The sequence below is a fragment of the Streptomyces sp. NPDC003023 genome (assembly GCF_042888225.1).
Classification (GTDB): Bacteria; Actinomycetota; Actinomycetes; order Streptomycetales; family Streptomycetaceae; genus Streptomyces.
Window position 1 is genome coordinate 57252 of record NZ_JBIAPL010000006.1, and the last position, 44884, is coordinate 102135.

General features: G+C 70.3%; 34 protein-coding genes and 2 tRNA genes (1 of these 36 running past the window's edge). 8 read left to right on the plus strand and 28 right to left on the minus strand.

Annotated features, from left to right (window positions below; translation table 11 throughout):
- Nucleotides 1-84, minus strand: partial view of a leucine--tRNA ligase gene (leuS, locus tag ACFYV1_RS20610; RefSeq protein WP_389396963.1) — the beginning only. 2769 nt of this gene lie to the left of the window's left edge; only the first 84 of its 2853 coding nucleotides appear in the window; its start codon is at nt 82-84; its stop codon lies beyond the left edge, outside the window.
- Between the two features lie 505 nt (nt 85-589).
- On the opposite strand from leuS, the gene ACFYV1_RS20615 reads away from it, so the two are divergent.
- Together ACFYV1_RS20615 and ACFYV1_RS20620 are read left to right on the plus strand one after the other, a co-directional pair.
- The gene (locus ACFYV1_RS20615) at nt 590-2143 is read left to right on the plus strand and encodes a hypothetical protein (RefSeq protein ID WP_389396964.1); all 1554 of its coding nucleotides are present in this window, start codon (nt 590-592) and stop codon (nt 2141-2143) included.
- Nucleotides 2140-3735 (plus strand): ferredoxin, encoded by a 1596-nt coding sequence (locus tag ACFYV1_RS20620; protein WP_389396965.1) that lies wholly within the window; start codon nt 2140-2142, stop codon nt 3733-3735. Before ACFYV1_RS20615 ends, ACFYV1_RS20620 begins: the two co-directional genes overlap by 4 nt.
- Before the next feature lie 65 nt (nt 3736-3800).
- Here ACFYV1_RS20620 and ACFYV1_RS20625 read toward each other — a convergent pair.
- The 8 genes from ACFYV1_RS20625 to ACFYV1_RS20660 all read right to left on the minus strand — a co-directional run bounded on the left by ACFYV1_RS20625 (nt 3801) and on the right by ACFYV1_RS20660 (nt 8886).
- Nucleotides 3801-3873 (minus strand) — tRNA-Ala (locus ACFYV1_RS20625).
- A gap of 232 nt (nt 3874-4105) precedes the next feature.
- Entirely contained in the window at nt 4106-4339 is a 234-nt protein-coding gene (locus tag ACFYV1_RS20630; protein WP_005317760.1) for a hypothetical protein, read from the minus strand.
- A 370-nt stretch (nt 4340-4709) separates the two neighbouring features.
- A tRNA-Ala gene (locus ACFYV1_RS20635) sits at nt 4710-4782 on the minus strand.
- Between the two features lie 116 nt (nt 4783-4898).
- Entirely contained in the window at nt 4899-5588 is a 690-nt protein-coding gene (locus tag ACFYV1_RS20640; protein WP_389397288.1) for a histidine phosphatase family protein, read from the minus strand.
- Entirely contained in the window at nt 5585-6019 is a 435-nt protein-coding gene (gene rsfS / locus ACFYV1_RS20645; RefSeq protein WP_389396966.1) for a ribosome silencing factor, read from the minus strand. Before rsfS ends, ACFYV1_RS20640 begins: the two co-directional genes overlap by 4 nt.
- 95 nt (nt 6020-6114) lie before the next feature.
- Nucleotides 6115-8031 (minus strand): LytR C-terminal domain-containing protein, encoded by a 1917-nt coding sequence (locus ACFYV1_RS20650; RefSeq protein ID WP_389396967.1) that lies wholly within the window; start codon nt 8029-8031, stop codon nt 6115-6117.
- A gap of 19 nt (nt 8032-8050) precedes the next feature.
- Nucleotides 8051-8686, minus strand: a complete 636-nt coding sequence (gene nadD, locus ACFYV1_RS20655; protein ID WP_389396968.1) for a nicotinate-nucleotide adenylyltransferase — start codon at nt 8684-8686, stop codon at nt 8051-8053.
- 38 nt (nt 8687-8724) lie between these two features.
- Nucleotides 8725-8886, minus strand: coding sequence for a hypothetical protein (locus tag ACFYV1_RS20660; protein ID WP_389396969.1), 162 nt, complete (start codon nt 8884-8886; stop codon nt 8725-8727).
- A gap of 224 nt (nt 8887-9110) precedes the next feature.
- Between ACFYV1_RS20660 and ACFYV1_RS20665 the strand changes: the two genes are divergently transcribed.
- Nucleotides 9111-10232 (plus strand): M48 family metallopeptidase, encoded by a 1122-nt coding sequence (locus tag ACFYV1_RS20665; RefSeq protein ID WP_389396970.1) that lies wholly within the window; start codon nt 9111-9113, stop codon nt 10230-10232.
- On the opposite strand, the gene ACFYV1_RS20670 is transcribed toward ACFYV1_RS20665, so the two are convergent.
- The 5 genes from ACFYV1_RS20670 to proB all read right to left on the minus strand — a co-directional run bounded on the left by ACFYV1_RS20670 (nt 10217) and on the right by proB (nt 15571).
- Nucleotides 10217-11296 carry a hypothetical protein gene (locus tag ACFYV1_RS20670; protein ID WP_389396971.1) on the minus strand — a complete coding sequence of 360 codons (1080 nt, stop codon included), beginning with the start codon at nt 11294-11296 and terminating at the stop codon, nt 10217-10219. The genes ACFYV1_RS20665 and ACFYV1_RS20670 overlap by 16 nt on opposite strands.
- A 161-nt stretch (nt 11297-11457) precedes the next feature.
- On the minus strand, nt 11458-12081 hold the full coding sequence (locus ACFYV1_RS20675) for a hypothetical protein (RefSeq protein WP_389396972.1): 624 nt from the start codon (nt 12079-12081) through the stop codon (nt 11458-11460).
- 108 nt (nt 12082-12189) lie between these two features.
- On the minus strand, nt 12190-13482 hold the full coding sequence (locus ACFYV1_RS20680) for a glutamate-5-semialdehyde dehydrogenase (protein ID WP_389396973.1): 1293 nt from the start codon (nt 13480-13482) through the stop codon (nt 12190-12192).
- A 296-nt stretch (nt 13483-13778) separates the two neighbouring features.
- Nucleotides 13779-14303, minus strand: a complete 525-nt coding sequence (locus ACFYV1_RS20685) for a hypothetical protein (RefSeq protein ID WP_389396974.1) — start codon at nt 14301-14303, stop codon at nt 13779-13781.
- 140 nt (nt 14304-14443) lie between these two features.
- On the minus strand, nt 14444-15571 hold the full coding sequence (proB, locus tag ACFYV1_RS20690) for a glutamate 5-kinase (protein WP_389396975.1): 1128 nt from the start codon (nt 15569-15571) through the stop codon (nt 14444-14446).
- A gap of 313 nt (nt 15572-15884) precedes the next feature.
- Between proB and ACFYV1_RS20695 the strand changes: the two genes are divergently transcribed.
- Entirely contained in the window at nt 15885-17981 is a 2097-nt protein-coding gene (locus tag ACFYV1_RS20695; RefSeq protein WP_389396976.1) for a glycosyltransferase family 2 protein, read from the plus strand.
- 56 nt (nt 17982-18037) lie between these two features.
- Nucleotides 18038-18637 (plus strand): dTDP-4-dehydrorhamnose 3,5-epimerase, encoded by a 600-nt coding sequence (rfbC, locus tag ACFYV1_RS20700; RefSeq protein ID WP_389396977.1) that lies wholly within the window; start codon nt 18038-18040, stop codon nt 18635-18637.
- Nucleotides 18638-18773: 136 nt separating this feature from the next.
- On the opposite strand, the gene ACFYV1_RS20705 is transcribed toward rfbC, so the two are convergent.
- From ACFYV1_RS20705 to galE, 9 genes are all read right to left on the minus strand, one after another.
- The gene (locus tag ACFYV1_RS20705; protein ID WP_389396978.1) at nt 18774-19568 is read right to left on the minus strand and encodes a class I SAM-dependent methyltransferase; all 795 of its coding nucleotides are present in this window, start codon (nt 19566-19568) and stop codon (nt 18774-18776) included.
- A gap of 77 nt (nt 19569-19645) precedes the next feature.
- Nucleotides 19646-20512 (minus strand): dTDP-4-dehydrorhamnose reductase, encoded by an 867-nt coding sequence (gene rfbD / locus ACFYV1_RS20710; protein ID WP_389397289.1) that lies wholly within the window; start codon nt 20510-20512, stop codon nt 19646-19648.
- Nucleotides 20513-20541: 29 nt separating this feature from the next.
- Nucleotides 20542-21528 (minus strand): dTDP-glucose 4,6-dehydratase, encoded by a 987-nt coding sequence (rfbB, locus tag ACFYV1_RS20715; RefSeq protein WP_389396979.1) that lies wholly within the window; start codon nt 21526-21528, stop codon nt 20542-20544.
- Nucleotides 21525-22592, minus strand: a complete 1068-nt coding sequence (locus ACFYV1_RS20720) for a glucose-1-phosphate thymidylyltransferase (RefSeq protein WP_389396980.1) — start codon at nt 22590-22592, stop codon at nt 21525-21527. Before ACFYV1_RS20720 ends, rfbB begins: the two co-directional genes overlap by 4 nt.
- A gap of 65 nt (nt 22593-22657) precedes the next feature.
- Nucleotides 22658-23899: a glycosyltransferase family 2 protein gene (locus ACFYV1_RS20725; RefSeq protein ID WP_389396981.1), complete on the minus strand. Its 1242-nt coding sequence runs from the start codon at nt 23897-23899 to the stop codon at nt 22658-22660.
- 105 nt (nt 23900-24004) lie between these two features.
- Nucleotides 24005-26086 (minus strand): hypothetical protein, encoded by a 2082-nt coding sequence (locus ACFYV1_RS20730; protein WP_389396982.1) that lies wholly within the window; start codon nt 26084-26086, stop codon nt 24005-24007.
- A gap of 167 nt (nt 26087-26253) precedes the next feature.
- Nucleotides 26254-27747, minus strand: a complete 1494-nt coding sequence (locus ACFYV1_RS20735; RefSeq protein ID WP_389396983.1) for a D-ribitol-5-phosphate cytidylyltransferase — start codon at nt 27745-27747, stop codon at nt 26254-26256.
- Between the two features lie 220 nt (nt 27748-27967).
- Nucleotides 27968-29986: a glycosyltransferase family 4 protein gene (locus ACFYV1_RS20740; protein ID WP_389396984.1), complete on the minus strand. Its 2019-nt coding sequence runs from the start codon at nt 29984-29986 to the stop codon at nt 27968-27970.
- A gap of 232 nt (nt 29987-30218) precedes the next feature.
- Complete coding sequence (galE, locus tag ACFYV1_RS20745) at nt 30219-31199, minus strand: UDP-glucose 4-epimerase GalE (protein ID WP_389396985.1); 981 nt, start codon at nt 31197-31199, stop codon at nt 30219-30221.
- Nucleotides 31200-31514: 315 nt separating this feature from the next.
- Here galE and ACFYV1_RS20750 point away from each other — a divergent pair, with 315 nt between their 5' ends.
- Both ACFYV1_RS20750 and ACFYV1_RS20755 read left to right on the plus strand, forming a co-directional pair.
- Complete coding sequence (locus ACFYV1_RS20750; RefSeq protein ID WP_389396986.1) at nt 31515-34403, plus strand: CDP-glycerol glycerophosphotransferase family protein; 2889 nt, start codon at nt 31515-31517, stop codon at nt 34401-34403.
- On the plus strand, nt 34403-35569 hold the full coding sequence (locus ACFYV1_RS20755) for a glycosyltransferase family 4 protein (RefSeq protein WP_389396987.1): 1167 nt from the start codon (nt 34403-34405) through the stop codon (nt 35567-35569). The genes ACFYV1_RS20750 and ACFYV1_RS20755 overlap by 1 nt, the downstream gene beginning before the upstream one ends.
- Before the next feature lie 122 nt (nt 35570-35691).
- On the opposite strand, the gene ACFYV1_RS20760 is transcribed toward ACFYV1_RS20755, so the two are convergent.
- Nucleotides 35692-37317 (minus strand): glycosyltransferase family 2 protein, encoded by a 1626-nt coding sequence (locus ACFYV1_RS20760; protein WP_389396988.1) that lies wholly within the window; start codon nt 37315-37317, stop codon nt 35692-35694.
- Nucleotides 37318-37469: 152 nt separating this feature from the next.
- On the opposite strand from ACFYV1_RS20760, the gene ACFYV1_RS20765 reads away from it, so the two are divergent.
- Nucleotides 37470-38588 carry a hypothetical protein gene (locus ACFYV1_RS20765; protein ID WP_389396989.1) on the plus strand — a complete coding sequence of 373 codons (1119 nt, stop codon included), beginning with the start codon at nt 37470-37472 and terminating at the stop codon, nt 38586-38588.
- An 87-nt stretch (nt 38589-38675) separates the two neighbouring features.
- On the opposite strand, the gene obgE is transcribed toward ACFYV1_RS20765, so the two are convergent.
- From obgE to ACFYV1_RS20785, 4 genes are all read right to left on the minus strand, one after another.
- Complete coding sequence (obgE, locus tag ACFYV1_RS20770) at nt 38676-40112, minus strand: GTPase ObgE (protein ID WP_389396990.1); 1437 nt, start codon at nt 40110-40112, stop codon at nt 38676-38678.
- Between the two features lie 119 nt (nt 40113-40231).
- Nucleotides 40232-40486 carry a 50S ribosomal protein L27 gene (gene rpmA / locus ACFYV1_RS20775; RefSeq protein ID WP_389396991.1) on the minus strand — a complete coding sequence of 85 codons (255 nt, stop codon included), beginning with the start codon at nt 40484-40486 and terminating at the stop codon, nt 40232-40234.
- Nucleotides 40487-40500: 14 nt separating this feature from the next.
- Nucleotides 40501-40821 carry a 50S ribosomal protein L21 gene (gene rplU / locus ACFYV1_RS20780; RefSeq protein WP_015033583.1) on the minus strand — a complete coding sequence of 107 codons (321 nt, stop codon included), beginning with the start codon at nt 40819-40821 and terminating at the stop codon, nt 40501-40503.
- Nucleotides 40822-41133: 312 nt separating this feature from the next.
- On the minus strand, nt 41134-44884 hold a 3751-nt coding region (locus tag ACFYV1_RS20785), incomplete at its 5' end, for a ribonuclease E/G (RefSeq protein WP_389396992.1).

The window sequence follows — 44884 nt, forward strand, 5'->3', positions numbered from 1 at the left end:
CCAGCGTGCCTCGATGTCGGCCGCCATGGCAGCCGTATAACGATGCGGGGCCGCTGTCTCAGCAGCCGAGTTCATCTCGCTCATGATCCTTGAAGCTCCATCGATCGTCTCTGCCGACTGCCGGCCGATTCACGTACCAGGAAATGAAAAATCCCCTCGCACAGGAGGGGACGCCGCGCCGATTCCGACCGGATTTCTCATCCGCCGGGACTGATCAGCGCGGCTCGGTAAGCAGAAGGCGTACGGCACGCATGGCGTCAGGGTACCGCAGCGCGGGAACGGCTCGCATTGGTGTCCGTCAGGCGTCCGCCGGACACCTGGACGTCGACTTCGGGCCACCTCGGGCGATCAAGCCGTCCCGGTTACTCCGCGTATCAACCCTATCCAGGGCAACCCCCGAGTCAGTTGTGCTGACTTCACCGCGATAAACCTCGAAACCGCGTTCCACTTGGTCGGGCCGACCTAGAGTGCGTCAACGGGACAGCTTTCCCGCACCATTCGGAGTCGCCCCATGAACCCTCGTCTCAAGATGCGTTTGCCGTCCGGTCCGGACCGCGGATCAAGCCGCCAGGTGCAAGGCGGTCTCTCCGTGGCCGCGTTGGTGCTCCTACCCCTGATCGCCGTCAAAGGAAGCGACAGTTTCCGCGCCACGCTCGACTTCACCACCGGAGTCCTCTCCCTGGTGTCCCTCACCGCTTCCGTCGCCTGGGGCCTCATAGCCACCGACCGTCTGCTGCTCTCCCCGCGCCACCGACTGCTCGCGCAGGGCATCCACCGGGCGACCGCCATCGCCTCGCTCGGCTTCCTGCTGCTGCACGCCACCGTGAAGGTGTCGCTCGGGCATGTGCCGCTGCTCGGCGCACTGATCCCGTTCGGGCTGGGTGTCACCAGTACGGAGGTGCTCATCGGCTTCGGCTCGCTGGCCGGGTTCCTGATGGTCGTCGCCGGCACCACCGGGGCTCTCCGCAGCGCCCTGGCCGGCAACATCCGCGTCGCCGGCCGCTGGCGGCCGCTGCACATGCTGGCCTACCCGGCCTGGTGCTTCGCCCTCGTGCACGGTCTGTACACCGGCCGCCCCGCCGCGACATGGGTCGTGACCATGTACTGCCTGGCGCTCACGGGCGTCGCAGCGGCAGTGTCCGTGCGCCTGATGCCGCGCCCCGTCCAGCGCCGGATCGCCGCGAGGATCATGACCCTGACCGGGGGCGCCGGCGCTGACGGACCCGCCGCCGCGGACGAGCAGGCACAGCGTGATCTGATCACCGCTCCGCTCCCCGGCATCGGCTCGATGAACGGGACGGGCCGCCCGGCCGTACCCGCAGGCATGGACCGCATGGAGCGCATGGACCGCATGACCGGCGCGATGAACGGAATGCCGTCGCAGCGTCCGTACGAACAGGACTTCCCGCCACCCCTCGGCCAGGCGCGCGCCCAGCCCCCCAGGCTCGCCGCGCCCTCGCCGCAGTTGTACGAGGCACCGCGGCCGCAGGACGACGAACCGGCCGCCGCGCCGGAGCACGGCGGCGTCACAGGCCGTCGCAGGGGCATGTCCGCCGCATACCGCGCGGTCTCGCTGGCAGGCGAGCCGGCACCCCCGCTCGCCGAGCGCGTGCCGATGACCGAGGAGATACCCGTGGTGCCGGAGACGGGCCCCGCCGCCTCCGGCTGGCCGACGCCCTCACCGGCGCCGCCGACCCGGTCCGTCCGGCCGGACGCGGCCGCACCCGCCTACGACACCCCTCCCCCGCCGCTCTTCGACGCCACGCCCTCGTACCAGACCCCTCCGGCGTCGTACGGCGGCCGCGCGCCCTACGACACGACCTCCTCGTACGACACGGGTGGAGTCCCCGCGTACGGCAGTGGCGACGCCCGTGCCCACGACACCGGCGGCGTCCCCTCTTACGAGGCGACGGCAAACGCCACCCCGCCCGTCCGGCCCACCACGTACGACACCACCGGCGGCTACGAGCCGCCCCCGAGCGTCTCCACGTCTCCTTACGACAACCGAACCTCGTACGACGACCGGCCCTCGTACGACGCCGGCAACGTCGCCGCGTACGACGAGACAGCACCGATGCCCGGCCCCCTCTTCCGGCCCCCGGCCGGAGAGCCCTGGCACGCACCAGCAGGAGAACGACCGTGAACGCGCCCCTCCCCGACGTCCCCGAGGTCCGCGTCGTCGGCCTTCCCCAGCTGACGCAGGGGTTCGACCTCGTCGACCGGCTCGACCTGCCCATGCACCTCAAGGTGCACGGGCCGCTCGAGCCCGTGAGCGGCGAGCGCCTCGCACAACTCGCGGAGGACATATCCCTCACCGGACGCGGCGGCGCCGGCTTCCCCTTCGGCAGGAAGCTGCGCGCGGTCGCCAAGTCCGCGATCCGCCGCGGCGTACGGCCGGTGGTCGTCGTCAACGGAAGCGAGGGCGAACCCGCCTGCCGCAAGGACACCGTGCTCCTCAACCGCGCGCCGCACCTGATCCTCGACGGCGCGCTGCTGGCCGCGGAGGCCCTCGGCGCACGGACCCTCGTCGTCGCGGTCACCCGCAACTCGACGGAGATCTCCATGCGCGCGGCGCTCGCCGAGCGCGGCCTCGCCGACCGGCGCGGCCAGGCCCTGCGCGCCCGAGTGGTACGCACCCCGGAGCGCATGGTCTCCGGCGAGGCGTCCTCCGTCATCCGGGCCGTCAACGGCGGCCCTGCCCTGCCGCCCGGCCGCCGCGTGCGCGCGGCCGAGACGGGTGTAGGCGGGGCTCCCACTCTGCTGTCCAACGCCGAGACCTTCGCTCAGCTCGCCGTCGCCGCCCGCATCGGCGCCCGCCGCTACAGCCACACCGGCCTGGACTCCGAACCCGGCACGGTCATGCTGACGATCTCCGGGGCCGTGGCCCGCCCGATGGTCGTCGAGGTGCCGACGGGTGTGCCGCTGCGGTACGTGCTCCAGTTGGCGGGGGCGCCGCCGCAGCCTCAGGGCGTGCTGACGGGTGGCTACCACGGCAACTGGATCGACGCGGCCGCCGTGCACGAGGCGGTCGTCTCCAAGGAGTCGCTGGCCTCCGTGGGCGGCGCGCTGGGCGCGGGCGCGATCCTGCCGATCGGCCCCGAAACCTGTCCGCTGGGCGAGGCGCTGCGGGTGGCCAACTGGCTGGCCGCGGAGACCGCCGGGCAGTGCGGCCCCTGCAAGCTGGGGCTGCCCGCCGCGGCCGGCGGCCTGGCCGATGTGATGAACGGCGGCGGGCCGGCGGCGCTGGAGGCGCTGCGCGAGGTCACCCAGGCCGTCAAGGGCCGCGGCGCGTGCAAGCACCCCGACGGTTCGGCCCGCTTCTTCGCCTCGACACTGTCCGCCTTCACGGACGATCTTGCCGCGCACGTCCTGCACGGCGGCTGCGGACGCGACACGACGGGTGTGCTGCCCCTGCCGCTGCCCGGTTACGAAGAGGCGGAGGAGTCGATCCCGAGCGGCGAGAAGATCTTCGTCGACTGGACGCTCTGTCAGGGCCACGGGCTGTGCGCCGACATCATCCCGGAGCTGATCCGCCTCAACCCCGACGGCTTTCCTTCGGTGGCGGACGCGATGGTTCCCACCCATATGCGGGGACGGGCACAACGAGCCGTGCGCCGCTGCCCCGCCCTCGCGATGCGGATCGAACAGGTCGCCCCCTCCGGACCGACGCCCCCGCCCGCACGGGCGGCTCTGCCCGGCAGCAGCCGCAAGGCGCTGGGCAGCGGGCGGAGTTGACGGCGTCCCCCGTACAACAGTGAAGCGGGCCACCCGGATCGGGTGGCCCGCTTCACTGTCTTCTGTGGAGCTAAGGAGAATTGAACTCCTGACCTCCTGCATGCCATGCAGGCGCTCTACCAACTGAGCTATAGCCCCTTGCTGTGTAGCCGCTCCGCTTCCGGGTTTCCCCCGCGGCGGCGACGTAGAGAACATTAACGCCCTCTCCGCCGCATCTCCAAATCGTTTCCGCGCCCGCCCGGAACATCCGGGATCACCCCTTTCGCGCACCGGCGGACAGATGGGGCGAATCCGTCAGGCCGTCAGGTCGTCGGACTGCTGGACGCCGGCCCGCTCAGGCCGTCGGACCGCTCAGACCACTCAGGCCGCGTCAGGCCGTCGCGAACGAGTAGAAGCGCTTGAGGGTGCAGTGCTCGTCGAGCAGCCGGCCGTAGATCGGTTCGCCCTCGAGCTCGCGGTAGGTCTCGATGGGGTCGCCCTTTATGATCAGCGCCCGCGCGCACTCCTCGCACCAGTACTGGAACTCGGGGTTGACCGGATCCATGTCCCTGACGATCGGCGTACCGCTGCCGCACCAGTCGCATTTCCGCCTGTGTGCACCCATCACTCAGCTCCAGCTGTGGCCGCAGGCCGTGCACACGTAGGAAACGCCGCCGTTGTCCCCGAGGACCTGGGCGACATGGGCAGAACCACAGGAAGGGCAGCTGAGGCGAGCACATGCCTCCGCCGTGGCAAGCAGGTCATCGGCAGCCTCCCCGGCTTCCTCGCCGCTGGCGGACATCGTGCGCTCCCTCCCGTACCGCCGGTGTCCCCTCCGGCCGTCCGATTCTGCCATGGCCACGCACCGTGGTCAGCGGCGTTTGCGTAGCAGATCGGCCATGCTTCCGCCGCGGGACCGAAGGTCCGTGCCGGAAGTGGACACGTCCGGGGAGTATGAAGAATCCCGCCCCCTCGAAGGGGACGGGATCCGATTGTGGAGCTAAGGAGAATTGAACTCCTGACCTCCTGCATGCCATGCAGGCGCTCTACCAACTGAGCTATAGCCCCGCGTGTTCTTCGCGCTCCGCGCTGCGAACAAGAAGAACTTTAGCCTGCGACCTGCCGGAAAGTGAAATCCGGGTTCGCGCACCGCCCGGAAGGTGTGCTCGGACCCGGCCGACCGCTCAGGTGTCGTCGCCGAGCACCGGCTCCGGCAGGGTGCCCGCGTTGTGCTCGAGCAGCCGCCAGCCCCGCGCGCCTTCGCCCAGCACCGACCAGCAGCAGTTCGTCAGCCCGCCGAGGCTCTCCCAGTGGTGGGACTCGAGGCCCAGCAGCCTGCCGATGGTCGTACGGATGGTGCCGCCGTGGCTGACGACGACGAGCGTGCCGTTCTCCGGCAGCTTGTCGGCATGGTGCAGCACGACCGGAGCCGCCCGGTCCGCGACCTCGGTCTCCAGCTCGCCGCCGCCGCGCCGGACCGGCTCGCCGCGCTTCCAGGCGGCGTACTGCTCGCCGTACCGCGCGACGATCTCCTCGTGGGTCAGGCCCTGCCAGGCGCCCGCATAGGTCTCGCGCAGCGCCGCGTCGTAGGAGATGTCGATCCCGGTGACGCCGGCCAGCTCGCCCGCCGTCGCCGCGGCGCGCTTGAGGTCGGAGGCCAGGATCGCGTCCGGGTTCAGCGAGGCGAGCAGCCGCGCGGCGCGGCGCGCCTGGGAGATTCCGGCCTCGGTCAGCTCGATGTCCGTGGAGCCCTGGAAGCGGCGCTCCAGGTTCCACGCGGTCTGACCGTGGCGCCACAGGACGATGCGCCGGCCGCGGCCGGGCTTCTTGTTCGCGAGGCCGCCGGTCGCGCCACCGCTGCCGATGCCGTTCAGCTCTGATCCCCTTCCGCGTCACCGCCGGTGAGCTTCGCGTGCTCCTGAGCCTTGCCGCGGGTCTTCTGGGCGTCCTCCGGGAGCGTGAGCTCCGGGCAGTCCTTCCAGAGCCGCTCGAGGGCGTAGAAGACCCGCTCCTCGCTGTGCTGGACGTGCACCACGATGTCGACGTAGTCGAGCAGGATCCAGCGGGCGTCGCGGTCGCCCTCGCGGCGGACCGGCTTGGCGCCGAGCTCCTTGTTCAGCCGCTCCTCGATCTCGTCGACGATCGACTTGACCTGGCGGTCGTTGGGAGCGGAGGCGAGCAGGAAGGCGTCGGTGATGGAGAGCACATCGCTGACGTCGTACGCGATGATGTCGTGCGCGAGCCGGTCGGCCGCCGCCTGGGCGGCAGCGTTGACAAGCTCGATGGAGCGATCCGTGGCGGTCACAGGCAGGCTTTCGTCGGCGGTCAAGAACCCTTCAAGGGTCTCACGGACCGCCGACAGCACACGCAACGATGCTCAGGGCCCCGCCACGGACCGGGTCACTCGTCGTCCCCGTCCTTGAAATCGGGACCGAGGACGACGGAGACGTCGGCGTTGGTGGCGGGCTTGCCCTTCTTCACCGCATCGGCCGGCAGGCCGAGGGTCTTGGCCACCTCCTCAGCCTTGGCCTTCTGGGCGTCGTCACCGTAGGTGACTTCCGAAGCGGCGACGGTGTCGGCCTTGCCGCCGTCGATGACGTTGTAGCCGCCGTTGATCAGAGCCACCCGCGCCTTCTCGGTGGCCGTGTCGTTCCCGCTGCCGTTCTTGATGCCGACCCGGACGGTGTCACCCGGCTCCGGCGCGCTGACCGACCCGCCCAGGACGTCCTTGATCACGCTGCTCGCGGCCTGATCGCTGAGCGTGCCGTCCTGCTGGACCGGCAGCACCGCGGTCCGGTAGTCGCCGCCCTTCGCGCGCTCGGCGAGCTTGGCGAGGGAGGCGCCGAGGTCCCGTTCCTTCAGCGAGGGGTCGAGGATCTGCCCCAGCGTCTCCACGACCACGGTCGCCGACTTGGGGTCGTCCGGGAGCTTCTTGAGCACCGCCTGCATGACCTGGCCGAAGCGCATCAGTTGCTTCTCCTCGGCCTCACCGGGGGCGAGGTGAGTGGCGTAGGCGACGGCCGCCCGCCCGTTGAGGGTCTGGTTCTCCCCCTTCTTCACCAGGGGCGCGTCACCCTTGTTCGCGCCGGGCACCTCGGAGTCGGTGGTCAGGTCGATCGTGCCGACCAGTTCGACGAGATTCTCCAGGAAGGGGGTGTCGAGCCGCCAGGTGCCCGAGATCTCGGCGCCGAACAGGGTGCCGATGGCCTCACGAGTGCCGGTGGATCCGTCGTCCTCGACGGACTTGGCGAGGGTGGTGGCGGTGCCGTCGTCGTTGGCGACGGAGAGGGTGTTCGGCAGCAGGACGGTGGTGCCCTGCCGGGTGGTGACGTTGTCGACGAGGAGGGCGGTGGAAGTGCCCTCCTTCTTGGTGTTGTGCAGGTGCACCACGATGACGTCGCGCTTCTGCGGACCGGCCGCCGCCTCGCTCTTCGTGTCGGAGCCGGAGAGGCCGGGCAGCTTGCCGGCGTACCAGAGGTAGCCGACGCCGCCGACGAGCAGGAGGGCCAGCGTGACCACGAGGGCGACGAGACGGTTGCGGCCGCGGCGCTTGGCCTCCTCGCGGCGCTCCGACCGGCTCTCGGTGAACTTGAGCCAGTCGATGACGTCCTCGGAGTCCTCGTCCGGCTCCTCGATGAACGAGAACTGCTCGGTCTCGTAGGGGCGCTCGGACTCCGCGCCGGACCGGCGCTGCTCCGGTACCGCGGCCGGTTCCGAGGCGGTCGGGGCGGGTCGCTGCGGAGGTCGCTGCTGCTGCGACGGCGGCGGCTGCTGCTGTGGCTGCTGCTGCTGAGGGACGTTCCACTGGGCGGTGGCGTCGACGGCGGCCTGGGTACCGGTGTCGTAGTCGTACCCCGCCTGACCACTCGCGTACGGGTCGTACTGACGACCGTGACCGGACGGCGCCTGGGGGGCGGGAGCGTACGGGTCGTAGCCGGGGCCCCGGGCGCGGCCGTAGTCCTGCTCGGCGCCGTATCCCTGCTGCGTGGAGTGGCCCTGCTGGTCCGGGGTGTAACCCTGCTGGTCCGGCGCGTGTCCCGTCTGCTCAGACGGGTACCGCTGCTGGTTCGGCGGGTACCCCCGCTGGTCCGGCGCGTAGTCCTGCTGGGCGGACGCATAGCCCTGCCCCGATCCGTAGCCCTGCCCGGAGTCGTAGGAAGCAGACGCCTGCCCGCCCTGCTGCCCAGAGTGTCCGTCCTGCTGCTGTGCGTAGGGGTCGTACTGCTGGGGCTGCTGATAGACCGGCTGTCCGTACTCGTCGTAGCCGATGATCTGCGGCTGGTTGTACGGGTCGTATGGATTGTGCTGGTCGTTCAACGGTGCCCCTCTCCGCGGCTCATTCGCCGCGGTACAACTGGCGCTTGTCGATGTAGCGCACCACGCCGTCCGGCACCAGATACCAGACCGGGTCCCCCTGGGCGACTCTCTTCCTGCAGCCGGTCGACGAGATCGCCAGCGCCGGCACCTCCACCAGGGAGACACCGCCCTCGGGCAGTCCGTCGTCCGTCAGATCATGGCCCGGCCGGGTCACCCCGATGAAGTGGGCGAGCGAGAACAGTTCAGGGGCGTTCCGCCAGCCGAGGATCTGGGACAGCGCGTCGGCACCCGTGATGAAGTAGAGGTCCGAGTCCTTGTTGAGGGCGCGCAGGTCCCGCAGCGTGTCGATCGTGTACGTCGGGCCACCGCGGTCGATGTCGATACGGCTCACCGAGAACTGCGGGTTGGACGCCGTGGCGATGACCGTCATCAGGTAACGGTCCTCTGCCGGTGACACGTTCCTGTGGGTCTTCTGCCACGGCTGCCCGGTCGGTACGAACACCACCTCGTCGAGGTGGAAGAGGGCGGCCACCTCGCTGGCGGCCACCAGGTGCCCGTGGTGGATCGGGTCGAACGTCCCGCCCATCACTCCGAGTCGGCGCTTGCCCGAACCGGAGCCGGCGCCGGAGCCCGAGGCCGCTATCTGCTCTCCCATGCGTGCAGAGCCTACTGGCACCGGCCGCCGGACACGGCTCAGCGGTCGCGGTTGAAGCGGGTGGTGATCCACAGCAGCAGCATCAGCGCGATGAAGGCGCCGATGCCGGTGACGTACGGGCTCAGGCTCGCGTGGTTGCCGCCGTGCTCGGCGCCCTCGGCGAGAGTGACCAGGTTGGCGGCGGTGCCGGTGAGGCTCATCTTCAACAGGACCTATCGATCGGGAGTGGGAGCGGTGAGACTTCGCGGACATCGTATGCGGGCCGCCCGGGCACGCTCACGCCGACTCAGTCGTTGTGCATCCCGCAGGCTCGGCCGACGGGGGTTCTCGGAGTTGTCCACAGGCCCCACCGTGCCGCGGACCCAACATCTACGCTGGGTCCGTCAGGGGGACGAGCGAGGATTCGCACCAATCAGGGGGCACGATGACCAACAGCCACGAGCAGGTACCGAGCCGGCAGCGCAAGCGCTTCCCCGGGATCTCCTCACGGGCGTACGAACACCCCGCCGACCGCTCGGCGCTCGTCGCGCTGCGCAAGCTCAGCGGCTTCGACACCGTTTTCAAGGCGCTCAGCGCACTGCTTCCCGAGCGCAGCCTGCGACTGCTCTTCCTCTCCGACTCGGTCCGGGTGAGCGACGCCCAGTTCGCCCATCTCAACGACATGCTGCGCGACGCCTGCTACATCCTGGACCTGGAGAAGGTCCCCGCGATGTACGTGACGCAGGACCCGCGCCCCAACGCCATGTGCATCGGCCTCGACGAGCCGATCATCGTCGTCACCACCGGGCTCGTGGAGCTGCTCGACGAGGAGGAGATGCGGGCCGTGGTGGGCCACGAGGTGGGCCACGCCCTCTCGGGCCACTCCGTCTACCGCACGATCCTCCTCTTCCTCACCGGCCTGGCGCTCAAGGTCGCCTGGATCCCGCTGGGCAATGTGGCGATCATGGCGATCGTCACGGCGCTGCGCGAGTGGTTCCGCAAGTCGGAGCTGTCCGCCGACCGCGCGGGTCTGCTGGTGGGCCAGGACCTCCGCGCGTCGATGCGCGGCCTGATGAAGATCGCCGGTGGCAACCACCTGCACGAGATGAACGTGGACGCCTTCCTCAAGCAGGCGGAGGAGTACGAGTCCGGGGGCGACCTGCGCGACTCCGTGCTCAAGATTCTGAACGTGCTCCCCCGCTCGCACCCCTTCACCACGGTGCGCGCCGCCGAGCTGAAGCAGTGGGCCGAGAGCCGCGACTACCAGCGGATCATGGACGGTCACTACCCCCGCCGCAGCGAGGACAAGGACACCTCGGTCAGCGACTCCATCCGCGAGTCCGCCTCGCACTACGCCGAGTCGGTGCGCACCAGCAAGGACCCCCTGATGAAGCTCGTCGGCGACATAGCGGGCGGCGCCGGGGACCTCGGCGGCAAGCTCAGGGACAAGTTCATGGGCAACGGCGGTGCGGGCGGCGAGGCCAACGGCAGCGGTGCGGCAGGCGGGAGCGACGGCAAGGACGCGCCGGGCAAGGACGCGCCGGGCGGCGCTCAGGGCGAGGGCTGAGCCTCAGGGGCGAGTGACCCGCACAGTGCCGCGGTTGCCCGGCCCGTCGCGTACGGGTCGGTGTCGGCCGGGCCGTCGGAGTCCGCGCGCTGGCCGGCCAGCAGCGGACTCATCACGCCCGAGGCGTCGGACGAGCACGCCTGCGGCCCGGCCTGGACGTAGCTGGCCCGCACCTCCAGGCGGTGGTGCGTCAGATCGTCCCGGCCGAAGCGGTAGCTCAGCTCGCGGCGGACGGTGAACAGTGAGGCCTCGTCCGCGCCCGTCTCACCGCCCGTGGCGGCCCGCCGCAGCGCGTAGACGAAGGTGTGGTCGGAGATGATCTCCAGGGTGCCCGCCTCCGTCTCGGTGACGTCCAGCGTGCCCTGCACCCGCACGTCAGGGGTGGCCGGCGCGACCTTCGCCGGGTCGAAGCGCACCAGCCACCCGGTCGCGGCGTGCCGGCCATCGGCGGCAGGCGAGGCGATGCTCCGGTCGAACTGCGGCATCTGGTCCGGGTGGATCAGCGCGCGCACGGGCTGGACGGTGTCACCGGCGAGGACGGCGGGGTCGAGCGAGGACGCCACGAGATAGTCCTTGACGGTCGCGAGTGCCGTCATCACCTGCTCCTCCGTGAAGTGCTCGGTGCGACGGACGGGCGGCATGGTGATTCCGGCGGCGCCGGTCCGGAACTGATCGGCCGGGCTGTGTTCGAAGAGATTCGCCGGGGTGCCGCCCGGCACGGTCCCTTGTGGCGCGAGCGGGACCAGGGTGATCCGCACCTGCTCCGCCTGTCTGCCCGGAGCGGGCTGGTACGGGTGGCGGACGCCCAGGTAGATCGCGGCGCCGAAGGCGATGACGACGAGGAGGAGAAGCAGCAGGATCTGCCGGGGGGCACGCCTGGCCTTCCAGGCGGGAAGGCTGCGTACGGCCGGTGCGTGCTCGCCCATCCGCTCCACGGCGGAGAATTCCTGGACACGGGCAGCACGGATGAACGACTCGTCGAAGACGACCGATCCGTACTCGTCCTCTCCGCCGCCGGGGAGCCCCTCGGGATTCCCCTCGGGCGGGTCTCCACGCCCAGCCATACTTTCAGGGTAGGTCTGGCGGGTGGATGGTAAACGCGCTGGTACGCGACAAGTTCTGACGAGTTCTCACCAAGTTGCGCAGCGGTGGCTCCGGGGTTAACAGGCGTCCCGCCGGGCCGCCGTGGCGTCCGCCCGGGAGGACCGGTGCGCCGGATCAGAGGTCAGCGCGGCGGCGCCGTGGAGATCCGTGAGGCGGAGCGTTCGAGCGGGATCGCGGGGCCGTTGCCCCGTCCGCTGACCGTGGCCCCGGTCGGGGGCGCGTCCACCCCGGTCCTGGCGGGCTGCGGCACGGGCTCCTGGCGGTTGTTGCCCGAGGCTCCGCGGTAGACGGCCGTGAAGGCGAGGGCGACCATCCCGATGCCCATCAGCAGGGCCAGGATCCAGGCGACCGGCCGGTGCCAGCGCGCGCTGCCGCGGTACGGGCGCAGCGCGCCGCCGTGGCGTCCGTAGGGACCTCCCCAACCACCGTCGGGGCCGGTGTCCTCGTCGTCCTCGTCGTCGTGGTCGTAACCATGGCGGCGGTGACCGGCGGCGTATCCGCTGTCGTAGGGGTCGTCGTCGGAGGAGTGGCCTCGTGGGCCGGAGCGGGCGGCCTCCGCCGCGGCGCGCGCCTCCGCGGCTGCCAGCAGCCGCTCCACCGCGGTCGGTTCGTGGATCTTGGCGGCCCGTACGAAGTCCTCGTCGAACACCACGGTGGCGAAGTCCTCGTCCGCGCCCCCGCGGTCGACAGAGTCCTCGGGGTCCCCGCCGTCCTGGAACGGCCTGCCCCCCACGTCGTCCGGCACGTCTTCAGAGTAGACCTGAGGAGCCGATTTGGGCAGGGAGAGGGCAAACTCTCCCCGCCCGGGTGACAGAGGGCCGTCCGGGTGACGCCACGCCCGGCCCGGCGAAGGTCACCGCGTGTGGCCGTCGCCCGTCACGATGTACTTCGTAGAGGTCAGCTCCGGCAGCCCCATCGGGCCACGGGCGTGCAGTTTCTGGGTCGAGATCCCGATCTCGGCGCCGAAGCCGAACTGGCCACCGTCGGTGAACCGTGTGGACGCGTTCACCGCGACGGTCGTCGAATCCACCAACTGGGTGAACCGCCGGGCCGCCGCCTGCGACGTGGTGACGATCGCCTCGGTGTGACCGGACGACCAGAGCCGGATGTGGGCGACGGCGGACTCGAGCGACTCGACGACGGCCGCCGCGATGTCGTAGGAGAGGTATTCGGTCTCCCAGTCCTCCGTGGTGGCGGGCACGATCGTGGCCTTGGTGGCGTCCGCGTACTCGATGACACGCTCGTCGCCGTGCACGGTCACTCCGGCATCCGCGAGGGCGTCCAGCGCACGCGGCAGGAAGGCGGCGGCGACATCCTTGTGGACGAGCAGGGTCTCCGCGGCGTTGCAGACGCTCGGGCGCTGGGCCTTGGAGTTGATCAGGATCTCGACGGCCATGTCGAGGTCCGTCTCCGCGTCGACGTAGACGTGGCAGTTGCCGGTGCCCGTCTCGATGACGGGGACGATGGACTCCTCGACGACGGTGCGGATCAGGGAGGCGCCGCCGCGCGGGATCAGCACGTCGACCATGCCGCGGGCGCGCATCAGTTCCCGTACGGAGTCGCGGTTCTCGCCCGGCACCAATTGCACCGCGTCGGCCGGCAGCCCGGACCCGCCGACCGCGTCCCTCAGCACCCGTACGAGGGCCTTGTTGGAGGAGTACGCGGAGGACGAGCCACGCAGCAGCACGGCGTTGCCCGACTTCAGGCAGAGCGCGGCGGCGTCGACGGTGACGTTCGGCCGGGCCTCGTAGATGATGCCGACGACCCCGAGGGGGACGCGCACCTGGCGCAGGTCGATGCCGTTGGGCAGGGTCGAGCCGCGTACCACCTCGCCCACCGGGTCCGGCAGCGCGGCGACATAACGCACGTCGGCGGCGATGGCCCTGACCCGCTCGGGGGTGAGGGTCAGCCGGTCGACGATCGCCTCGCTGGTGCCGGCCTCACGGGCGCGGGCGATGTCCTCTGCGTTGGCCTCGACGATCTCGCTCGTACGGACCTCGAGGGCGTCGGCCATCGCCAGCAGCGCGTCGTCCTTGGCCGATCGCGGCAGCGGCGCGAGGTCGGCGGCCGCTGCGCGGGCCCGGTAGGCAGCCTGGGCGACCGGGGACATGTTGTCGTACGGCGAAACGGAAGAGAGCGACGTCATACGTGCAGCGTAATGCGCCGTTGGCGGACATCCGGCCCGTATTCCGCAGTCCGAGACGACGGGCCCGGCAGCCGGGCGTACCGGCCGCCGCACGGGAAGGCCGGGGGCTCCCACGGGCAGGCCGGGGGTCTCGCACCGGAGGGACTAGGGGAGCCCCCCGAAAAGACCGGGCACACGGGGAACGCGGAGCCGGGCAGCCGGGACCCCCTGGGCGGCCCGGCACGCCAACGCTCCGCACCCCGAGAACGCCGGGGGCCGGACACTCCGAAGCCGCAGGGATGCCCCGCCCCACTGGTTCAGAAGGGGTGCACGCCCACCGGTGCCGCGGGCGGCGGACCGTAGCCCTCCGCCACGCGCTGGTGGTAGGTCTGCCGGTCGATGACCTCGAGGCCGACGATCTCCCACGGCGGCAGCTTGGCCGTGGAACGGTGCTCGCCCCACAGCCTCAGGGCGACGGCGGCCGCGTCGTGCAGGTCACGCGCCTCCTCCCAGTAGCGGATCTCCGCGTGATCGTTGGCGTACCGGCTGGTGAGGAGGAACGGATGGTCGTGGGCCAGTTGCTCCAGGCCGCGCCGGACCTCCTTCAGCGGAGCCTCTGTGCCCGAGACACTGAGGGTGATGTGCCACAGGCGGGAGAGCACACGCTCCTCGGTGCTGCCGCCGGGCCGTGTCCCGGTGTCCGCGGCCTCGGCCTCCGTCTCGGTCCCGGTGCCGTTCCCGGCCCCGACACTGGTCAGGGCCCGCTCCTCGCCCACCGCCCGGCGGGCAAGGTGCGGCCTGCCGTTCCCTCGGGGCGCATCCCCTGGGCGCGCTCGTCTCACCGGCGGCCTCCCTGCTGCTGCGTTGTGCTGGTCGTCATGCCGAACCCCGCGAACCCCCGCAACAAAGTTGACCAGCCCACGGCGGAGCGTGTGGCGGTTTTGGTAAAGGTCTCTGCCGGATGGTGGGACTTTCCGCCTTTTCAGGGCTCGAGGACGACGAGATCGTCCCTGTGTACGACTTCCCGTTCGTACTCCGGGCCCAGCTCCCTGGCCAGTTCCCTGGTGGAGCGGCCGAGCAGTTGGGGGATCTCCTTCGCGTCGAAGTTGACCAGTCCGCGGGCGACCGCCCGCCCTGCGGCGTCGCGCAGCTCCACCGGGTCCCCGGCACTGAACTCGCCGTCGACGGCGGCGATCCCGGCGGGCAGCAGCGACTTCCGGCCCACCACCACGGCTCGTACGGCGCCTTCGTCGAGGGTGAGGGAGCCCTGTGGGGTGGATGCGTGCGCGAGCCACAGCAGCCGGTCGGCCGAGCGGCGGCCGGTCGCGTGGAAATAGGTGCCGGTCGCCCGGCCGGCGAGGGCGTCGGCGGCCCGGCTGGCGGAGGTGAGGACGACCGGCATGCCGGCGGCGGCGGCGATCCGGGCCGCCTCGACCTTGGTGACCATGCCACCGGTGCCGACGCCCGCCTTGCCCGCGCTGCCGATCTGCACATGGGCGATGTCCTCCGGACCACGCACCTCCTCGATGCGTGAGGTGCCGGGGCGTGCCGGGTCCCCGTCGTACAAGCCGTCGACGTCCGAGAGCAGGACCAGCAGGTCGGCCCGTACGAGGTGGGCGACGAGCGCGGCGAGCCGGTCGTTGTCGCCGAAGCGGATCTCGTCGGTCGCGACGGTGTCGTTCTCGTTGACCACGGGCAGCGCGCCCATGGTCAGCAGTTGGTCCAGAGTCCGGTACGCGTTGCGGTAGTGGGCCCGGCGGCTGGTGTCGTCACTGGTGAGGAGCACCTGACCGACGCGGACGCCGTAGCGGGCGAAGGAGGCGGTGTAGCGGGCGACGAGCAGCCCCTGGCCGACACTCGCGGCGGCCTGCTGGCGGGCCAGGTCCTTGGGACGGCGGGCCAGGCCGAGCGGTGCGAGGCCGGCCGCGATGGCACCGGAGGAGACCAGCACTATCTCCTTCTCGCCGCCGCTGCGGATCTTGGCGAGAACGTCGACGAGGGCGTCCACCCGGTCCGCGTCCAGCCCGCCGGCCGCGGTGGTCAGAGACGACGAACCGACTTTGACGACGATCCTGCGGGCCTGGGTCACGTACTGTCTTGCCACTGTCACGAACCGAATCTATGTCAGAGCAGGTCACGCCCGCGCGGGCATTCCGCCCGCTGGACAGGCGCCCGAAGCCCGCGACGGCCGGCCCGCCTGCCGGACGGACCGCCCCGAAGGGCTGTGCGCCACGCCGTCCGGCTGCCGTAACCGCCCGCGCCCCACGGCAGTTGGAAAGCTTGCGGTTGCCGGATCAGGGCAACCCGTTCGGGACAGCGGATAGGGTGGCCGCGGGCGGTGGCACGCGCCCGCACCGACCTGCCTCCGGCCCTACTTCGACTCGGGTTCCCACAAGAGACGGGGCACAGCAGTGTCGGTCAGAGTGAGCGTTGTCATCCCGGTGTACAACCCCGGGAAGTACCTCGATCCGTGTATCGAGTCGCTGGTGGCGCAGACGCTGCCGGCCGAGGAGTTCGAGGTGCTGTTCGTCGACGACGGCTCCACGGACGACACGCCCGAGCGGCTCGACAGGCTGGCCGAGGAGCATCCCCACTTCCGGGTGATCCACATTCCGAACTCCGGCTGGCCGGGCAAGCCGCGGAACGTCGGCGTCGCCGAAGCCAGGGGTGAGTACGTCCAGTTCCTCGACCAGGACGACCACCTGGGGACCGACGCGCTGCGCCGCCTCTACGACATGGGCCACCGCAACGGCTCGGACATCGTCATCGGCAAGGTGGCCAGCAACTTCCGGGGCGTTCCGCACGGCGTCTTCCGTACGAACCGGGAGAAGTGCACGCTGCGCGACGCGCCGCTGTTCGACAGCCTCACGCCGCACAAGATGTTCCGCACCGCGTTCCTGCGCGAGCACGGCATCGCCTACCCCGAGGGCAGGCGCCGCCTCGAGGACCAGCTGTACATGATGAAGGCGTACTTCCCCGCCCGGGTCGTCTCGATCCTCGGCGCGTACACCTGCTACTACTACTCGAAGCGTGACGACGGCAAGAACGCCGGTTCGGCGAAGCTCGAGCCGGCCGGCTACTACGGCAACCTCCGTGAGGTCCTCGACGTGGTCGTCGCCAACACCGAGCCGGGTCCGCTGCGAGACCGCGTGCTGCGGCGCTTCTACCGTGTCGAGATGCTCGGCCGCCTGAGCGAGCCGGCCGTCCTCAAGTACGACGACGACTACCTGCGCGAGATGACGTCGGCCGTGCGGCCCCTCGCCCTGGAGTTCATGGACGACGCGGTGCACGACGGGCTGGGCCCGCTGCTGCGCACGCGTTCCACTCTGCTGCGTGAGGACGACGCGGAGGGACTGGTGCGGCTCGCCCGGCTCGCGTCCTCCGTCAAGGGTGCGGTGCGGCTCGAGAACGTCGCCTGGGAGTCCGACGGCCGGATCGCGGTCACCCTCGCGGCACGGCTCGTGCACGGCGAGAGCGGTATGCCCGTGAAGCTGCTGCGCCGCGACGGCAGGCTGTACGTGCACCCCGACGTCACGTCCGGTTTCCTGCCCGGCGGCGCTCTCCTCGACATCACCGACGACCTGGACGGTTTCAAGGCCGAACTCTCGTTGCGCGACCGGGAGAAGGCGGTCGAATGGCCCTGCCCGGTCAAGCTCGAGGTCCGGGTCGAGACGCCGGGCGGGGACGAGGAGACGCAGGAGGAGAACGAGAAGGCCGGCCTCTGCGAGGTCGTGCTGCGCGGAACGGGACATCTGGCCCCCGAGCGTGTCCGCAAGGGCCGCGGCCGCCTCCCCCGCGGTTTCTGGGACGCCTGGGTGACGGTCCGCGGCCTCGGCCTGGTGCGCAAGGTGCGGCTGGGCGCGGACCGGGCCGAGCAGGTGGACGGCCAGTGCCTGCCCGCGCTGCTGTCCTCGCCCGCCCGCCCGGTGATCCCGTACTTCACCGATCCGCACGGCAATCTCACGCTCGACGTCGCGCGCCGGGCCAAGAAGGTCGTCTCGTACCTGAAAGGGCGGCCCCTGCTGTGCCTGCCCGGGCGCTCGCCGCAGCTGCGACTGGACCTGGTCACCACCACCGGCACCGCCCCCTCGAAGGTGGAACTGGTGCTGACCAAGCCGTCCGGGGCGACCGATCAGGCGGAAGAGGCCGAGGTGGCGGAGGTCCCGGTGGCGCACTCGTTCGCGCGCACGCTGCGTCCCGTGCAGAGCCGTGCGCATCTGACCCTGCCACGGCGGCTCGAGGGCGCCCCCGCCGGCACCTGGCGGCTCGGTGTCCGGCTCGACGGGGACAAGGCCCCGGCCCTGGCGCTGTGCACGGTCGACATCGACGACCGGGGTCGTTTCCGGCTGGACGAGAGCCTCCCCGCACCGGACACGGCCCTGTTGCGGCAGCTGACGGCGCATCGGCGCCGGGCCGCGCTGCGGCAGGTCGTACGCGCCGTGGCCGGCCCCGCGGTCCGCAGGCTGCCGTCCGCGGGACGCAGGAAGGTGCGCCGGTTCGCGGCACGGGTGCTCGGATGACGGGCGGGCCGGCGGGACCGGCCACTGACATGTGACCGGAACGAGGAAGGGTTCAGATGCGGCAGCTCTCGATCGCGGGCGCCTGGGTTCACGAGCCGAAGGTCTTCCCGGACAGCCGGGGCAGCTTCCACGAGTGGTTCAGAGGAACCGACTTCGAGCGGACCGTCGGCCACGGCCTGCGGCTCGCCCAGGCCAACTGCTCCGTCTCGAGCAGAGGCACGCTCCGCGGCCTCCACTTCGCCGACGTTCCGCCGAGCCAGGCGAAGTACGTCAAGTGCGTCCGTGGCACCGTCCTCGACGTCGTCGTGGACATCAGGGTGGGCTCGCCGACGTTCGGCCGGTGGGACGCGGTCCGTCTCGACGACGTCGACCACCACAGCGTCTACCTGTCGGAGGGGCTCGGCCACGCGTTCATGGCGCTGACGGACGAGGCCACGGTCGTCTACCTCTGCTCCGAGGGATACGCCCCGGAACGGGAGCACGGCATCGACCCCCTCGATCCGGCACTGGCCATCGAGTGGCCGCAGGACGTCTCCCCCGTGCTCTCCGACAAGGACGCCGCCGCGCCGTCGCTGGCCGAGGCGGGCCGTCGCGGCATGCTGCCGCGGTACGACGAGTGCCAAGCCTTCTACGCGGAGCTCGGCGCACGGGGCTAGCGCACGGGCGGCGCACGGGGCCGGCGGCACGGGCGGCGCACGGGGCCAGCGGCGCGCCGAGCCGGTGCGGGCGGCGCGCGTACGCCCCGAGGCCGGGCGGGCCTCGGGGCGCACGGAAACCGGTGCGGGGAGAACCTCAGCCGGTGAGCCTCTCGAGGCTCCTGCGCACCGGCACGAAGGCGGAACGCGGGCGGCGCAGGGTGCGGGCCCTGATCAGAGCGGGCCAGAAGTCGGCGCCGAGCAGCGCCTCCGGCTGGACGGCGTGCTTGCGGACGAGCACCTCCTCCGGCACGTCCTGCGGGTCCGGCACGACGAACTCCTCGATGATCTTGTCGTACGCGTTCTTGAGCACGGTGTTCTCCGGGTCGGCGCCGAAGACCGCGACGACGCCGGTCGGCGCGGTGTCGATCTCGACGACGACCAGGTCGGGGCGGTACTTCCGCAGGACCTGGACGACCTTGTAGACATCGCCGGCCCAGAATTTGGTGTGCCGGTCCCGCGCCGCCTCGTCCACGCTCCTCGGGAGCATGTCGTCGAGCACGATCACGCTCGACCAGCGGGAATGCCGTTCGACATTCATGAAGTCGCGCAGCGCGTACTCGAAGAGATGCATTCCGTCGATGAACGACAGTTCGAGTTTCGGTTCTCCACCGAGCGCGTTCAGCGGGTCCTTGCGGGCCAGCGCACGGAACGGATTACGGCCGGTGCGCAGATGTACCAGCGGATCCTTGCGGGCGAAGAAATCGTCACTGGTCGCTCTCACGAGGTGGACATCACAGCTGATACTCGTCACCACGCGGAACGCAGGATCGACCGCGACGGAGGGAACCCGGGAAAGCGCCAGACTGCGCCCGTCGTTGACCCCGATCTCGAGATAGTTCCGGGGTTTGTACGTGCGGTGCAGCTGACGCAGGAAGCCGTGGCGATCCACCGATGGAGCCCTTCACTGAGAATCAAATTGATTGATTCCCACCGAAGTTAGCGTGAACGCAGCCTGCACGTAAATGTCTACCGACCGGTAGCACCCGTTCCGCGCTCAGCTAGGAGCAATGCGGGGAACGCTTCAGCGAGCGCCTCACGCCAGTCGCGAATGGGTTCGACGCCGGTGCCCTGCCAGCCCCGGTGACCCAGCACGCTGTACGAGGGCCGTGGCGCCGGCCGGACGAACGCGGCGCTGGTCGTCGGGCGCACCCGGCCCGGATCGGCGCCCAGCAGCCGGAAGATCTCCCGGGTGAACCCGTACCAGGTGGTGTCGCCGCGGCTGGTGCCGTGGTGCACTCCCGCCGGCACGGTCCCGGCCTGCGCGCCCCGCCCCAGCCGTACGAGCAGACCGGCGAGGTCCGCGGTCCAGGTGGGCTGACCGCGCTGGTCGTCGACGACGTCGACGGTGTCCCTGGCCGACTCGAGTCCGATCATGGTGCGGACGAAGTTCGGGCCGCCCGCGCCGTAGAGCCAGGCCGTGCGCACCACATGGCCGGTTTCCGGAAGCAGTTCGAGCACCGCCCGCTCACCTGCCAGCTTGGTGCGCCCGTAGGCGCTGCGCGGCGCGGCGGGGGCGTCCTCCGCGTAGGGTTCGGCGGCGTCCCCGGCGAAGACGTAGTCGGTGGACAGGTGCAGCAGCACCGCGCCGCTCTCCTTGCACGCTTCCGCCAGGACGCGCGGTCCCGTGCCGTTGACCGCGAGCGCGGCCTCCTCCTGTTCCTCCGCGCCGTCGACGTCGGTCCACGAGGCGCAGTTCACGACCACTGCGGGCCGGTGGGCCGCCAGCGCGGACCGCACACCGTCCGGGTCCGTGATGTCGAGGTCGGCCCGTGCGGCGGCCACCGCGCGGACCCCGTCGGCCGCCAGGCGGACGAGGACGTCCCGGCCGAGCATGCCGGCGGCACCGGTGACGAGCCAGGCGCTCACAGGGCCGCACGCTCCTTCAGCGGCTCCCACCAGGCACGGTTGTCGCGGTACCAGCGCACCGTCTCCGCAAGGCCGGTGGCGAAGTCCTTGCGCGGCTCGTAACCGAGCTCCGTGCGGATCTTCGTGCAGTCCACCGAGTAGCGGCGGTCGTGCCCGAGGCGGTCGGCCACGTATTGCACGGCCGTGTCCCAGTCGGCGCCGCACGCCTCGAGCAGGAGGCCGGTGAGCTCCTTGTTGGACAACTCGGTGCCACCGCCGATGTTGTAGACCTCACCGGGCCGGCCGGCGGTGCGGACCAGTTCGACGCCCTGGACGTGGTCGTCGATGTGCAGCCAGTCGCGCACGTTCCCGCCGTCGCCGTAGAGCGGGACCGTCCCGCCGTCCAGAAGGTTGGTGATGAACAGCGGGATGACCTTCTCGGGGAATTGGTGGTGCCCGTAGTTGTTGGAACAGCGTGTCACCCGGACGTCCAGCCCGTGGGTGCGGTGGTAGGACAGCGCGATCAGGTCGCTCGACGCCTTGGCCGAAGAATAGGGCGAGTTGGGCTCGAGCGGATGGTTCTCGGGCCATGAGCCCTCGTCGATGGAGCCGTAGACCTCGTCGGTGGAGATGTGGACGAATCTGTCGATCCCGGTCCGGTGGGCGGCGTCGATCAGCGTGTGCGTGCCGACCACGTTCGTACGGACGAACTCGGCGCCGCCGTCGATGGAACGGTCCACATGCGACTCGGCCGCGAAGTGGACCACCTGGTCGTGTTCCGCCATCAGCCTGCCGACGAGTTCGGCGTCGCAGATGTCGCCCTGGACGAACCCGAAGCCGGGGTGGTCGCGGACCTCGTCGAGGTTGGCCGGATTGCCGGCGTAGGTGAGCTTGTCCAGCACGGTGACGGCCGTGTCGCCCGGCCCGCCCGGGCCGAGCAGCGTGCGGACGTAGTGGGAGCCGATGAACCCGGCGCCGCCGGTCACGAGGATCCTGACTGTCATGACGAGATCTGCACCTTGCTGTGGTCGCCGAGCACCAGTCGGTGCGAGGAGGGATTGCGGGGCGCCGGGGTGACCTCGACGTCCCGGCCGATCAGCGAAGCCTCCACCCGCCGCACCCCCTCGATGGACGCCCCGCGCAGGACGATGGAGTACTCGATCTCGCTGTCCTCGATCCGGCACCCCTCGGCGACGGAGGTGAACGGACCGACGTACGAGTCGCTGATCACCGTCCCGCCGCCGATGATCGCGGGACCCACGATCCGGCTGTTGGTGATCCGTGCGCCCGCCTCGACGCGGACGCGGCCGATGATCTCGCTCTCCTCGTCGACCTCGCCTTCGATGCCCGCCTCAACCCTCTCGAGGACGGAACGGTTGACCTCCAGCATGTCGGTGACGTTGCCGGTGTCCTTCCAGTAGCCCGCGATGGTCGTGGAGCGCACGTCACGCTGCCGGTCGATGAGCCACTGGATGGCGTGGGTGATCTCCAGTTCGCCGCGCCAGGAGGGTTCGATGGACCGCACGGCCTCGTGCACGGCCGGGGTGAAGAGATAGACCCCGACGAGCGCGAGATCGCTCTTGGGCTCCTTCGGTTTCTCCTCCAGGCCGACGACGCGGCCGGAGCCGTCGAGTTCGGCGACGCCGAAGGACGTGGGGTCGGGGACCTTGGTGAGCAGAATCTGCGCGTCCGGCCGCTCCGTGCGGAATTCGTCGACGAGTCCGCTGATGCCGCCGACGATGAAGTTGTCGCCGAGGTACATCACGAAGTCGTCCTCGCCGAGGAAGTCCCTGGAAATGGCCACGGCGTGCGCGAGCCCGAGCGGCTTCTCCTGCGGAATATATGTGATCTTCACACCGAACCGATCGCCGTCCCCGACGGCGTCGCGGATCTCGTCCGCGGTGTCACCCACAATGATGCCCACATCGATGATCCCGGCCTCCGCGATCGCCTCCAGGCCGTAGAAGAGCACCGGCTTGTTCGCCACGGGAACCAATTGCTTGGCGGATGTGTGCGTAATGGGGCGGAGTCGTGTCCCGGCTCCTCCGGAAAGTACGAGTGCCTTCACTGTCCCTGCCCTGGTGTCGGAAACGTGTTCCCCGGACGTATTCCGCCCCGGCACCTCGATGTTACCTACGTCTCACGTTCCGCTTTCCTCTTTCCCGAATGCACTCCCCCGCGCAATCGCCGCACCCGTCTGCGGATCCCGTTCACCGCGCGCCGCGCGAAAGGCCGTCCCGGCTGCGGCGGCATGACGCGCCTGCTGCCCGCCCAGTCGGGAACGGTCACCGCGTAGACGCTGTCGGGGATGCCCGCGCGCCGGTCCCGGAAATGCGGATGGACAAGGTACGGGCGTCTCGCACGGCCGAGGTGGACCACCTCCGGAGGTTCACCGGCGACGACAAACGCCAGTACCTCCCGCAGCAGGTCGAGCCGCCCCATGGCGACGCAGGTGAGGACGAGCCGCTCGCCGACCTTGAGGTGGGCGGCCACCCCGTCCGTCCAGTACGCGGATGTCATCGGGGCGGCGAGCTCCATCTTGCGCAGGCAGTCGGCCTCCGACTGTTTCAGCAGCCCGGGACCGAACTGCTGGAGCAGTCCGACCGTGAAGGGCCTGACCATCAGCAGGTCCCGTTTCGCGCCCGGCGGCTCGAGGCGCGCGATCAGCCGCATCAGCGCGTGGATCGCCTCGAAGCGCCCCGTGTAGTCGCCTCTGCGCGTCGCGTGCTTGCCGTCCTCGCGGCAGACAAGGTAGTAGCAGTCGTAGTCGGCGACGATCGAGACGCCACTGCCGCGGAGATACGCCTCCATGGTGAAGAGCGCGTCCTCACCGGTGGCCAGGCTCTCGTCGAACCGCAGGGCCAGCCGGGAGAGCAGCGAACGCCGGAAGAGCTTCTGCGCACTGAGCGCGTAGACGACCCGTGAGGTGTGCACCTCGGCGTGCTCCACGGTCCGGGTGAACATCGACCGCGGCACGCCACGGCCCACACCGGCCATCCTGCCCAGCACCACGTCGGTGCCCGCCCGGTCCGCCATGGCGACCATCCGCTCGAGCGCCTCGTCACCGAAGTAGTCGTCGGCGTCGAGGAAGAAGACGTAGCGGCCGCGCGCCATGCCGAGACCGACATTGCGCGGACCGCTCGGCCCGCCGGAGTTGGGCTGCCTGACCACCCTGGTGGGGATCTTGGACCTGGCGGCGAACTCCTCCAGGTACTCACCCGTGCCGTCGGTCGACCCGTCGTCGACCGCGACGAGCTCGACACGGTCGGCGCCCAGGGTCTGCGACTCGACCGACTCCAGGCACCGGACCAGGTAGGGCATGGCTTCGTAGGCGCCGACGACAACCGTGACGTCGGGCTCGGGATCGTCACTCATACACGTAAGACAACCCGACCGGAACAGACGTTGCACTCCGGGCGCGTGCGCATGTCCCCGGCGCCCGCACCGTGGCGGCCAACAGCCGCGTCGGCCACCACCGTGTCAGCCCACCGCCGTGTCTCCGACGGTGGTGTCACCGACGGTCGAGTCGTCGAGTCCCGGCGCCTGCTCCGGCTCCGCGAGCCGCTGCCGCAGGCCCGTGTTGCGCGCCTCCGCCTTGGCCGTCAGCGCCCGCACCGCGGCGTCGAACTGTTGCAGCGAAGTCGGCTCGTCCGGTCCGAGCAGGTACTCCTTGAGCTCCTGCCGGGCCGCCGCGCGCGGGTCCGCCGCCCGGTCGGCCACGGAGGCGAGCAGTTCATCGAGCTCGACGGCGCTGTTGGAGAGGATCACCGCGGCCCGCACCGCGGTGTTCTGCCGCATGAACTCCGCCTCCCCCAGACCCGCGGAGTCGGTGACCGCGTAGGGCTTGCCGCTCGCGATGTAGTCGGAGACCACACTGGAGATGTCGGAGACCATGCCGTCCGACTCGTTGAAGCAGTCGTACAGACGGGGTTCGGGGCCCTTGACGACTCGGTGCTCCCACCAGCCGAAGGACCGCCAGTAGGCCGCGTTCCACTCGTCCTTGAGCTGTGCGGTCTCCGCCTCGAGCGCCGGATCGGCCAGGGCGTCACGCGACTCCTCCGCCTCGTCCTTGCCCGCTTTCGACGGGCCCGACAGCTGTGCGAGGCGCTCCTTGACGCGCTGCAGCTCCGCGCGCGCCGCGGTCTGCTCCACCGCCTGAGTGGCGGCCTCCCTCACCCATCGCGGGTCGCTCGCCCGGGCGGCGGCCGCCGCCTCGACCATCGCGGAGATCCGTGCGTCGACGGCCTTGGCCTCCGCGCTGCGGGTACCGGTGAACGGATGCGGCTTGTAGACCACCCGGACCGGTGGCTCCGCGTTCAGCAGCCGCTCGACGATGCTCTCACCGGCGAGCAGCAGCGAGGTGTTTCCGGGGTTGTCGTCCCAGCCCTCCCAGGTGGGGGCGTACAGGACGGTGGGGACCGGCTTCTGCGGCGCGCCCGCCCACGTCCTGATGGGGGCCAGCTGGGGCCGGCCCACCTCGACGATGTCCTCGCTGCGCACGCCCACGTCGGCCAGGGCGTAGCGGTCGCGGCCGGCCCGGCCGGCGGTCCACACCTCGTCGTAGACCTTGCTGTACGGGTTGACGCTGGCGAGCTTGTCGCTGTCCCCGTGGCCGATGAAGACGTGCTTCATGGTCGGCACGCGCAGCATGTGGATGTTCTTGCCGACGTTGGCGGGGTAGAGCGCGACACGGACCGTCGACAGGTCCAGGTTCATCAGGTGCACCCCGCCGGGGACGCACAGAACCGGCACGGAGGTGGTGCCGAGCTGGGGCAGGATGTTGCGCTCGCGCAGGACGATCAGCGGCCGGCCGCCGAGCTTGGCCATCGTCTCGAGCCACATGTTGACCTGGTACGCCGACTCCTTGGAGCCGGAGAAGTAGAGGATCACGGTCGGTTCGTACTCGCGCAGCCAGGCGTCGACGCCCGCGAGCACCGCGTCCGGCGGCGCCACCAGCCGGGTGGGGCGCAGATACGGCACGAGCAGGGCGAGGTAGAGCAGCGCGAGCCCCACGGTGAGCGCGAGACCGGTGTAGGCGAAGGCGTTCTCGCCGGTCGCGAGAGTGATCAGCACGCCCGCGAAGGAGAAGACGTCGAGATGGAGCATCTTCTCCGCCGAGCGGTCGAGCAGCCGGCGCGGCGGCGCGTCCGGGATGCGCACCCCGCCGAGGTCGATGTTGCGCGTGACCACCGGCAGCTTGCGGCGCAGCCGGATCAGGGTGACCACCGCGCCCTGCGGGGCCTGGAGTCCGTAGAAGCCGAGAAGGCAGGCGACCGTCACGTAGAAGAGGGTCTCCTCCGCGTGTCCCATCCGGGCCAGCAGCAGCACCAGCAGCAACTGGCGCAGCAGGAACCGGATCGACAGTCCGGCGCGGATCTTCGCGAGTCTGTTGATCAGATAGCTGGACCGCTGGTGCAGGAACTGGTCCGCCAGGTATGTCACGGCGACCGCGACTGCGAAGAGCCAGATGCCGGGAATTATCGCCGCGAGCATGACGCACGGGAATCCCAGCGTCAGCAGAAGTGCTGCGGCCAGCTCTGATCCGCTGCCCACGCGAGCCATGCGAATCGCTTTGGAAATCACGGAAGAACCAGCTCCAGAAGGTACGACTGTTTGCCTTGCAAAATCCATTACGGAGAACGCGTGAAGAACGCCCGCCACGGACTCGGGCCCCGGTATCGCGCGGAGCGGCGACTACAGAGGCCCGAATTGTCGAATGTCCAGAGGTACTACAGATCCTCGTGGCGGTCCAGCAAGGCGGCGAGCGCCTGCTCGAATCCCGACGCCTCCGACGCTTCCTGCGCCGGGTCCTGCTGGCGGACGTCGATGACATGACCGGTCAGCGCGGACAGCAGCACGTCGAGAGAGGTACGCGCCACGGCCTGTGACGACAGCAGCGAGCCCGCCGGCTCCTCGCCGAACGCCTTGGTACGCATCGGCGTGGCGGTGCGTTCCGGGTTGACGCAGTTCACGCGGATACCGTCGCCGGCCCACTCGTCGGACAGCGCCTGGGTGAGATTCACCATGGCGGCCTTGGTCGAGGAGTAGAGGCTGTACTCGGCACGGCCGCGGGTGTAGCTGCTGGAGGTGTAGAGGAGCAACTGCCCCTGGGTCTCGGCGAGGTACTTGTGCGACGCGCGGGCGATCCGGACCGGCGCGAGGAAGTTGACGCTCAGCGCTTCCTGGATGGTCGCGTCGTCCGTCTCCGCCAGTTTTCCGATGCGCAGCACGCCCGCGGTGTTGATCACATAGTCGATCCGGCCGCTCTCCGCGTACGCCTTGGCCAGGGCCTCGTCGACGTGCTCCGGCTTCTCGATGTAGGTGCCGGTGGTGGAACGACCCAGGGCGTACACCTTGGCCCCGTAGGACTCGGCGAGCGAGGCGATGTCCGCGCCGATGCCGTAGGAACCGCCGAAGACGACGACGGTCCTGCCGGCCAGCAGTTCGCGGTACGCGGCCTCGTCCGCCTGGCGCGGGACCGCGGTGGAGGCCAGCTGGAACAGCTTGTCAGCGATGAAGACGTCGACCGGCTGGGTGACCTTCAGGTTGAACTCGTCACCGGGAACGACGTGGATCGGCACGTCCGGGAGGTACTTGAGCACGACCGAGCAGTCGTCGGTGGCCTGGAAATTCGGGTCCCCGGCGGCGATCTCGTACGCCCTGCAGATGGTGGAGAGCTTGAACGCCTGCGGCGTCTGACCGCGGCGCAGCCTGGAGCGGTCCGGGACGTCGGTGATGAACTCGCCGTCCTCGCCGTGCGTACGGGTCACGATGATCGTGTCCGCTGACGGGATGGCGACGTCGACCGCCTCGTAGCGGTCGAGCGCGTCGACGCAGTCCTTGATGACGCGCTCAGAAAGGAGGGGGCGGACGGCGTCGTGGAAAAGGACATTGCGGTCCTCACCGGCGGCCAGTCCCTCGCCGAGAGCGGCGATGGCACGCTCCGTGGTCTCGTTGCGAGTGGCCCCGCCCTCAACAACCTTGACGACCTTGGTGAAGCCCGCCTTTGCGATGATCTTTTCAACTTCCGGCACATAGCCAGGGGCCATCATCACGATGACGTCGTCGATTGACTGAGTTCGCTCGAAGATCGCCAGAGTGTGCTCGATAACGGCCTTGCCTGCGATCTTCAACAGCTGTTTGGGAATCGACAGACCCACGCGCGTGCCGGTGCCACCGGCAAGCAGGACAGCCGTGGTTCGGGTTTCGGCCTTGTGGTGCACAGAAAAAGAAGACCTATCTTGCGAGGGCGGAAGGTGAAACCGATGCTTGCACTTCTATTTACCTGCCCGCAAGACGGATGACACCTCGCACACAAATCGGGAAACCCCCTGCTCACCCAACGTTCATGACCCGGCAGGGGTACACAACCATCCCCGATCGAGTGACGCACGCCACACAAACAGGCGGGACGAAACATTCACTACTAGGACAAATTATCGGTTACAGATCCACCACATTGAGTGCGAGGTCATTGGAGGCCGTGTAGAAGACACGCACACGGATCTTCTTGCGAGGCCTGCCCAGTACCCGCTTTATCGCGGCACGGGCCACGTTTTCCTGACGCCTCTTCGCCATCACTGTGTGGGGGTACACATAGATCCCCTGCTTCATCACCACATCGTCCAGCACCCGGCCGATCCTGACCGGTCCGGCACCCGGTGCGCAGCGCACGAACGCGTCCCACACGTCGTGCGGGGTCGTCTGCGAGGCGGCGGGCACCGCGGAGTCGAAGGTGAAACGGAAACCGTCGACGCCGACCCGCTCGCCCGGGAACAGGACCTCGTCCGCGGGAGTGCCGCGGCGGCGCAGCACCAGGGTCGGATCGCCGTGCACCGCCGCCGTCCCGAGCATGCTGCCCTCGAGAGTGACCCTCGTGCCGTCGACCTGGACGTCCGCGGCCTCGGCGTGCACCGGCCGGTGCCAGGCTCGCAGCATCAGCGCACCGCCCTTGGCCTTGTCCTCGTACGGGACGAGATTGCGCACACCACCGCCCGGGACCAGGCGCTCCGCGGCGTGCAGCGCGCCGCGTTGATCGACGACGCGGGCGACGACCCTGCCCCGGACACCGGCGGCCAGCTCCACGTACACGTTCCACACGCCCTCGGTGAAGACCTCGTCCGCCGGGACCCTCGCCGAGCCCGCCGCGTCGAAGTCGAACGCACGGATCCGAGTGCGGGAGCCGGTGGCAGCGCACACCAGCCGCGCTCCGCTCCCGAAACCCGACGGCAGCGGCGCCACCAGAGTCACTTCCAGCGAACCGTCCGGGGCGGCGGTGCAGTCCGCGACCGGCGTCACCCCGGGGACGCGCACGCGCTGCGCGGCCTCCGCGGCGAGCTCGTCGAAGAGCGCCTCGTACTGCTTGGTGACCACGCCCGGGTCGAAGCGGCGCGCGTTGCGCACGGCCGCCCCGGCCATACGGCGGCGCAGGTCCTCGTCGTCGATCAGCCGCAGCAGGGCCTGTGCGAGCGCCCGCACGTCACCCACCGGGACGAGCAGCCCGTCCACACCGTCCTCGATGATCTCGCGGGGCCCGTAGTCGCAGTCGGTGCTCACCACCGGCACGCCGCACCGCATCGCCTCCACGACGGTCATCCCGAAGGACTCGTGGCGTGACGCCGACGCGGCGATGGCACCCTTCGCCCACTCCGGCTCGATCGGGGACCTGGCCCCCATCAGATGGATCTCGTTGTACAGGCCGAGCCGGTCGATACGGGCGCGCAGACTGTCGCGCCGGTCGCCGGAGCCGTAGATCCGCAGCGACCAGCCGGGCCGCCGCCCGACCACCTCGGCGAAGGCGTCGACCAGCACCTCGTACTGCTTCTCCGCGGACAGCCGCCCGGCCGCCACAACGGTCCTGCCGGTGCCGTCGGAGAGCGCGACGGACGGCTCGGGGACGCTGTTGGGGATCGACAGCACACGGGTGCCCGGCAGCGGCATCCTCTCCCGCCACACCTTCGCGTCCCCTTCGGAGACCGTGACGAACGCGTCGACGGCGTCGAGGTGTTCGTACATCTCCTCGCGCAGCGCCGCCCTGTGGTGGTTGTGCGTCATGTGCTCCTGCCCGACGCGGACGGCGGTAGCCGGAGCGAACCGTGCGACGTAGGCGACGAGTCCGGGGCGGGTACCGATGACGACGTCGGCGTCGGACGCGGCGTAGTGCTCGCGTACCCGCTCGTCGACGAGCCGGCTGTACTCCTTGTAGCGGGCCTCGGCGCGCGGAAACACGACGGCGGGCTCGGCGAACAGCGGCTCCTGACGGTCGGCGCTGCCCTCACGGGTGTCGACCAGGGGCACCACCGTCAGCCGCGGGTCCAGGGCGAACGCGGAGTCGTCGCGGTGCCGGAAGACCGAGACGATCTCGACCTCATGGCGATTGGCCAGTTCCTCCGCCAGGTTCAGCGTCGTGCGGATGGTGCCGCCGATGCCGTAGACGGTGTGGATGAGGAAGGAGATCTTCATCGGCGCCCCTCTGTTCACCTGGACCCTCGAAAACAGGTTCACCGTATGCCCGGTTTCACCCACTGGGCGAAAGATCGTCACATTCCGAGTGAACGAAGGCCGCCGGGAAGCGAGGGGGCTCCCAGGCCCGCCGCACGAACAAGCCCGTGCCCGGTCGTCGCGTCGAGCGACGACCGGGCACGGGCTCACGGGTCAGGACCAGGGGCGGGTCCCGCAGGGGGTGGGCGCGGCCTCAGCCCTTGGGGTCGGGGTGCCGCAGGCGCCAGCCCTGCCAGGCGGAGGCGATCATCTCCCGCACGTCGTACCGTGCGCTCCAGCCCAGTTCCTTGCGGATCAGATCGGCGGAGGCCACCACCCTGGCCGGATCCCCCGGGCGGCGGGGCGCCGTCTCGGCAGCGATGTCCTGGTGACCACTGATCTCGCAGATGAGGTCCACCATCTCGGCGACGGAGACCCCCTCACCGCGGCCGATGTTCAGGACCAGTTCCGCGGAGGCGTCCGCCGCGAGCCGCCGGGCCGCCGCGACGTGCGCGGACGCGATGTCCTCGACATGGATGTAGTCACGTACGCAGGTGCCGTCCGGCGTCGCGTAGTCGTCGCCGAAGATCAGCGGAGCCTTGCCCTGGTCCAGCCGCTCGAACACCATGGGCACAAGGTTGAAGATCCCGGGGTCGCCGAGCTCCGCCGAGGCGGCACCGGCCACGTTGAAGTACCGGAGCGACGCGGTGGCCATGCCGTGTGCCCGGCCTGCCGCACGCACCAGCCATTCACCGGCGAGCTTGGTCTCCCCGTACGGACTCATCGGGGCGCACTCGGTCCGCTCCGTGACCAGGTCGACGTCGGGCATTCCGTAGACCGCCGCCGAGGAGGAGAACAGGAAGCGGCGAACGCCCGCCTCCGCGGCGGCCTCCAGCAGGGTCTGGAGCCCTGTGACGTTCTCCCGGTAGTAGTGGAGCGGACGCTCGACCGACTCGCCGACCTGCTTCTTCGCCGCCACATGGACAATGCCCTCGACCGCGTGGTCCTTCAGCACACGGTCGACCCGCTCCCGGTCCAGCACGGATCCGCGCTCGAGCGGCACGCCGGCCGGCAGCCTGGCCGGGTCACCGGTGCTGAGGTCGTCGAGGACGACCACCCGCTCCCCGCCCTCGGTCAGGGCCTTCACCACGTGAGAACCGATGTAGCCGGCACCGCCTGTGATCATCCACGTCATCGGGCCATTCTAGGAGACCCCGCAAACCCGGTCTCCGGTCACGGCAGCCGTCGCCCGGTACCCGCGCCTCCCGCGGGGCGTCGGCCCCCGGCCTGTGCGGGAGCTCACCCCCGGCCGGACCCGGCACGGAGGGGACCAGTGCGAAAAGTCTGGCACAATTCCCTGCTTTGCCCCGTCGGTCCGTCTGATGGCGACCGCCGGCGACAACTCCCGGCAGTCCGCTCGGCCCCCGGCCACACGTAACGATCGTGGAACGACCGACCGCGTGCCCCCAGGGGCGACGGCGGAACCGGTCATGAATTCGAGGTAGCTTTGATGTGCCTTAAGGAAGACAAGTGGATCGAGGTGCCAGTGCCTGACGTCTCCGTGGTCGTCATCGCCTACAACGACGCCGAGCGTCTCCCGACGGCCGTTCGGTCGGTGTTGGACCAGACCCTGCAGAGCGTCGAAGTCGTGATCGTCGACGACTTCAGCAGTGACCGCACCTTCGAAGTCGCGCAAGAACTGGCGGCCGCCCACCCCGACCGGGTCCGCGCGTACCAGCTCCCCGAAAACAGCGGCGCGGGCGGCGAGCCCCGCAACGTCGGTATCGGGCATGCCCGTGGCCGCTACGTCATGTTCCTCGACAGCGACGACGTCCTCGAGGTCAACGCCTGCCGCAACATGGTCGCGGCCGCGGACGAGACGGAGGCCGACATGGTCTCCGGGCTCTGTGTGCGTCTCCACCAGGACAGTCGCAACAAGAAGCGCGACGCCTGGTACGCCTGGCTCTACTCGACCACCCGCACGTTGAACTCGGTCACCGAACTGCCGGACCTGTTCGTCTGGGACACCCTCTCGACGAACAAGTGCTACCGCCGCGACTTCCTCGTCGACAACGACCTGCGCTTCCCCAAGGGGATGTTCTACGAGGACCTGATGTTCATCGCGGAGGCCTACCTCGCCGCGAATCGCATCACGCTGATCCCCAACGAGGTCTACTTCTGGCACGTCCACGAGCAGGCCGCGGTCAAGTCGGTGACCAACCGCCGGCACGAGATGACCAACTACACCCACCGGCTCGAGATCCACCGCCGTATCGACGCCCTGCTGGAAGAGCGCGGCCTCGCGGAGATCAAGCTCGCCAAGGACGTCAAGTTCCTGAAGCACGATCTCGTACTGCACCTGCGCGACCTGCCCTTCCGCGGCGAGTCGTACCGCGCGGAATTCGCCGAGCTCTCCCGGGAGTACCTCGAAAGCCTGAACCACGAGGCCTACGGACGGGTCCTGCCGATCCAGGCGATCTGCGCGCATCTGCTGCAGCAGGGCGACTGGAAGAACCTGCTGCCGGCGGTCGACACGCTGATCCACCGCGACAAGGTCTCCTCCCCGCTGGCCGAGCTGGACGGCCGCATCTACTGGTGCGCGGAGCACCTCGACGACGAGTTCTCCCGCGGTGTGCTGGACGTCACCGACGTCGGATACCACCAGAAGGCGATCAACCAGCTCTACCTGCGCAACGTCCTCACCTCGTTCTCCGAGTCCGACGGCACCGTGGGCATGGCGGGCCGGATCACCAACCCCCTGGGAATCATCCCGGCCGGTGCGCAGCTCAAGGGCGAGCTGGAGTTCCGGGCCAGGCGCCGCAGCCTGCAGTCGTACACGTTCCCCGTGCGTGCGCTGCACCACGAGGGCGAGAGCGTCCGCTGGGAGGCCGAGGCCGACATCAGTGCCCGGCTCAGGCCGCTCGGCATCATCGACACGGTCTGGGACGTGCGGCTGATGCTGGACGTGGACGGTGCGCGCACCACCACCCGGCTCACCGTCGACGACACCGACCTGTCCGGCGGGGCGCTGACCGTACGCCCCCGCCTGACCCGGCTGGTGGCCGACCACATCGAGGCGCACGCGACCGCCAAGGGACACCTGGCGTTCCGTCTCCTGTCCGATCGCCGGCACAGCGAGCGGGTCGAGGAACTGATCCGCCGAGGGGTGCGCGGCAAGCCGGGCAAGCTGGCCAAGGCGGGCTACCGCAAGGCGAAGCAACTCCGCAAGAACCTCACGTCCGACCAGAGCAAGCTGCGGATGTACCACGAGGTCTACAGCAGGCTGCCCGTCAAGAAGCGCACCGTCGTCTTCGAGAGCCACCTCGGCAAGCAGTACAGCGACAGCCCGCGTGCCATCTACGAGGAGATGGTCGCCCGGGGGCTGGACTTCGAGGCGATCTGGTCCTACGCCGGCAGCCCGAAGGACTTTCCCAAGGACGCCACCCTGGTGCGGCGCTGGTCCCTGCCCTACCTCAAGGCACTGGCGCGCGCCGAGTTCTGGGTGGACAACCAGAGTTACCCGCTCAAGCTTGTCAAGCGGCCCGAGACGACGTACATCCAGACCTGGCACGGCTCCGCGCTGAAGAAGATGGGCTTCGACCAGCCGTCGCAGAAGGCACTGCCGCGCCAGCAGCAGGAGGCCCAGCAGCGGACCCTCGACCGCTTCGACCACTTCCTCGTGCGGTCGGAGCACGACGTCCGCACCCTGGCCAAGGCGTTCCGGCTGAAGGAGAAGACGCTGCTGCGGGTGGGCTACCCCCGTAACGACGTACTCGTCCGGGCCCGCGACGCCGAGGCCGCGGCCGGATCCCGCGCACGCGGCCCGCTCGCGGAGGAACTGGGCATCCCCGCCGACAAGACCGTGCTGCTCTACGCCCCGACGTTCCGCACGACGGGGCGCGGCCGGCACAGCCGGTTCGAGCTGCCGTTCGACGTGGACCGTTTCGCGGAGGAGTTCGGCGACCGCTACGTGCTGCTGGTGCGCGCCCACTACCTCAACCACGTGGTGCTGCCTCCCACCGTGCGCGGCAAGGTCATCAACGTGTCCACCTACCAGGACGTGACTCCGCTGATGGAGCTCGCCGACGCGCTGGTCACGGACTACTCCTCCGTGATGTTCGACTACGCGGTGCTCGACCGGCCGATGCTCTTCTTCACGTACGACTACGACGCCTACGTGCACGAGGGCCGAGGAACCTACTTCGACCTGCTCGAGCACGCCCCGGGCCCCGTCTTCCGCACCGAGGACGAGTTCCACGACGCCCTCCGGTCGCTGGAGGCGCAGACACCCAAGTACGCCGAAGCACGTCGCCGGTTCGTCGCGGAGTTCGGTGAATACGACCTGGGCACCGCCTCGCAGAGCATCGTCGATCAGTTCTTCGCCGACTGGAGCCGTTGATGAGCAACCACACCACGGAACCGCGAGACATCTTCCTGGTGTCGAACAGCGTCGACGAACTGGGCGGCATCACCAGCTGGTCCCACCAGATCGCCCGTCTGTTCAGCGAGCGCGGCCACAGCGTCAACGTCGTCGGTGTGACGCCCGCGCCCGACGGCCGGCGGGCCGAACTCGGCGCCGACCTGCCCTACCGCACCACCACGCTGTACGACGAGCACCCGCCCACGGTCAAGTCCGTGCACGGCATCAAGGGCAAGCTCAACCTCGTCCAGCGCCGGCGCCGGTATCTGCGCGACGCGGCGATGCGTGTCCAGGCGGCCAAGCTCACCGCGATGTTCCGGGCCGCCCGGCCCGGGGCCGTCGTCATCGTCACCCAGGTCTGGGCGATGGAATGGGTCGCGCTCGCCGACACCTCCGGCCTGACCGTGATCGGCATGAGCCACGAGTCGTTCGAGACATGCCGCAAGTCGTCCCGGTTCCAGCGCGTCAAGCGGCTGTACAAGAACGTGGACCGGATGCTCGCGCTGACCCGCGAGGACGCCGACCTGTGGATCGGCCAGAACCTCAACAACGCCGGCTCCATGCCCAACCCGCTGCCCTTCTTCCCGGAAGTCCCCTCCGACCGCTCCGCGAAGACCGTGGTCAGCATCGGCCGTCTGCACGAGGAGAAGGGCGTCGACCTGCTGCTCGACGCCTGGGCCGAGGTCGCTCCGCTGCACCCGGACTGGACACTGCGGATCTACGGTTCCGGCGAGGAGGAGGCCGCTCTCAAGAAGCAGAGCGCGCAGCTCGGGCTGAGTACGTCCGTCGAATGGATGGGGCGCACCAGCGACGTGCCCGGCGCCCTGCGGGAGAGCTCGCTGTTCGCGCTCTCCTCACGCGGCGAGGGCTTCCCGCTCGCGCTGATGGAGGCGATGGCGACCGCGGTGCCCTGTGTGGCCTTCGACATCGCTCCCGGCGTGCGCGAGATCATCTCGGACGGCGAGGACGGCCTCCTCGCGCCTCCCGGCAACACCACCGAGTTCGCACGGCGGCTCGCCACGCTGATCGGCGACAAGGAGCTGCGCGACCGGATGGGCGAGCGGGCGCGGCGTGAGATCCAGCGCTACTCCACCACGGAGATCGTGAAGCGCTGGGAGGATCTCTTCGCCTTCCTGCAGCGCTAGCAGCGGCGGGAGAAGAACACACGGAAGGGGGCCACCGGCTGTCGGTGGCCCCCTTCACGTTGTCGTCGTTCGCGTCGCCGGCACCGACGTCGTCGACACCCGCTCCGTCAACGCCGGCTTCGTCAACGCCGCGATCTGGCCCGTGCGATGTCCAGGGCCCCGTGCATGCCCGACGCCACCCTGAGTGCCAGAGAGCCGCTCGCCGTGGCATGCGACTGCACCAGCAGCACGCCGTGCCGCGCACTGGGCACGAGCCTGCGCTGCATGCCGTCCAGCATCCTCAGCGAAGTCGCCAGGGACGAGCCGTCCTCGAAGCGCAGCCGGAGCCTGATGTCCCAGCTCTGGATGCCTCTCCTGCCCTGCCGGCCGACGGTACGCACCATCGAGTCGAGTCCGGCGACCCGGGCCGACCAGAACGTACCCTCGTCGGTCAGCTCGACGTCACGGGTCAGGGTGGGGCGGTCCCCTCCGCGGAGGAAGAACTCCACCTCCGCGGAGCGCGGCAGCGCCGCGCGGAGCCGCCCGTACATGTCGTGCACCGTGAGCAGCAGCTCACGGTGCGAACGCCGGACCACACGGGCGTCCGCCAGGACCGGCAGTTCGGCCGCGGGCCCCGTCAGCGCGCCGTCGAGCGCGGCCGACGGCAGGTCGTCCGCCCACACGGCGGCGCCGTCGGCCAGAGCGTAGGGAGGGAGCAGACGCGCCGGCTCGCCGGCCAGTTGCCCCAGCCGCTCCACGTCGCGGGGGGCGTCGGCGGCCTGGATCACCCGGGTGATCCAGCGAGCCGGTGTGCCCGCTGCGGCGATCTCTCCGGCGTCGAAACCGGCGAGGTACTCACGCGTGGCGTCCCACCAGGCCGTGCGGTAGTCCGCGCCGCGGCGGCCCAGCTCCCGTACGTACATCCGCAGGTCGTAGTCGAGGAACTTGACCCGGCAGGCGGTCGCGAGGGTTTTGGAGCCGGCCTCGAGGAACGTCTCCACCGCCGTGCGGTGGGCCGCGATCCGCGCCTGCCAGTTGGTCACGGCGGCCCGGTCGAGGGAGATCGACACCTGGGCGGCCGCGCGACGAACGTGCCACACATACACCAGGTCGGGGATCACGGCGACCCGGGGCCCGGCCGCCATCACCCGCGCGGTGAAGACGAAGTCCTCGTAGACGAAGCGGCCCTCGGGGAAGCGGATCGCGTGCTCCTGCAGAAAGGCGCGGGAGTACAACTTGTTGACACAGAGGGTGTCGCGGAGCATCTCGGGACGGTCCTCGGGGGACTCGACCACGTCCGCCGCCTCGTACAGTCCGGACTGCCAGCGCACATCCAGCCCCTGGGGCAGCTCACGGCGCACGCAGTTACCGACCGTGACCGGAGCCCGGTGGGTCCGGGCTGCGGTCAGCAGCGCCCCGACGGCACCGTCGGGGAGCACGTCGTCGCTGTCCAGGAACATCACATAGGGGGCAGTGGCGGCGGCTATTCCGTCGTTACGAGGGCTGCCGCACCCGCCACTGTTCTCCGCACGGTGAATCACGCGCAGGCGGGGGTGCAGGCGGGCCAGCCCGTCGAGCACTCGGCCCGTCCCGTCGTCGGACCTGTCGTCGACGGCGACGACCTCCGTGACGGCGGGACCCTGGTCGAGCGCCGAGCGCACGGCCTCGCCGACGAGTTCCGCGTCGTTGTAAGCGATGACCACGACGCAGACCCCTCCCTCGACGGGAGGGGAGTCAATACGGGCAAGATCGCCGAGTCCAGTGCTCACTCCATGATTTTAACGGGAACGACAGGGCCCGGTTTCCGCCCGGACACCTGGCGTCGGGCGGCCCGTCGGCACAACCATCGGGCGTTACCGCGAGTCAGCCCTTCGGTGACCGCACCGGCGAAGTGGTGCGGCCGAGCAGGGGGAACACGGAAATGCCACGCAGAGCGGCCACGCTGATGGTCATCGTCCTCACGGCCGTTCTCGGCCTGGCCGCGTCGGCCGCGGCAGACGAGGCCGTGCCCGTGCTGAACGGGCTCTACCAGCATGGCCGAATCGAGGTGCAGAAGTCCGAAAAGGGACGGCCGCCCAGCATCACTCCGGCCTTCGTCAACACCCGGAAGACGTCGGTGAGCGGTGTTCTCATGAAGATCACCGTCCGGTCCGACCATGAGCGGCTCACCTTGCCCACGACCTTCTCCAACTGTTTCCACGACTCCAGCCGGCGCACCGCCTACTGCGAGCTGGAAGGTACGGCCGAGCCGGGCCACGCGTACGAGACCGATGCCCCGTTCCGCGCGCTGAACAGCCATTGCTGCGAGGTGGACGGCACATACAGTTACTGGTTCGCCCCGCTCGACCAGCCGTGGTGGCACACCGAGGACTACCGCACCGCGTTCGACCGGGGCACCGGGCCGGCGCTGGGGTTCTCCCCGATCACCATCGGCGATGCCGGTCGCATCCAGCACCCCCAGGTCTACGCTCCGTGCTGCGTCCGGTTCAGGAGCGCCGGCTACGGCCTCGGCGAGGACCTGGCGGTCAAGGGCGTGACGCTCCGCGGTGCGGTGGGGCAGGAGGCTCGTGCCTACGTCTCGGGAACCGCGCCGCGTCGCTACACCTCGCCGGTCAAGATCAGGATCGAGCTTCCGGAGGGAACGTCGCTCATGACCCGTCCGGCGGACCTCGACCCGAACGTCAGCTTCTGCGCGCCGGAGCGGCCCGAGGACCCTCGCCACCTGGTGTGCACGGGGACGTACGACCCCTCCCTGCTCCGTGTCCGCATCGACAAGTGGGTCCCTGGGGCCGAGGGCCGCGTCTCGATCACCAGACCCGCGCACGACCCCGAGCCGGAGAACAACTCGCGGCCGCTCACGCTGGAGGTCGTCGGCCCCGACGGCACCGTGCTCGAAGCCGAGTGGTACCAGAAGGACTCGGGTCTCCGCGTACTGCTCGCGGCCGCGGCCGCCGCGGCCCTCCTTCTCCTCACCGGTGTGCTCACGCTCGTCAGGCGCCACCGCCGGGCACACCCACCGGGCGGGCCGGAACAGAAGTGAGGGGACGGCGCCAGTGAGCCCGCAGACGGCCGCGTGTGCCACCTGATCGTCTTCGGGTGACACACGCCGCACGCACCGGAGCGGGTCCTAGAAGGGGTCGAAGCCCTCGAACTCCTGCAGTGCCTCGTCACGCTCCGCATCGCGGTCCCGCCGCCGCTGCGCCGCCGGACGCGGAGCCTCGAAGCGGTGGTCCTCACCGCGGCGGCCCAGCATTTCCGCACCCGCCATAACCGTCGGCTCCCAGTCGAAGACAACCGCGTTGTCCTCCGGGCCGATGGCCACACCGTCGCCGGCGCGGGCGCCCGCCTTCATCAGCGCGTCCTCGACGCCGAGGCGGTTGAGACGGTCGGCGAGATAGCCGACGGCCTCGTCGTTGGTGAAGTCCGTCTGGCGCACCCAACGCTCCGGCTTCTCGCCGCGCACCCGGAAGAGGCCGTCCTCCTCCTGCTTGACCGTGAAGCCGGCGTCGTCGACCGCCTTCGGGCGGATGACGATCCGGGTCGCCTCCTCCGCGGGCTTGGCCGCCCGCGCCTCGGAGACGATCTCGGCCAGGGCGAAGGACAGCTCCTTCAGGCCCTTGTGCGCCACGGCGGACACCTCGAGCACCCGGTAGCCGCGCGCCTCGAGGTCCGGGCGGATCATGTCGGCGAGGTCCTGGCCGTCGGGGATGTCGACCTTGTTGAGGACGACGATGCGGGGCCGGTCGTCGAGCCCGCCGTACTGACGCAGCTCCTCCTCGATGACGTCGAGGTCGGACACCGGGTCACGGTCGGACTCCAGCGTCGCGGTGTCGAGGACGTGCACCAGCACCGAGCAGCGCTCCACGTGCCGCAGGAACTCAAGGCCGAGACCACGGCCCTGGCTGGCGCCCGGGATCAGTCCCGGAACGTCCGCGATGGTGTACACGGTCGAGCCCGCGGTGACCACACCCAGGTTCGGGACGAGCGTGGTGAAGGGGTAGTCCGCGATCTTCGGCTTGGCGGCGCTGAGCACGGAGATCAGCGACGACTTGCCGGCGCTCGGGTAGCCCACGAGCGCGACGTCCGCGACGGTCTTGAGCTCCAGCACGACGTCGCCGGCCTGTCCGGGCACGCCGAGCAGCGCGAATCCGGGGGCCTTGCGGCGAGCGGACGCGAGCGCCGCGTTGCCGAGACCTCCACGGCCGCCCTCAGCGGCGACGAACGTGGTCCCCTGGCCGACGAGGTCGGCGAGCACGTTGCCCTGCTTGTCGAGGACCACGGTGCCGTCCGGAACGGACAGGACCAGGTCCTGGCCGTCCTTGCCGGAACGGTTGCCGCCCTCACCGGGCTTGCCGTTGGTGGCCTTGCGGTGCGGGCTGTGGTGGTAGTCGAGGAGCGTGGTGACGGACTGGTCGACGACCAGGATCACGTCGCCGCCACGGCCGCCGTTGCCGCCGTCGGGCCCACCGAGGGGCTTGAACTTCTCCCGGTGTACGGAGGCGCAGCCGTGGCCCCCGTTACCCGCGGCGAGATGCAGCTCGACGCGGTCCACGAAGGTGGTCATGGAAGTGCCTCCAGTAAGACGGTGTGACGTACGTACGTAAATGTCTGTCTCTCAACACACGAAAGGCGGACCCGCTTCCCGTACGGGAAGTGAGGTCCGCCCCTCGCGAGAACTTCCGGTCAGGCGACCGGAACGATGTTCACGACCTTGCGGCCACGGTGGGTGCCGAACTCCACCGCACCCGGCTGCAGCGCGAACAGCGTGTCGTCGCCGCCACGGCCGACGCCGGAACCGGGGTGGAAGTGGGTACCGCGCTGGCGGACCAGGATCTCACCGGCGAGCACGACCTGACCGCCGAAGCGCTTCACGCCGAGCCGCTGGGCATTCGAGTCGCGACCGTTCCGGGTGGACGATGCGCCCTTCTTGTGTGCCATCTCTCCTCAGTCCCTTACTTCGCAGCCGCGGGGATGCCGGTGACCTTGATCGCCGTGTACTGCTGACGGTGACCCTGGCGGCGGCGGTAGCCGGTCTTGTTCTTGTAGCGAAGGATGTCGATCTTCGCGCCCTTGTGGTGGTCCACGACCTCGGCCGTGACCTTGATACCGGCCAGCACCCACGGGTCGCTGGTCACGGCGTCGCCGTCGACAACGAGCAGGGTCGAGAGCTCGACCGTGTCGCCAACCTTGGCGGTGGAAATCTTGTCAACCTCAACGATGTCGCCGACAGCAACCTTGTGCTGGCGACCACCGCTGCGCACGATGGCGTACACGCGGATCTCTCTTTCGCTCGGAACGGAACCCCTGATGCCAGCCGCTCACGCGGGCCGGGGCCCGGATGATCCGAATGGACGAGCGGCCTCTCCCGATGACCGGGAGGGAATTGCTCAGGGGTGGACGCATAAGGACACGCCGATGGACAAGATTACGGATCTGCCGTCGGCGGGTCAAACCAGCCCCCGAAGGGGGCCCTGGGCCGCCTCCGGCGGGCGGCCCGACATGCCGGCGGACGCTCGCACGAAGGGCGGCCCGCCCCTCGGAAATCCGGGGAGCGAGCCGCCTCCGTACGAGCCGAACGCAGGACCCTAGTCCTCCGACGTGTTCGCCGAGACCGACGGCGACGTCTGCTCGGCGGCCACCGTCTTCTTCGACGGCTTCTTGGCGGTCGTCTTCTTCGCCGCCGTCTTCTTGGCGGTCGTCTTCTTGGCGGCAGCCTTCTTCGCCGTGGCCTTCTTCGCGGTCTTGCGGGCCGCCTTCTTGGCCGCCGGGGCCTCCGGCTCCTCGGCCGTCGGCTCCGCGACCGTCGACTCCGCGGCCTTCGGCTCCACGACCGGCTCGACGGACCTGGGCTCGGCGTCGACCACGACGACCGCGGCCTCCTCCGCGCCCGAGGGCGAGCCCGCGGGAGCCGTGACCTTTCGGGTCACACGGCGGCGCGCACGCGGCGGTGCCGCGACAGGCGCCTCCGGAGCGGCGGGTTCCGCCGCCTCCACGGCCGCCGGGGCCTCGACCCGCGGCTCGGCCGGGGTCTCGACGGTCGTCTCCACGACGGTCGGCTCCGACGTCGCCGGCGAGCCCGCCGGAGCGGTCGCCTTCCGCGTGGCCCGGCGACGGGTACGACCCGTGGGGGCCGTCTCCTCCACCGGCGCGGCGGGCTCCGCCGCCTCCACGGGCGCCGGGGCCTCGACCCGCGGCTCCGCGACAGGCTCGGCCACGGGCTCCACCCGCTTCGGCGCGCCGGCCGGGGCCGACACCTTGCGGGTGACCCGGCGACGGCCACGGCCGCGCGAGGCCGCCGCCTCCGCTTCCGCGGCGCTGCTGTACAGCTCCTCGTCCGGTACGAATTCGGGCTCCGCGAGCGCCACGGGCGCCGCCACCTCCGCGGCGACCTCGGCCTCGGTCTCGGTCTCGGCAGCGCCGGACTCCGGCAGGGCCTCCGCCTGCTCCTGACCGCCGCGACCGCGCTTCTTCGAACGCTTGCCGCCGCCGCCACCGCCGATGGTGGACGGCTGCTCCATGTGCACGATCACGCCGCGGCCGTTGCAGTGGACACAGGTCTCGGAGAACGACTCCAGCAGGCCCTGGCCGACCCGCTTACGGGTCATCTGGACCAAGCCCAGCGACGTCACCTCCGCCACCTGGTGCTTGGTGCGGTCACGGCCCAGGCACTCCAGGAGCCGCCGCATGACCAGGTCCCTGTTGGACTCCAGCACCATGTCGATGAAGTCGACGACGACGATGCCGCCCAGGTCGCGCAGCCGCAGCTGACGCACGATCTCCTCGGCCGCCTCCAGGTTGTTCCTGGTGACGGTCTCCTCGAGGTTGCCGCCCTGCCCGGTGAACTTTCCGGTGTTGACGTCGACCACGATCATGGCCTCGGTCTTGTCGATCACCAGCGAGCCGCCGCTCGGCAGCCAGACCTTGCGGTCCAGCGCCTTCATCAGCTGCTCGTCGATCCGGTGCACCGCGAACACGTCGGTCTCGCTGGTCCAGCGCTGCAGCCGGTCGGCGAGGTCGGGCGCGACGTGCGAGACATACCCGTGGATGGTCTCCCATGCCTCGTCACCGCTGACGACGACCTTGGAGAAGTCCTCGTTGAAGATGTCGCGGACGACCCGGACGGTCATGTCCGGCTCGCCGTAGAGCAGCGTCGGCGCGTTGCCGCTCTTCGCCTTCTTCTGGATGTCCTCCCACTGCGCCTGGAGCCGCTCCACGTCACGGCGCAGCTCGTCCTCGCTCGCACCCTCAGCCGCGGTGCGCACGATGACGCCCGCGTCCTCGGGGACGATCTTCTTGAGGATCGTCTTCAGACGCGCGCGCTCGGTGTCGGGCAGCTTGCGGCTGATGCCGGTCATCGAGCCCTCGGGCACGTAGACCAGGTAGCGGCCGGGCAGCGATACCTGGCTGGTGAGCCGGGCGCCCTTGTGGCCGATCGGGTCCTTGGTCACCTGGACCAGCACCGACTGACCCGACTTGAGGGCGGCCTCGATCCGGCGGGGGCCGTTGGCCATGCCCAGCGCCTCGAAGTTCACCTCACCCGCGTACAGGACCGCGTTGCGGCCCTTGCCGATGTCGACGAACGCGGCCTCCATGGACGGCAGCACGTTCTGGACCTTGCCCAGGTAGACGTTGCCGACGTAGCTGGTGGCCTGCTCCTTGTTGACGTAGTGCTCGACGAGCACGTTGTCCTCGAGGACGCCGATCTGGGTGCGCTCGCCGCTCTGGCGGACGACCATCACACGCTCGACGGCCTCACGGCGCGCGAGGAACTCCGCCTCGGTGATGATCGGCACCCGGCGGCGGCCCTGCTCGCGGCCTTCGCGGCGGCGCTGCTTCTTCGCCTCCAGACGGGTCGAGCCCTTGATGGACTGGACCTCGTCGCTCGGCTCCTCCTTCTTGCGCGGCTCACGGACCTTGACGACCGTGCGCTCCGGGTCGTCGACGCCTCCGTCGCCCTCCGCGGCACCGTCACCGCTGCGGCGGCGACGACGGCGGCGGCGACGGCTGCTGCTGGTTCCGGCGGCCGACGGCGTCTCCGTGTCGCCCTCGTCCTCTTCCTCGCCCTCGTCCTGGGCGTCCTCCGCGGCGGCGTCCTCGTCCTCGGCCCGCTCATCGGCGGACTCGTCCGCGTCGGCGGACTCACCACGGCGACGGCGACGGCCACCACGGCGACGGCGGCGTGAGGGACGGTCCTCGTACTCGTCCTGCTCCTCGCCCTCCGCGGCCTCCGCCTGCTCGGGCTCCGCCTCGTCCTCGACCGTTGCGGCCTCGACCGGGGCGGCCTCCGCCACGGGCGCCTCGACGGGCTCGGCGGGCTCGCCCCGGCGGCGACGACGACGGCGGCCGGTCTGCTCGGAGGCGGGAGCCTCGACGGACTCCCCTTCCTCCTGCGGCTCCGACTGGGGCGTGACGGCGGCCGCGGCGGCCGCGGTCTCCGGCGTCTGGAACATCGGCTCGGTGAACACCGGCGCCTGGAACGTGGGCACGGCAGGGCGGGCGCCACGACCGCCTCGCGCCGGGGCCTGCTCGGCCTCGGCCGGGGCGGCGGGCTGGGCGGTGAACTGCGGCGAGACCGCGCGGCGCCGCGAACGGCCCCGTGTGGCCGCCTTCTCCGCGGCTGCGACATCGGCCTCTTCGGAGGCGATCTGGGCGACGGCGCTCTCGGGCAGGCTCTCGCCCGCCTCCGCGGTGACCTCCTCCGCCGCCTGGGGCGCACCCGCCGGAGCGGCGGCCTTGCGGGCGGCCCGACGGCGGCCACGCAGCGCCGGCTCCTCGTCGGCCCCGACGGTCTCGGCCTGAGCGGGCCGGCTCTCGTCGGCGGTCTCGGTCCGGGGCGCACCGGCGGGCGCGGAGGCGCGTCGGCGCGTGCGGCGAGGCGCGGGGGTCTCCTCGACGGCGGCTGCGGCCTCGGGCTCGTCGGCGACAGTCACGGCGGACTCCTCGTCGGCCTCGACGGCCTCGTCCTCGACCGCGTCCTCCTCGATGACCTCGGTCTCGACTGCCTTCGGCGCACCGGCGGGCGCGGACGCCCGGCGACGGGTGCGGCGCGGGGCAGTGGTCTCGGCCGCGGCGGGGGCCTCTTCGGCGGCAGCCACGGGCTGGGCCGGAGCAGTCTCGTCGCTCACGGTCTCCGCCGCGGTCGGCGCACCGGCCGGAGCCGTCGCCTTACGAGTCGCACGGCGACGGGTGCGGGGCGCGGGCGCCTCCTCCGACTCCACGACCTCACCCTGCTCGCCCTGCTCCACAGCGACCGGCGCACCCGCCGGAGCAGAAGCCCGACGACGCCGACGCGGCGCAGCCGCCTCAGCAGCAGCGGACTCGACACCAGCGGCCTCG

What these genes read in the sequence shown, in the direction of transcription:
- ACFYV1_RS20725 (WP_389396981.1), bottom strand. Translation starts at nt 23,899, where the DNA reads ATGAGTGACGATCCCGAGCCCGACGTCACGGTTGTCGTCGGCGCCTAC.
- ACFYV1_RS20755 (WP_389396987.1), top strand. Translation starts at nt 34,403, where the DNA reads ATGAGCAACCACACCACGGAACCGCGAGACATCTTCCTGGTGTCGAAC.
- ACFYV1_RS20670 (WP_389396971.1), bottom strand. Translation starts at nt 11,296, where the DNA reads ATGGCTGGGCGTGGAGACCCGCCCGAGGGGAATCCCGAGGGGCTCCCC.
- rfbC (WP_389396977.1), top strand. Translation starts at nt 18,038, where the DNA reads ATGCGGCAGCTCTCGATCGCGGGCGCCTGGGTTCACGAGCCGAAGGTC.
- ACFYV1_RS20750 (WP_389396986.1), top strand. Translation starts at nt 31,515, where the DNA reads ATGTGCCTTAAGGAAGACAAGTGGATCGAGGTGCCAGTGCCTGACGTC.
- ACFYV1_RS20740 (WP_389396984.1), bottom strand. Translation starts at nt 29,986, where the DNA reads ATGAAGATCTCCTTCCTCATCCACACCGTCTACGGCATCGGCGGCACC.
- ACFYV1_RS20630 (WP_005317760.1), bottom strand. Translation starts at nt 4,339, where the DNA reads ATGGGTGCACACAGGCGGAAATGCGACTGGTGCGGCAGCGGTACGCCG.
- ACFYV1_RS20665 (WP_389396970.1), top strand. Translation starts at nt 9,111, where the DNA reads ATGACCAACAGCCACGAGCAGGTACCGAGCCGGCAGCGCAAGCGCTTC.
- ACFYV1_RS20660 (WP_389396969.1), bottom strand. Translation starts at nt 8,886, where the DNA reads ATGAGCCTCACCGGCACCGCCGCCAACCTGGTCACTCTCGCCGAGGGC.
- ACFYV1_RS20765 (WP_389396989.1), top strand. Translation starts at nt 37,470, where the DNA reads ATGCCACGCAGAGCGGCCACGCTGATGGTCATCGTCCTCACGGCCGTT.
- rfbB (WP_389396979.1), bottom strand. Translation starts at nt 21,528, where the DNA reads ATGACAGTCAGGATCCTCGTGACCGGCGGCGCCGGGTTCATCGGCTCC.
- galE (WP_389396985.1), bottom strand. Translation starts at nt 31,199, where the DNA reads ATGACGTGGATGATCACAGGCGGTGCCGGCTACATCGGTTCTCACGTG.
- rpmA (WP_389396991.1), bottom strand. Translation starts at nt 40,486, where the DNA reads ATGGCACACAAGAAGGGCGCATCGTCCACCCGGAACGGTCGCGACTCG.
- rfbD (WP_389397289.1), bottom strand. Translation starts at nt 20,512, where the DNA reads ATGCTCGGCCGGGACGTCCTCGTCCGCCTGGCGGCCGACGGGGTCCGC.
- ACFYV1_RS20730 (WP_389396982.1), bottom strand. Translation starts at nt 26,086, where the DNA reads ATGGCTCGCGTGGGCAGCGGATCAGAGCTGGCCGCAGCACTTCTGCTG.
- obgE (WP_389396990.1), bottom strand. Translation starts at nt 40,112, where the DNA reads ATGACCACCTTCGTGGACCGCGTCGAGCTGCATCTCGCCGCGGGTAAC.
- nadD (WP_389396968.1), bottom strand. Translation starts at nt 8,686, where the DNA reads ATGGGAGAGCAGATAGCGGCCTCGGGCTCCGGCGCCGGCTCCGGTTCG.
- ACFYV1_RS20680 (WP_389396973.1), bottom strand. Translation starts at nt 13,482, where the DNA reads ATGACGTCGCTCTCTTCCGTTTCGCCGTACGACAACATGTCCCCGGTC.